Below are 45,599 nucleotides of genomic sequence, written 5' to 3'. Positions count from 1 at the left end.
GGCAACGCCGGCTGTTGATCTCGGCAAGAGCACCAGAAGCACAACTGTTATGCCAACTGAACGAGGGTGTTGGCGTGTTGTTTCAGCGGTGGCGGCGCGGTGAGCTGGCTGCTTGAATTGGCAGTGGTGTTTCCTTGTTTCTTTGGTTTTGAAAGATCATTTCAGTCCAGGTAGGTGGAGCCTGGCATTCAGCGTCGGTGCAACGGGCGCTCTTTGGCATGGGCGGAATCAGAAACGGCCACCGGGAATCCTGGGTATCGGATTTCGGTGACCGTCAAAGACCTCATGAAAAATCTGGGCTAGAGCGAAAAGTAGAGTTCGACCGGATTGCCGCGCGGATCAGCCTTTGCGACCGTCCGTTCGCTCGCCGCAACACGGGGCCGGGTAACGCCGCCTGCCTGCGGCGTTGTCCTTGAACGAAAATGGCCCATGTGCCTTGAACGGTATCGCTATTTTGGAGAAGCTTTCTTTTCCTTCCGGAGCTATTTGGCGATGAATCATGTTCAAGATGCAAAAACGCCCCCGGTTTCAAAAGAAACCGGGGGCGCAAAAGCACCTCAGGATTAAACGTTGAAGCGGAACTCCACCGAGTTCCGGTACATACCAACCTGTCACTGTGCAGTAAGGGTGCAACTCCGGGGTACAAATCCACAGAGGGTCACCGGGGATCTCACTCAAGGCTGACACAGAGGGCTTACGCCGACTTCGACACGGTACTGATTATTGACAGCGAGCGAAGCTGTGCGCGTCGGCTTCGATCCGTGAATGCGAGCGCACCAAAGGTTTAGTTCGAGAAACGGAACTCCACCCATTCCGACACCGAGCAATCTCTTCCGCCACTGTCGTTGTGCGGGCCAGAACTGATGAGCCGCGCCTTCGCGCACCGGCGGTCAGACAACGGTGTGAGCGGACTCGTCGCCCTCCGTTCGAGCGCACACCATGAGCAGGTTCCCGTCAGGATCCCGGAACTGGACGAAGGCCACGCTCCCGATGTCGACAACGTCCGAGGCGAGTTCGGCCCCGAGATCGCGCAAATGCGCCACGACTGCGCCGAGGTCATCGGCCCACCAGAAGAAGCGTGGCGGACCGTCCGGCGTGAACGGCGCGTTCGCGTCCAGAGCAAGGCCGGGGCCCGGTTCCATCGGGACGTCGACGATCGTGTCGTCATGCGAAGGCAGGGACACCTCCGCACCGAGCAGCCTGCCGTACCAGTCGGCAGAGCGGTGGATGTCCCGCACCGGGATGAAGACTTGGCCGATCTCGCGGCGTATAGGAGTCGTCACCGCTCAATCGTACGACAACGCGTCTCGCGGATCGACTCGCAGGGTCGTCATCCAGCTGTCCACCGACACGAGCGGACTCGGGAGGTCATGGACAAGGGCAGCAACGCGGTGACCAAACGCAGAGGAAGCGCATGACACCACGCGCAACCAGAGGTTATACGGCAAAACGAAATTCCACGGCGTCGCCACGGCTGGGAACGCATGCACGCCTCACCGGGCCAGACCGGTCTCAGGGCTACGGTCCCTCACCGCGCATGGCCGACTCAGCTGCCTCTCCGCTGGTCATCCAGCACCTGTTCCATCTCATCCGAAACCTCGTCCAGGAGGACCTGGAAGCCGGGCTCCTCGAGGGGGAAGTGGCCGCAGCCAGGAAGCATCACGACCCGGGTCTTGCCGTGAAGCCGACCAAGGTAGTCGAGGCTGAGCTCCGGCATAGTCCAACGATCCTCGGCCGGATGCAACAGCACGACCGGTGGTCCTTGGTATTGCTCGGGTGGAATAGCCGGACCTGCCTCGAGGAACGAGCGGTACCAGCCCACCGGCATCGCGCCACCACCGCCGCACGGGTCGGTGAGCACTGCATGACTGAGGCCAGGGTCGTTCGAAATCGCAGACATAGGGGTCAGCATGCGGACCGGGATCCGTGGATTCGCCGCTGGCCCCCGGGCGAACTGCAGCAGTGGCAATCCCAGCCGCGCTATCCACGGGGCTCGCACGATGGCGGCAGCGATGCCCGGCCGAGTCGGGTCGAGCAGGCAGGTCGCGATGACCCGCTTGGCCAGTCCGGTCACTGCAGCGGTGTCGACCGCGAGGGCACCACCCATGCTCGCCCCGACGAGGACAAGTGGCCGCTCGTCATGCTCGCGACCCACGAGATCGACGAGCAGCTGCTGCCAGTCGCCATAACTGACGCTGCGGCGTCCACGCCGCACCCGGATCGTTCGCCCGTAACCGGGCAGATCGACCACCGTAACCCGAGCGCCCAGGCGACTCAGGTGTGCAGCGTAGGGCCACATCGCCGCCGCGTTCCCTCCCGCTCCATGGTCCAGCAGCATTCGGACCGAAGCCGTCGGGGCACCCACGTGCTCGATGTGCAGGTCCCACGAACCACCCCCGTCCGGCGCATCCCACCTCCACGACGAGGCCACCCGCCGCACTGGTGCAGGGACGAGGCGCACGAAAGGCTCGTACCGGCGGTCCGTGGAGTCAAGTCGGCCAGTCCGTGCCGGTGGCACCTTCGCTCGACCCTTCGAAAGCGACCCATTCATACCCGCAATGTTACCGGAGTGCCCGGTGTCAGGGACTGATGCGCAGGTAGGTGGGTCAGAAGCCTGCATTAGACATTGAACCTGAATTCCACCAAGTTCCGGCACGGACCAACCTCAGCGACCGCTGGGTCGCAACGGCCCGGTCTGATCGCGGGACAGCCAGTGATGGAGCACATCGGTCCACTCGTCGAAGGCGTCAAGGTGGGCGTCATGGCTGCCGTCGGCCAGATCTACTCTCTCCGTTTCGGGCCTGCGCCGGACCAGTTCGTCCTTATCGGCATCGCTGAACATCCCATGCTTTGCGAAGACCGCGAGCGTCGGAACCTGCAGAGCCTCCCACTCCTGCCAGCGCGGCTCATGGACGGCCTCGATCGTGCGCTGCATGACCGAGGCATCGAAGCGCGGCACCAGGCCATCATCGGTCTGAAGAAGGTCGGCCACCCAAGCATTGACGATCGCGTCATCACCGAGGAACCCCCGCGCGGCAGCTTCGTCTTCGAACGGCACCGGCCAGGACTCGAAGTAGCTGCCGAGTCCGGCAGCCTCTCCCGGATCACCGTTGCCCGCCACGTGCCCTTCCAGCATCACGAGCCCCTCGACCAGGTCTGGCCTCGCCGCCGCGACAAGGAACGCGGTGTGGGCTCCCATCGACTGCCCGACAAGCGTCGCCCGCCGCCCAGGGACGAGTTCCTCAATCACTGCGACGACGTCTCCGACGAACGCATCGCGCGACAGATCATCGGGAAGCCGCGTGCTCGCGCCGTGCCCCCGCTGGTCTACGAGCAGCACACGATAGCCCGGTAGCGCATGCGCCGTGGGCAACAGTTCGCGTGAACTCCCCGCGAGGCCGTGCAACAGTACGACGGTGGGGCCATCGCCACCGAGGTCGGTGACCGCGATCCAGACGCCGTCGGGGCGCAGCACTGTGCGGTCCATCACGTCAAGCGCAGTGGCGTGATCGCCGCGACCATGTCGCACAGCGCTCGACGCTCGAGCCGCAGCTCATAGTTCGACTGTAAGTTCATCCAAAACTCCTCGGACGTGCCGAAGTAGCGCGCGAGCCGGATAGCTGTGTCCTCACTGATCCCGCGCTTGCCGTGCACGATCTCATTGATCCGGCGCGGGGGCACACCGATCGACACCGCAAGCTTGTTTTGCGTGATCCCGAAACCCTCGATGAAGTCCTCCATCAGGATCTCTCCCGGGTGGATCGTCTCGATCCGATCTGCCTCAGTCCCCGCCGCGCTGCGTGAGCGTTGACGGTGTGCGGCCCAACCCTCCAGCTTCATCGGCCTACGGCTTCGTCGCGTACACGCGGAAACGCCGCTGAGTCACCTTGATCGGGCGATCTTCGTCCAGCGCCAACAGCTGGGCCTCGTGCTCAGATACGGAGAAGTTCGGCGCATCCCAAGGAGTCAAGGCAAGATACGTGACCAGCGCCGTCACGCTCTCGAACTCCATCGTTCCATGCCAATCGTCCACGACGTCAACATTCAGGCCCGCCGTCTCAATGTCATCGACGAAGCGACGCGAAGTCACATGCGGATACTCAAACGGCTGACCGAACCATTCGTGGACCTCCTCCGCATCATGCCCGTCGACCTGTTGCGTCAACAATCGACCCCCGGGAGCCAGCACCCGTGCAATCTCCTGCGGATCAATCGACTCATGGCGGGACATCACGAGATCGAAGCTGCTGTCGGCAAACGGCATCCGCGTGTCCTGCTCAGAGTCGTACCTGACAACTGCGATGCCCCGCGAGGCAAGAGCGCGGTGCGCTACCGCGACGTTCGGTTCCCAACCCTCAGTGGCGATGATGCTCTTGCCCGTGATGTCGTCCGAGCCCAGCAGGTCCAGCAGCCTCTCACCGCCACCGGTCCCAAGGTCCGCAATCCGCCGTGCAGAAGCAATGGCGGAGAAGCAATCCTGTTCGAAGTCCCACCACGGTTCGTCGGCGCTAAGCTGCCCGTCGAGGGTCGAGAAGTCCCAGCCCACCATCGTCGACTCTCTGTACACGCGTCGCCACTCGTCAATCATGAGGCCAGCATAGTACGTTTCGTCTCGCCTGCGGCCGGCTCAACGACCGGAACACGTCAGACGTTGAAGCGGAATTCCACCACGTCGCCGCACATACCAACCTCTGCCGCCAGACACGAGTTAGATGCTGCGCAAGACGGCGAGACGCTCCCTGGCCGCTCTGCGAACCAGCCAGATTATATGCTCAATATCTGATATTCTCATCCGGATGACTACCCCTGATGCGCATGCACTAGAAGCGGCCGAGCGATGGACTTCCTCGCAGATCAAGAACTGGTCGCCACAGTGGCGGACGAATCTAGCAGAATGGCTGGAGCCAAACCTCGCCCTCGTCGGAGATTCTGAGTGGGGCGGCCAGATCCGGGACATGGTTCAGCTCCCCGTCCAAGACCCCCTCGCGTGGGCGAACAGACGCGTGGAACTGCCGAACGGACATTGGGCCGTTGCGGGTATTCGGTTCCGGGGGCGAGACATTGAGAAGCCATTCGTGGACATAATCGCAACATCACTGCCGCCTGAACCATTGGGATTTGCCGCTCTCGGTGATGTTTTGCCGAGCTTCGACGCCTTCTCGCCGCTGTGCATGCGCGTCAACCTACCCGACCCGGAACAGCGACTTCGAGCGCTCACTGGTTCGGGTATGGATGTTGGACAAGCTACGCCAGATCTGCTGATCGTGGCACGCCCCGTAGCCGAGATGCGCGAGCAGCCTCTGGCCGACCGCTACGACGATGTGACTCTCGTTGCTTGCGCTCCGGAAGAAGCAGCAGAACGCGTCGCGGCAATCTACGAAGCACTAAAGCCATCACGGCCGCAACTGGGCCAGTGGGCCGTGCCGGCTGACGCAGAGTCGCTTGAGGATGCCGCGGAAGAAGGGCTACTTTTCGAGATTCGCGTGGGTGGCACCTCAGCGGGCATTGTGGCCGCAGAGCGTGATGATTCCTACGGATTCACTGGCTTCTGCATGCAGGAGATCGCCCTCAATTCAGCACATCGCGGACAACGTGTGGGCATCGCCGCCTTACAGCGGCTGACGCGACAAGTGCCGGCGAACACTAACGATGTGCTTTGGGGGCATATCCATCCAGACAACGTACCGTCTCTGCGTAACGCCCGAGACAGCGGGCGACAAGTGGTTACCGCTCATGTGTGGGTCACGCCTACTGGATACCGCGGAATGCCAACGACCTAAGCGGTTGAGGCACTTACTCGCCTGGTTGCGCACGCTAGATCGGAACTCCGGCAAATTCCTCGGCTTGAGGCAGAAGAGACGAAAACCCTATTCAGGCGGCATTTTTATACGTTGAACCTAAATTCCACCACGTCGCCGTCCTTCATGATGTATTCCTTGCCTTCGATACGCGCCTTGCCCGCGGACTTGGCGTTGGCGATCGAGCCGACCTCGACCAGGTCCTCGAAGCCCACAACCTCGGCCTTGATGAAGCCGCGCTGGAAGTCGGTGTGGATGACGCCGGCAGCCTCGGGAGCGGTGGCGCCCTTGTTGATGGTCCAGGCGCGGGTTTCCTTCGGGCCAGCGGTCAGGTAGGTCTGCAGTCCCAGGGTGTCGAAGCCGACGCGAGCCAGCTTGCCCAGGCCCGACTCGACGATGCCCGCATCTTCCATCATCTCTTCGGCTTCGTCTTCTTCCAGCTCGGCGAGTTCGGCCTCGAACTGCGCGTCCAGGAAGATCGCCTCGGCCGGGGCGACCAGGGCCGAAAGCTTGGCCTGCATCTCGGTGTCGGCCAGTCCGGCTTCATCGGTGTTGAACACGTAGATGAATGGCTTGGTGGTCATCAGCTGCATCGGGGCGAGCTCTTCGAGGTCCACCCCGTCGGTCTTGGCCGCGGAGTACAGGGTCTTGCCCTCTTCGAGGATCTTCTGCGCGTTGAGCACCGCGTCCACGAAGGACTTCTCGATCTTCTTGGTGCGCAGCTCCTTCTCCAGGCGCGGCAGCTGGTTCTCGATGGTCTGCATATCGGCGAGGATCAGCTCGGTGGCGATCGTCTCGATATCCGAGGCCGGGTCGACCTTGCCGTTCACGTGGATCACGTCGTCGTTGACGAACGCGCGGGTGACCTGGCAGATCGCGTCGGCCTCGCGGATGGTGGCGAGGAACTTATTGCCCAGGCCTTCACCCTCCGAGGCGCCCTTGACGATGCCGGCGATATCCACGAAGGACACGGTGGCCGGCAGGATGCGCTCGGACCCGAAGATCCCGGAGAGCACCTTCAGCCGCGCGTCCGGCAGCGGAACGACGCCCACATTGGGTTCGATGGTCGCGAACGGGTAGTTGGCCGCCAGTACCTGGGCACGGGTCAGCGCGTTGAACATGGTGGACTTGCCGACGTTGGGCAGTCCGACGATTCCGATAGTAAGAGCCACGGGAGGAAATTCTACCTTTGCTTAGGAGATGCGGAAAATGAAGTGCTTAGCGGGTTTCTGAGGAGCGCCGTCCGCCCAGGGCCCGGGCGTCGTCGCCGGATTCCTTGAGCTTGCCGCGGATTTCCTTGGGCAGCGAGAAGATGATGTCCTCCTGGGCGGTGGTGACCTCCGCGACGTCGGTGAAACCGTAGTCGGCAAGCAGGGCCAGCACCTCCTGGACGAGCACATCTGGCACCGAGGCGCCGGAGGTGACGCCGATGCTGGACACGCCCTCGAACCAGGTCTCGTCCACCTCGTTGGCGAAGTCCACCCGGTAGGCCGCCTTCGCCCCGTGATCCAGCGCAACCTCGACCAGGCGCACCGAGTTCGAGGAGTTGGCCGAACCAACCACGATCACCAGCTCCGAGCTCGGGGCGATCTCCTTGATCGCCGCCTGCCGGTTGGTGGTCGCGTAGCAGATGTCATCGCTGGGCGGATCCTGCAGGTTCGGGAAGCGCTTGCGCAGCCGGCGCACGATCTCCATGGTCTCGTCCACGCTCAGCGTGGTCTGCGAGAGCCAGATGAGCTTGTCCGGGTCCTTCACCTGCACGGTGTCGGCCTCTTCGGGGTTGTTCACGATGGTGGTGACCTCCGGCGCTTCGCCGTAGGTGCCCTCGACCTCTTCGTGGCCTTCGTGGCCGATCAGCAGGATTTCGTAGTCGTTCTTCGCGAAGCGCACGGCCTCGCGGTGTACCTTGGTGACCAGCGGGCAGGTCGCATCGATGGTGCGCAGGCCGCGGTCCTCGGCGGACTGCACCACCGCCGGGGAGACGCCGTGGGCGGAGAACACCACCAGCGCGCCGGTGGGCACCTCTTCGTTCTCTTCGACGAAGATCGCGCCGCGGGATTCGAGTTCGGAGACCACATGCACGTTGTGCACGATCTGCTTGCGCACGTACACCGGGGCCCCGTAGTGCTCCAGGGCCTTCTCCACCGCGATGACCGCGCGGTCCACGCCGGCGCAGTAGCCGCGCGGGGCGGCGAGCAGCACCTTGCGTTCGGTGACCTGCGAGGAGGCTGCGGCGATCTGCTCGGGAGTGCGGCGAATACGCGGAATCCGAGGGATCGGCAACGAGACCGGGACAGAAGTGGAAGTAGCCATATCTCTAGTCTACGAACCCGGCGCAAGTTAGCGCATGCTCATATGATGCGCGCCACCCTTAACGGGCTGTGAGATCTGCCTCCGTGGCCGTAATCGCTGCTAGCAAGGCAGGGAACTCGGCAGCCTGACCGGGGTGCGCACCACGGCGCCGACGCCATCGGTCCCGTGATAGGCACGGCACACGTTCACCCCGCGCTGCGCCAGCCTGGCCTTGATCTGCTTCAGCGCATCGGGTGAGAATCCGTACCATTGCATATGCATCAGCACCGTGTCCCCGGGGACTGCCGCGCCGGCCCGAGCCACGGTGATCGACTTGGATTTCGCCTCCCAGTCCCGCGTGTCCCGCGTCCAGGTCCAGATTCCCATGCCGCGGCTGTCGTAGCCGCAGCGCACGCTGGCATCGATGGCGCCGTAGGGTGGCCGGCCGAAGTTCGTATGCACTCCGCTGCCGCTCAATTGGGCGCCGGCCTGCAGGCAGGACAGCGGACGCAGGTCCGGATGGCTGATCGAATGGTTGATGACCCATTGCCCCTTGGCCCGGGCCAGCGCCGCGAGGTCCACGCCGTAGCGCGATTTGTAGGAGCCGAGGCAATTACCGGTCGGAGCGAGCACCAGGCCGATGTTGTTGGTCGCCGCATAGGAAATGACCGAGTTGAAGGAGCTCAGGCTGCTCGGGCAGTCGTCGAAGGTCAGCACCACCCGGCTGGTCCGATTCGGGCCGGTGGACTGCGGGGCCGCCGGCGGCTTCGGATAGGTCGTGACATAGCTACCGCTGACCCAGCCGGTGCGCCCGGCATAACTGACTTTGTACCATCCGTTGCCCGCGCGTGCATAGGCCGGGATCGTGCTCCCGCGCGGAATGGTCACCAGAATCCTGTACGAGGTGGACGCTCCGCTGCGCAGATTCAGGCTGTCCAGGGTGCGCACCGTGGCGGCGAGAACGTAGGATCCGCTGACGTAGCCGGTATGCCCTGCGTAGCTGACCTTGTACCACCCGTTGGAGGCGCGCCCGGAGACCGGGACCGCGGTGCCTTTGGGGATCGAGATCAGGATCCGATAGGCGGTGGACGGGCCGGTGCGCAGATTGAGGTTGTCGGTGGTGCGTACCTTGGCCGGCAGGTCGATGGACAGCTCCGCGGCCACAGCGATGGCCGCGCTCGCGGGGGCTGCCGCCGCGGCGGCCAGAGGCGCCATGCCCACCAGTAATCCCAAGGCCAAACAGGTCGCGGTGGACGAACGAACAAGATTTTTCTTCCCCAATGGCCACCGCATGATTCTGCATCTCTCTATGTAATTTTCCCCAATTACCGCTCAGTGTCCTCCCCCGCCCGAAGGCGGACAACGGCTTGAGGCAGGATTATCCCAATCGTTGAAAAACGCGCCGCGCACCGCCTGCGCGGCATGAAAATCCGTCATTTTTTGCCCGGATTGTGACCCTGGCACCGCCGCTCGCGCACCCCGGCGGGCACCCTGCAATCCGGCAAATCGTCGGCATTGTGCGATAGTCTCTCATGAGCCACCGGCACGTTTAATCACGGACGGGCCCCGGTTATGCAGGAGAGGACCCATGCCACCAGAAGCGCCGCGCACCATGCCGGCAACGGCCGCGGAGACCAGTGCCGAAAACCCGTGGCCGCTGCGCATACTGACCGAAAAACTGAAGATCCACATCGAGAACTCCCCGGTCACCTGGGTGGAGGGCCAGCTGCTCGAAGCGAATGTGCGCAATGGCCACGGCTATCTGACGCTGCGCGATGTGGACGCGGACAACTCCTTCTCGGTGACCGTCTGGTCCTCGGTGATGCGCAAGCTGGAATCCACCCCGGAGGTCGGCGCACGCGTGGTCGCCCGGGTCAAGCCGAGCCTGTATGCGAAAACCGGGCGGCTCTCGCTGAACGCCACCGACCTGCGCCCGGTGGGCCTGGGCGAACTGCTCGCGCGGCTCGAACGCCTGCGCCAGGCCCTCGGCGCCGAGGGCTTGTTCGCGATGGAGCATAAGCTGCCGCTGCCGGTGCTGCCGCGCACCATCGGGCTGATCACCGGCCGCGATTCGGACGCCGAGAAGGACGTGGTGCGCAACGCGACGCTGCGCTGGCCTGCGGTGCGCTTTCGCATCATCAACACCGCGGTGCAGGGAAACGACGCGGTCGCCCAGGTGCGTGCCGCGCTGTCCGAGCTGGACGCCGACCCGAACGTCGAGGTCATCGTGATCGCCCGCGGCGGCGGCGCCCTGGAGGACCTGCTGCCCTTTTCCAACGAAGAACTCATCCGCGACGTCTTCGCCGCCACCACCCCGGTGGTTTCGGCCATCGGGCACGAGGCGGACCGGCCCATCCTGGACGATGTGGCCGATCTGCGCGCCTCGACGCCGACGGACGCGGCCAAGCGCATCGTCCCGGATTTGAACGAGGAGTTCGCCGGCATCGAGCTCTCGCGCCAACGCCTGGACCGGGCGATCAACAACCTGCTGCAGCGCGAGGCGCAGACCATCACGGCGCTGCGCCAGCGCCCGGTGCTGGCCAATCCGCAGGCCATGATCGACGCGCGCGCCGAGGATCTGGGGCGCTGGCGGGAACGCTCGATGGCGCTGATCCGCCACCGGGTGCAACGCGCCGGGGACGAGCTGGGCCATCTGCGCGCGCAGATGCGTGCGCTCTCCCCGCAGCAGACCCTGGACCGCGGCTATTCGGTCACCCAGCTTGCCGATGGCACGGTGGTGCGCACCGCCGAGGAGCTGCAGCCCGGCCAGGGCCTGCGCATCCGCGTGGCCGCCGGCAAGCTGAGCGCCACCGTCGACGAAATTTTCCCGGCCGCACCGGCCACCGAAGCACTTTAAGGAATGACCATGACCGAGCAAATCCCCGAAGATATCGCACAGCTCTCCTATGAGCAGGCCCGTGAAGAACTGATGGCGGTGGTCAATCAGCTGGAGACCGGCGGCGTGCCGCTGGAAGCCTCGCTGGCGCTGTGGGAGCGCGGCGAAGCGTTGGCCGCGCACTGCGAGAATTGGCTCAACGGCGTCTCCGAACGCCTGGACCAGGCCCGCCGCCGGGTGGAAAACTCGGCCGACTAGTCCGCTCTTGCCTGCCCAGCGGCCAGTATCTTGGCTACGCTGGGCATTATGAGCATGGCATGGTGGGCACTGATCTGGGGTCTGGTTTCCGGGGCCTCGCTTTTATTGGGCGCCGCGGCGGGCTGGTGGCTGAAACTTCCGCGGGCTGCCGTGGCCGGGATCATGGCCTTCGGCGCGGGCTGCTGGTCACCGCGCTCGGGCTGATCTGCGGCGCGCTGCTCTACTTCTTCGCGAACCGGATCGTGGCCAAGCGCTCCCGCGCCCCGGGTTCCGCCTCGGCCTCGGGCAATGCGCTGGCCGTCGGGGCGTTGATCGACGGCATCCCCGAATCGGTGGCTCTGGGTGTCGGGCTGGTCGCCGGAGGCGCGGTGAATCCGGCGATGCTCGTCGCCATCTTCATCTCCAACATTCCCGAAGCGCTGGCCAGCACGGCGCAGCAGAAGCAGGCGGGCAAGAAGGCCGGCGGCATCTTCCTGCTCTGGGGCTCGGTGACGCTGGTCGCCGGGGTGGCCTCCTGGGCCAGGTTCGCCCTGCTTTCGCTCACCGATCCGGGGTGGACCGCCTTCGCGATCGCGCTGGCCGCCGGCGGCATCCTGACCATGGTGGCCGATACGATGATCCCCGAGGCCTGGGCCGTGGAGCACGACTTCACCGGGTTGATCGCCACCGCCGGCTTCCTCACCGCCTTCGCGGTGCATGCCGTCGGCTGAGCTCCTACTTGGTCGCGTCCAGGCGCTTGCGTTCGGCGGCGACGTCGAAGTCGGCCTTCGGCCAGAGCGGGTCGATCTCCCGCAGGGTGTGCAGCAGCAGCTCCGCCACGCAGAGCCGCGCCCGCCATTTCTGATCCGCCGGGATCACATACCAGGGCGCATCCACCGTCGCGGTGCGTTCGATGGCCAGCTCGTAGGCGCGCTGGTATTCGGCGAAGAGCAGCCGGTCCTCGACATCGGCCGGGGAATACTTCCAGTGCTTGTCTTCGCGATCCAGCCGTTCGCTCAGCCGCGCGTACTGCTCCGCGGGGCCGATATGCAGCATCACCTTGTGCAGGTGGATTCCGCGTTCGTGCAGGGCGTGCTCGAAGTCGACGATCTTCGGGTAGCGCGCCTCGATCTGCTGAGTGCTGCTGAGCTTCTGCACCCGGTGGATCAGCACGTCCTCATAGTGCGAGCGGTCGAAGACGCCGATGATCCCGGGCCCGGGCAGACGCTGCTGAACGCGCCACAAGAAATCGTGGGCCTGCTCTTCGTCGGTGGGTGCCTTGAACGCGTGGTGGTCCACGCCCTGCGGGTCGAACAGGCCCATCACGTGGCGCACGATCCCGCCCTTGCCCGCGGTGTCCATGCCCTGCAGCACCAGCAGCAGCGAGTCGCGCAGCTGACCGTGCAGCGCGGAGGCGAAAAGCCGCTCCTGCAGCTCGGTGAGCTCCGCGGCGATGGCCTCCAGCCGCTTGGCCGCCTTGCGCTTGCTGCGTGGGGCGTCCTTCGGCCACCAGTCGGGTTCGCCGGTGGCGCGCTGGGACAGGTCGACCTCGCCGACCACGCGAAGCTGGGCCAGCAGATTCTGTGGATATTCGCTCATCGCTTCAGCTTAGCGCCCAGGCCTAGGCCTAGGCCCGGGCGCGCCAATCCTCGAGGAATACCGAGATGCGGCCCACCGCGTCCTTCAGATCCCGCACCGCCGGCAGGGTGACCAGGCGGAAGTGGTCCGGGGCCGGCCAGTTGAACGCGGTGCCCTGGGTGATCAGGATCTTCTGCGCCTTGAGCAGTTCCAGGGCGAACTTCTCGTCGTCGTGCATCGGGTAGACCTCGGGGTCCAGCTTCGGGAACATGTACAGCGCGCCCTTGGCCTTCTGCACGCTCACCCCCGGAATCGCCTGGAGCAGGTCGTAGGCGGCGTCGCGCTGTTCGCGCAGCCGGCCGCCGGGCAGGATCAGGTCATCGATGGACTGGTAGCCGCCCAGCGCGGTCTGGATCGCGTGCTGCCCGGGCACATTGGCGCACAGGCGCATGTTGGTGAGCAGGTTGATGCCCTCCACGTAGTCCTTCGCCAGGTGCTTGGGCCCGGAGATGGCCATCCAGCCGGAGCGGAAGCCGCAGACCCGGTAGGCCTTGGACAGCCCGGAGAAGGTCAGCACCAGCACGTCGTCGGCCAGCGCCGCGGTGTTGATGTGCACCGCATCATCGTAGAGGATCTTCTCGTAGATCTCGTCGGAGAAGACGATCAGGTTGTGCTTGCGCGCCAGCTCCAGGATCCCCTCCAGGGTCTGCTTCGGGTAGACCGCGCCGGTGGGGTTGTTCGGATTGATGACCACGATGCCCTTGGTGCGATCGGTGATCTTCGCTTCCATATCGGCCAGGTCCGGCAGCCAGCCCTCTTCCTCGGTGTTCAGGTAGTGCACCGGGGTGCCGCCGGCCAGCGAGACCGAGGCGGTCCACAGCGGGTAGTCCGGCGCCGGGATCAGCACCTCGTCGCCGTTGTTCAGCAGCGCGTTCAGCGACAGCGTGATCAGCTCGGAGACCCCGTTGCCCAGGTAGACGTCGTCCACCCCGATGGTCTGGATGCCGCGGGTCTGGTAGTACTGCGAGACGGCGGTGCGCGCCGAGAGGATGCCGCGGGAGTCCGAGTAGCCCTGCGCGTTGGGCAGGTTGCGGATCATGTCCACCAGCACCGCGTCGGGCGCCTCGAAGCCGAAGGGCGCCGGGTTGCCGATGTTCAGCTTCAGGATGCGGTGCCCCTCGGATTCCATCCGCTGGGCGTGCTCAAGCAGTGGCCCGCGAATGTCGTAGAGCACGTTGTGGAGCTTCGAGGATTGCTTGAATTCTGCCATGGGTACACTTTCTCATGATTGGGGCGGGGCGCGCGCCTTCTTGTCGGCGCATGAACACCCGCCGTGGTTAGTTGTTCAGCAGCTTGTACCGGGTGGCGGCGGTTTCCGGGTCCAGCGCGTCGGCCCCGGTGACCATCCGGTTGATGCCGATCAGCGCCTCCTGGTCCAGCTGCTCGCTGACCTGGTCCACGACGTTTTGCGCCGGCTCGTCGAGGTCCGCACCGGCCAGCGGCACCAGCGGCGCGTCCGCGAAGATCTCCGCGCTGCCCGGGACGATATAGAAGCCCTCATCGCCGATGATCGCGTCGGCGGCCGAGAGCACCAGCACCCGATCGATCGAGGCGCGCAGCTGTCCGGGCAGCTGCTCCGCGGCCACCGTCTTCACCTCGGGCTTGGCGCATCCGGCGTCTTCCAGGGCTTCCACTAGCGGGTCGCTGGCCGGCTGGGCGCCGATGAAGCTCAGCTCCGGGCAGGCGGCGGCGAGGCTGGGCACCGAATCCACCGAGTGGTGCTTGGCCTCGGCGGCGCTCATCACAAGCACCGCGGAGCCATTGGCGCCGCTGGCGGCCAGGCTGCGCGCGTCGGTTCCGGAGGTGGCCTCCCGCAGCTCGGCGGCGGTGGACTCGGCGAGGGCCACGTCGGCGTTGCCGTCGAGCACCTGCTGGTAGGGATCCGCGTTCGGCTGGAGCTCGGTGACCTGGTAGCCGGCCGCACGCAGCGCCTCGGCATAGATCTTTCCCAGCGCGCGTTGGGTGGGGTCCGTCCCGGCGGACAGTGCGAGCTCGATCCCCTTGGATTCTTCGACCGGCTCCGGGGACTGGCTTGTGCAGGCGGACAGCGCCAGCGTTGCGGCGAGGGCCAGCACGCCGGCGGTGGTGGTTTTAGCTAAATTCATCTCCCCTGAATTCTAGGCCAGCGGGTCTTACTTTTGCGCTAGCGCACGCCGGGCGAGGTCAAACGCAGGATGCTGTCCACCCGTTCGATCCGGTTCAGCCCCAGGATTTCCTCCCGGGTAAACCAGGCAGCTTCGCTGGTGGAGCCGTCCTGTTCGTGGCGCAATTGACCGCCGAGCAGCCGCGCCCGGTAGGTCACGGCCACGGTCTGCATCGGGTGCCCATCCCCGGAGTAGCGCTTCGCGGCGGGGATGATGCCGGTACTGACATCGAGCAGGGAGAGCTGGCCCACGTGGTAGCCGGTCTCCTCGTAGACCTCGCGGACGACCCCGTCGGTGGCCTGTTCGCCCAGGTCCACCCCTCCCCCGGGCAAGGACCAGCGCGGGGTGAATCTGGCATCGCGATGACGCATGTCCCACAGCGTGAGCAGCACCTTGGACTCGTGCTCCACCAGGGCGTAGGCCGCCAGGCGGGTGTCGAAGGGTTCACCGGTGGTTTCGGAGCGTCGTGTCATAGGCTCCAATATATCGGCCGGGCGCCGCCGGCGGCGGGATCCGAGCCGAAGGCGAAGCAGAAAACTGCCAAACATTTCAACGAACGGCGGCGGGTATGGTGAAATATTCTTATGTCATCGCACGCAGAGTCTCCCTTCGGCACCGATCTGGACGAGATCGATCGAATCATCATCGACGAGCTGGTCAGCAATGCCCGCATCTCCAATGCGACGCTCGCGCAGCGCGCGGGCATCGCCCCGTCCACCGCCTTGCTGCGCACCCGCTCGCTGGTGGACCGCGGCATCCTCACCGGCTACCACGCGGAGGTTTCGCTGGCCGCGGTGGGGCGCACCGTGCAGGCGCTGATCTCGGTCAAGCTGCGCGCCCACGACCGGGAGAAGATCGACACCTTCCGCCAGCGCATCCCGCAATTGCCCGAGGTGCTCTCGATGTTCCACGTCTCCGGCGGCACCGACTACCTGCTGCATATCGCCGTCGGCTCCACCGAGGCGCTGCGCGACTGGGTGCTGGACAACCTGGCCACCGACGAATCGGTCGGGCACACCGAAACCACGCTCGTCTTCGACCACCAGCTGGGAAACCGCGGTCCGCTGCCCTTCGGCGAACTCTAGGCCCGCCGGAGCCAAAGCCTCTGGGCAAGACAGAAGGCCCGCATCCTTGTCGATGCGGGCCTTCCTCGTACGGTGTGCTAGGCGCGGCGGCGCTGCATGACGGCGTCCAGATTCAGTTTCGGCTTGGCCGCTGGCACCGGGGCTTCGACCGGCTTTTCCACCGGCGCCGGCGCTGGGGCTTCGGTTTTGGCCACGACGCTGGCGATCGAGGCGCGTTCCTCGGCGGAGACCTCGGCGGCCAGGCGCTTGGCGCCCTCGGCGGCCTTGAGGCTGATGTGCTTGGTGGGGCGCAGCGGCTCGGAGACCGGGATCGGCTCGGGACGCACCCGGGCGACGATTTCGCGCTGCGTCGCCTCGCGCACCTCCACGTAGGTCGGCTTAGGCACCTTGGTCGGCTCCCAGGTGGCCGGCTGCTTCACGCCGCCGTCCCCGCGGGCCACGCGCACCGCTTCGGCACGCAGTTCCTCGGCGGTGATTGCCGGGGCGCGGCGGGCGGAACCCGGGCGGGCGTCGAAAACCTCATCCTCGGCTGCCTTGCGGGAGATGACCTGGTTCGCCTCGTCGGCGAAGGCCGGGGTCTGCAGGGCCTGCTCGCGGGTGGCCTGCAGATGCGCCAGCAGCTTGCGGTTGCGATCACGCACCGCCAGGGCACGCAGCGTGGCCACCGAACCCAGGGCGATGGCGAAGAAGATGCCCACGGCGGAGAAGCTCAGCGCGGTGAAGGGCGCCAGCACGAGGCCGAGAAGCGTGGCGAGCACCGCCAACAGGCCGAGCACCGCCACCGCCAACCGCCCATAGCGCACACGGATCTTCAGTCCGCTCGCGGCAGACTGCGCTCGCGTTTCGCTCTGTGACGTGCCAGCCATGGGGGTCCTCCAACACCGTTTGAACGGTCAGATCAGGTGGAAGCCGAATAGTTAGCTTCCTCGGTCAACACTATGCAACGCCGGAGGCAACCACGGGCAATTTTCTCGGTGTGTCCGCAAGAATTCGCAAGTGATGGGCACTTCTGCGCCCGCAGCGGGGGTTCGGCCAACGGACGCACCGCTTTATTCGTAGATGCGTTCTAGCATGCTGCCGCGCAGCTCCTCGCGGTTTAGTGCAAATGTTCGATGATCGCGCCATTGCCCGTCGATATGCAAGAACCCCTTGCGCAGCCCCTCATCGCGGAAGCCCAGCTTATCCACCACGCGCAGGCTCGGGGTGTTCTCCGGGCGGATGTTGATCTCCACCCGGTGCAGCGCCAGCTGTTGGAAGCAGTGGTCGATCACCAGCGCGCAGGCCTCCGGGACCAACCCGTAGCCCGCATGGGCGCCGTCGATCCAATAGCCCAGCGAGGCGGAGCGCGCCGCCCCGTACTGGATGCCGCTGACCGAAATCTGCCCGATGATCGGCGGGTTCCCCCGGTGCAGCTGCGGCAGCGTCATAATCCAGGAGTACCCGGTGCCCTCGCGCGCCGCCGCCCGCTTGGCGACGAGCAGCTGCCGGAAGCTCATCGGCTCCGGCGGTCCCAAGGGGTTCGTCGGGTCCCAGGGCTTGAGCCAGCCCGCGTTCGCCGAGCGCAGGGCAAGCCATTGCTCCTGATCGCGCAGCAGCAGCTCGCGAAGCAGCAAACGCGAGGAGGACAACTCGGGCAACGCGGCTTTTCCGCGCAGAAAACTCAGCATGCACATATCGTATCCCCGCGGAGCTCACCTGCACTTTTATGACCCACGGTCCGGGTGGCGCGTAGAGTAAGACCATGAATGCAGCCACTTCCCCACCAGCGGGCGAGAGCAAGCAGGCCCGGCGCGCCGCCGTGCGGGCAGCCCGCCGGAAGATCTCCGCGAACAGCTCGGCGCTGCTGGCCGAACAGCTCGCCGCGCGCGTGCTCGATTACCTGGATTCTTCCACCGGAACCGTCACCCGGGTCGGGCTCTACCTGTCCATGCCCGATGAACCGGACACCTCGGTGCTGCTGCCCCGGCTGGTGCAGGCGGGCATCGAGGTGTACCTGCCGGTGTGCGAACCGGAATACCAGCTGCGCTGGGCGCATTGGACTCCCGAGGTGCAGCTGGTGGACAGCGCGCGGGCCCCGGTGCGCGAGCCGGTGGGCGAACGCCACGGCGCGCGGCTCTTCGACACGGTGCACACGCTGTTCATCCCCGCACTGCTGGTCGACGAGCAGGGTCTGCGCCTGGGCCAGGGCGGCGGCTACTACGACCGCTTCCTGCCGCAGGTCGCGGACAAGGCCACGCGGATCGCCGCACTGGTCTACGCGGACGAATACGTGCCCGCCGGACATTTCCCGGTCGACGCGCACGACCGCCCGGTGGACCTGGTGATCACCCCGGAGCTGGTGCACACCATCGACCCCTAGCCGGTTGCCCACAGTTCGCCGCCGGCCGCGCGGCGAGCGTGCCGGGCGGGGTTTTGCTGGGGGCATGAGCAATTTATCCCCACGCCGCACCCCGGTGATTCCGCGGCCCCGGATCCGTGCGGCGCGCAGCCGCAGCGAGCTGTTCCGCCGCTACCGCAAACCGCTGGCGCTGGCCTTCACCCTGCTGGCCTTGGCCGCGGCGCTGAACGTGCTGGCCACCGGGCAGCTGGCCCAGCGCCAGGTGGTGGTCGCGCTGGCGGATATCGCCGCCGGGCGCACGGTGAGCGCGCAGCAGATCGAGGTGCAAAGCGTTCCGCTGGCTCCCGATGACCGGCAGGTGATCACCGAGCCGGCCGCGGTGCTCGGCCAACGCCTGGCGGTGGCGGTCCCCGCGGGCACGGTGCTGCGCGAGCACCTGCTGGTCGGACCGAATCTGCTCACCGGTGCCGCCGCCGGGACCGTCGCGGTGCCCATCCGGCTCAGCGATCCGGCGACGGTGACCCTGATTAATCCGGGCCAACTGGTGGATATCGTCTTGACCACCGGGGACGGGTTCGAGCAGCAGATCAGTTCGCGCACCATCGCCCGCGCGGTGCCGGTGCTCTGGGTACCCGGCGGCGACAGCGGCGGCGAGCTGGGCATGTTCAGCGCCGCCGGCACGCCCGGCGAAGGGATCATCGTGGTCGCCGCCGCCAATGCCAGCTCCGATGAGCTGGCCGGGGCGGTCTCGCGCGGCAAGGTGTCCGCGGTGCTGGTGAACTAGCCCCAGTGCGGCGGCTTGTCCCGCTTCATCGCTTCGGCCAGGTCCTCGGCCGGCTCTCCCCACATCCGCGGGTCATCGTCCTTGGCGCGCAGCTCGGCCAGCGGGTTCTTTGGTTGCTCGGCGTTCTCGGTAGAACCGTCCCGGCTTGCGGCCAGCGCGCGATCCACCGATTCGCCGGCGGGCACCGGCGCATAGCTGCCGGTCAGTTCGGCCTTGACGCTCAGCTGCTGGGGAGGGGCGATAACGCGCGGACGCTTCACCCGGCCGGCGGGCTTGCCGCCCGCCGGCGGAGTGCGCCCTGCTTGCTTGCTCATTTACCGTCGGGCTTCGACTCCGCGCCTTCCGCGCGCGCCGGGATCGGCGCGGGGGTCGGCACCGCCTCCTCGGCGGGCTGCGCGGCCGCCGGTTTCGGCGCTGGCTGCTCCGCCGGTTTGGCCGCCGGCTTCTTCGCGGCCGGCGGGTCGGCGGTGACGGAGCTGGCGGAGACCGGCGGGGCCATCGGCACCCGGGTGCGCGGCCCGGTGTGCGTCGCCGCGGACGCGGCCGGACGCAGCTCCAGGCTCCGGGCCAGCCGGTCGGTGACCGAGGCCGGGTCGGTGAACACGTCGATGGTCCACAGCGGCACGTAGCGCCAGCCGTGGTTCTCGAAGAATTCCGGACGCAGCCGGCTGCGTTCGCGCACGGTCAGCCCGGCATAGTGCTCGGTGCCGTCGTAGACCACGGCCAGCGGGCGTACGCCGCCGGCGCCGTCCATATCCAGTGCGTGGGCCGAAAGATCGAGCACCCCGCGGTAGTCCTCGGACACGATCGCACCGCGTTCGCGCAGGCGCCGGGCCAGATCGGAGACGAGTGCGTCGAAACGCGGGCTGCGCATGGAGCTGACTCCGGAATCCCCGGCCTGCACGCGGCCGAAGAGCTCGAAGAACTGCCGCGCCCCGCGGTACACCCGGTCCAGATCCACATCGGCCGGCAGCAGCCCGGAGACCAGGGTCATCCGCTTGCGCGAACGGGTCATCGCGGACACGAACAGCTGCTCGCCGCCGGGGCGGGAGAGCGCACCGAATTCGTGCAGCGTCTTGCCGTGCGGGGTCCGCCCGAAGCCCCAGGCGAAGATGACCGCGTCGCGGCGCACCCCGATCAGCCGGTCCATGGTGGTCACCACGAAGGGTTCAACCTTGGAGCGCAGGGCGTTCATTGCGTATTTGTGGTTGGGCAGCTGCACGCGGATCGCCTCGGCGATGGCCGCGGCGTGGGCCCGGTTCGAGGCGATCACCGCGAGCGACTCGGTGGAGTGCGCGGCGAAGTGCGCGAAGACCAGGTCCACGACCTTGGCGACCTCCGCGGCGGTGGTCTGCACGCCCTCCTCGCTGCTGGACAGCGTCCCGGTGGCATCGGGCACGTACACCCCGGTGAGCAGCGGGCTGCTTCCGGTGATCGTCACGGCCACGGGCAGGCGCGAGATGGCCGAATCGTAGTAGGTGTTCGAGAGCTGCTCGACCAGCCCCTCGTCGATGCCGCGGTACACGGTGGACAGGGTGCCGGTGACCAGCACGCGGTTCAGTGCGGTGAGCGCGGAGAGCCCGGGCTTGCGTTCCTTCAGCCGCGCGGTGGGGTCCACCGACACCTCGAAGGTCTTCGGGCCGCCGAGCATCTCGTCGCCGATCGCGATGACCTGCTTGGAGCGGCGCACCGCATCGAGCACCTCGCGCAGCGTCAGGTAGTTGGCCTCCAGCAGGATCACCGCATCGAATTCGGTGTCTGCCGGCAGCGCGCTGCCCAGCAGCAGCGGAGCCGAAACGAACACCGGGGTCAGCGAGTTGACCAGCGCCGGACCGAAGTCGAGCAGGCCGGCGACGGTGGGCGTGCCGTCCTTCAGGATGCCGCGCAGCGCCTTGGAGGCGGCCCGGTGGTCGGCCAGCGAGGCCTTCCAATTGCGTGCCAGCGCCCAGCGGATCCGGGAGGGGCCCGAGGCGATATGCGCCCCGTCGGCCAGCCGGAAGTCCGCCTCGATCTTCTCCAGCTTCGCGCCGTCGTTCATCGCGAGGAAGTCGTCCCCGGAGATCATCGCCTCCAGCGCCGACTGCCACCAGGCGAGCTCGAGCTCGGCGTCCACCGCATCCGCGTCGATTTCCCGTTCGGCGAAGTCGGCCAGCAGATCCGACAGCCCGCCCTCGGAGAGCTGCTCGGCGATCAGCGTGCGTTCGGGCAGCTCGGCCAGGTCTTCCTTGCGGTCCACCAGCGCGGCGATGGTATCCAGCAGCGTGGCGATCGGCATTTCGCGCAGCCGCGCACCGAGCTGGGCCGGCAGCACCGCGGCGAGCTTGTCGATCCGCGCGCCGGCGTCATGGTATCCGGCCTCCACATCCAGCAGCCCGCCGGGAACCGCGGGGTTCCGCTGGCTGGTGGCGTAGATCCGCCAGGCGTCGCGCTGGACGGAGACCGCCTGCAGGGCCGCCTGCAGATCGGAGACATGCATGCCGGGGCGCACGTATTCCTTGGCGATCTTGCGCAGCCGGGAGCGGACGATGGACCCCATCTCCACCCCGTGCTCGCGGCGCCAGGCGCTGGAGGCGGTGGCGGCGATCAAATCGTCGATCTCGCCTTCGAAGATGTCCGCCTCGAACTTGTCCAGCGAACCGCGCACGGCGACCAGTAGCTGCAGCTGGTCCCCCCACTTGTCGTAGCTGTCCTCCAGGCGGATCTGCGACTGCGCGGCGATCTTCTGCATGTGCTCGTGCAGGATCGGCAGGTCCCGGCCCAGCCCGCCGGCCAGGGTGAGCGCCTGCTCGGTGGCCTCCTGGTTGCGCAGCGGCGCGCCGAACCAGGGGCTGGTGGTGTGCGATTTGGAGAAGGCGCCCAGCTGCGCGGCGCGCTTGAGCTGCGCGGCGACGTGGCCGCGCTGGCCCATGGAGTCGAGCACCGAGCGTTTGAGCCGCACGGTGGTGGACGGGGCCGGATCCAGCGAGGTGAGCCGGGCCAGCTCCTGCATCGCCTGGTAGGGCGAGCAGCCCCAGCGGCTGCGCACCGAATGCAGCGACTTGACGTGCTCGTGCAAGGAATTGCGGCTTGCGCGCAGCTTTTCCAGCAGGCTGCCCAGCTGCGGTTCGGTGGCGCGCTCGTTGCGCAGGATCGCGCGGATCAGCAGGTTGCGCAGCGCCTCGGGGTCCTCATTGGGTTCCAGCAGCAGGCTGCCGGCGTCGAGCTGCTCGTTGAAGCGGCGCACGAATTCCTCAGCGGCCGAACGCTGCTCGGCGACAACCAGCACGCGCTTGCCCTGGGCGGCGAGCAGGCCGGCGGCGTTCAGCGCGGTCTGCGTGGCCCCGGTGCCGGCGGCGGCGTTGATGCTCACCGATTCACCCGAGGAGATGTAGTCCAGCATGCGCGCCTGGGATTCGTCGGCGTCCAGCAGGTAGAGCTCTTCGGCCGGATCGCGTTCGTCGCTGTTCTTGGCCAGCACGCTGGTTCCGGTGTGCACCTTGCGGGTGGCGCCGCCCGGTGCCGGAGCACTTGGCTCGCCGGAGCGCCGGGTTTTGGAGGAGTCCTTGATCAGGCTGGCGACGCGGCGCAGCCGCGAGCCGGCCGGCTCTTCGGTTTTGCCTTCGGGTTCCGCCTCGGTTGGCGTCTCGGAGTCCGCGTCCGCCGAGGCCTTGGCTGGCGCGGTTGGCTCGGCTTCGGCGGGCTCGCCGGCGTTGTCCTCGGCGCGGATCAGCGCCTCGATCACCGGGTGCGAGCCGGTGAGCTTCGCCGGGTCCGCAGGGTCGATCAGATCGGAGAAGGTGGAGACCAGCAGGCGGTGGCCGATGACCACGCCGGGGACCTCGGAGAGCTGCTGGCGCAGTGCGTCCATGCCGCGGACCGGGTCGAAGCGGGCGATGGAGTAGGCCGCGGCGTCCACCGCGTCCACGTCGATGCGGGCTTCGTGGTCGGACTCGAATTGCCGCACGAAGGCCGGGGATATCTCCGCGCGGCCTACCAGCTGCACGTCGTAGTCGTCGTGGTCCAGGTGCTTGGTCAGGGTGATCCGGCCGAGCATGATCGGGGCGGATACCGGTTCGCTTTTGCCCTCGTGCACGGCACGCCAATTGGCGACACCGGCGGCTAGGTAGCCCACGTCGATGCCGCGCTCTTCCCAGAGCTCGGAGGTTTTGGCGCTCAGCGCCCGTGCGGTGCGCCGCGCGGCGGCAAACTGCTCCGCATCATGCAGCAAGGTGGACAGGCGGGTGCGCCGACCTGCAAGAAACTGGGCCAAACCCGATGGATTTGCGTGAGTGATGTCGATGCTGTTCGACATCGACGGCGCAAATCGCAAGGTGGTGTCGGCGCCGGCACTCTGGCCCAGGGATTTCACCCAGGTGGCGACGCGCTCGGCAGCAGCATTTTGGCCACTAGTCACGACAGTTATTCCCTTCACTGAACCGACCATCACGGCGCGCCACAATGACAGCGCGCCTCCTTCCTAACGTAGTGCACGCACCGGTGAGAACCGGGGCGCGAAACACGTTTTAAACCCGGCAAGCGGAACCGGACCTCACCGAAGGTCCCCTAGAGGGGCGCTGCAGGTGAGGCGGTTCCGCTTGGCGGCCACGGGCGGACCCGTGCCAGCTAGTGCTGTGGGATTACTCCCACTCGATGGTTCCCGGTGGCTTGGAGGTAACATCCAGTACCACGCGGTTGACCCCGTCCACCTCGTTGGTGATGCGGTTCGAGATCTTCGAGAGCAGGTCGTACGGCAGGCGCGACCAGTCTGCGGTCATCGCATCCTCGGAGGAGACCGGGCGCAGCACGATCGGGTGGCCGTAGGTGCGGTGATCGCCCTGGACACCCACCGAGCGCACGTCGGCTAGCAGGACGACCGGCATCTGCCAGACTTCCTCGTCCAGGCCGGCTGCGGTCAGCTCGGCGCGGGCGATGGCGTCGGCCTTGCGCAATAGCGTCAGGCGTTCCTCGTTGACCGAACCGATAATGCGGATGCCCAGTCCCGGGCCGGGGAACGGCTGGCGTCCCACGATTTCCTCGGGCAGGCCGAGCTCGCGGCCCACGGCGCGGACCTCGTCCTTGAACAGGGTGCGCAGCGGCTCGACAAGCTCGAAGTCCAGGTCCTCGGGCAGGCCGCCGACGTTGTGGTGGCTCTTGATGTTGGAGGCACCTTCGCCGCCGCCGGATTCGACGACGTCCGGGTACAGCGTGCCCTGGACGAGGAACTTGACCGGTTCGCCCTTGCCCGCTTCCTGCTTCAGGATCGCGATCTCCGCGGCCTCGAAGGCACGGATGAATTCGCGGCCGATGATCTTGCGCTTGGTCTCCGGGTCGGTGACCCCGTCCAGCGCGGTCAAGAAGCGTTCGCGTTCGTCGGCGATGTAGAGCTTCGCGCCGGTGGCGGCGACGAAGTCCTTCTCCACCTGTTCGGCTTCGCCTTCGCGCAGCAGACCGTGGTTGACGAAAACGCAGGTGAGGTTCTCGCCGATGGCGCGCTGCACGAGGGCTGCGGCCACGGCCGAGTCAACGCCGCCGGACAGGCCGCAGATGGCCTTACCGTCGCCGACCTGGGTGCGGATGTGCTCGATCTGCTCCTCGGCAATATTGCCGGCGGTCCAGTCGGCCTTCAGGCCCGCACCGTTGTAGAGGAAGTTCTCCAGGATGTCCTGGCCGAACTCGCAGTGCTTGACCTCTGGGTGCCACTGCACGCCGTAGAGGCGCTTGGCCTCGTTGGCGAAGGCGGCGACCGGGGCCCCTGCCGTGGTGGCGAGCACCTCGAAGCCTGCAGGTGCCTCGGAGACGGAGTCGCCGTGGCTCATCCACACGTTCGGTGCCTTTTCGGCACCGGCGAGCAGCGAACGGGCATCGCCGTTGAAAGTCGTTTGGGTCGAACCGTATTCGCGCAGGCCGGTCTCCGCGACGGTGCCGCCCAGAGCGTTTGCCATGGCCTGGAAGCCATAGCAAATGCCGAGGACCGGGATACCGGCTTCGAAGAGGTCTGCACCAACACTCGGCGCACCCTCGGCGTAAACGCTGGAGGGACCACCGGAGAGGATGATCGCTGCAGGGTTCTTGGCCAGGATGGCTTCGGTGGACAGGGTGTGCGGAACGATCTCCGAGTACACACGGGCCTCACGTACGCGGCGAGCGATGAGCTGCGCGTATTGGGCCCCGTAGTCGACGACCAGAACCGGCTTATGTTCTGGGGTGAGGGGAGCAGTAGTCACAAGCTCTAGTCTACGCGGTTCACCGGGCGCGAAATAGCGCATGACGTGTCATCAGCGTCACCCGGAGCATGAGGTGGTGCGGATGCATCGGGCGCGGAAAGCAAAAATCCCCGCCACGATGATGCGTGGCGGGGATGCTGCGGGGCCTAGTAGCGTTTGGCGGCCTTGGGGTGGGCAGCCAGCTCGGCGTCCACCTCGGCGTGCACCGTGCGTTCGGTGAAGAAGGAGAGCAACGGGATCACCCCGCCCAGGGCGATGGTGATGAAGCGGCTAAATGGCCAGCGCATCAGCGACCAGAGGCGGAAGTCGGCGAACAGGTAGACCACGTACATCCAGCCGTGCACGATCAGGATGCCCAGCGAGATGTTCACTCCCCCGCTGATTTCGGCGCGGTTGAGCATCGAAATGGTGTTGGCGGTGCCGCCCAGCAATTCGCCGCCGACAAACAGCTCCAGCTGCCAGAAGTACTTGAAGATCATTTCCGCCACCAGCAGCAGCAGCATCACGCCGGTGGCGTAGGCGAACACCTTGTAGAAGATGGCGGCCGAGCGGATCTGGGCCGGGGTGCCACCGAATTTGCGGGGGCGGGCGGCGGGAGTGGTGCTGGACATCTGCAAGGAGTCCTTTCCGAAGGTGGGAGGTGGGGGCTAGTTCTCTAGGTGCTTCTCGCGGGCGGCACTCTGCGCGGCGGCTTCGGCGATATCGTCCATGCCGCGCTGGTAGTCATCGCGCACCAGCCGGTACCAGAGGAAGAAGGCGAAGCCGGCGAAGACGACCCATTCGATGCCGTAGAAGACGTTCAGCCAGTTGATCTGCGGCTCCTGGGGCTGCGGACCGACGTAGATCGCGTCGATGCCCGGCTGGGCGGCCGGCTGGCCGTCGACGCTCAGTGCATGTGCGGTGACGAACCCGGAGTACAGGTCCTGGTCCCAGATGTTGGCCAGCTGCGCGGTGGACAGGGTGGCCAGCGCCGGGTTGCGCACATCGTGGTTCAGCTCCGGGCCTTCGGGCGGCAGCAGGCGCCCGGTGATCTCCACCGTGCCCTCGGGGGCCGCGGACGGGGTGCCGGTTTCCGGCTGCCAGCCGCGGACCACGGCCATCGCCTCGCCGTCCGGTGCGCCGTCTACGGCGAAGGCCGCTACCACCCAGCTGCCAAGGCGGTCATCGTCCACGCGGCCCTCGACCAGCACGTCGGTGCCGGGCAGGAATTCGCCGGAGAGGGTGACGATCTGATCCGATTTGGTGCCTAGCATCTCCACACCCGGGGTGTAGTGCTCGGTCAGCGGGACCGGGACCTCGGTTTCGTCGATTTTGACGGCCGGTTCGGTGGAGGAGGCCCCGAATTGCCAGCCCGAGAGGGCCACAAATCCGGTGGCCACGAGCAGCGCACCGAGCAATGCGGCGATCCATTTGGGTTTGAGAGCGGTTTTCAGCACACTCCAACGGTACTTCGATTGCTTGTAGAAGTTCCACTGGGCACGGGGTGAGATTGGCCTAACCCGATAGCTTGCGCACTTTGGGAACCATCCGGCATCCCCGTTCGTTGAAGGCGCGTTAAACGCCGCAGTCCCGCCGCACCGGGGATCGGCGTGACGGGACTGCGGTGAAGTGATTTAGAAGCGGTCGGACTCATACGGCGAGAGGACCACGTCGACGCGCTGGAATTCCTTGAGCGTCGAGTAGCCGGTGGTGGCCATCGAGCGGCGCAGCGCACCGACCAGGTTGGAGGTGCCGTTGGTCTCGTGGGACGGGCCGAAGAGCACGTTCTCCAGGCTGCCGACGGTGCCGATCTGCGCGCGGTCGCCACGCGGGCTGGCCTCGTGCACGGCCTCCATGCCCCAGTGGAATCCTGCCCCGGGAGCTTCTTCGGCACGCGCCAGGGCGGTACCGAGCATCACCGCGTCGGCGCCCATGGCGACCGCCTTGACGATGTCACCGGAGTTGCCCAGGCCGCCGTCGGCGATCACGTGCACGTAGCGTCCGCCGGTCTCTTCGATGTAGTCGCGGCGGGCCGCTGCCACATCGGCGATGGCGGTGGCCATCGGGGCGTGGATGCCCAAGGTGCGCCGGGTGGTCGAGGAGGCGCCGCCGCCGAAGCCGACCAGCACGCCGGCCGCGCCGGTACGCATCAGGTGCATGGCCGGGGTGTAGCCAGCCGCGCCGCCGACGATGACCGGGACGTCGAGCTCGTAGATGAACTGCTTGAGGTTCAGGGGTTCGGTGGTCTGCGAGACGTGCTCGGCAGAGACCGTGGTGCCGCGGATGACGAAGATGTCCACGCCGGCATCGAGCACGGTCTTGTAGTGCTCTTGGGTGCGCTGCGGGGTCAGCGAGCCCGCCACGACCACGCCGGCCTCGCGGATCTCGGAGATGCGCGAGCTGATCAGCTCGGGCTGGATCGGTGCCGCGTAGAGCTCCTGGAGCTTCGCGGTGATCTTCGAATCGTTGCGGACCGATGCCTCGGACTTCAGTCCCGCGATTTCGGCGAGCACCGATTCGGGGTGTTCGTACCGCGTCCACAACCCTTCGAGGTTCAGCACGCCCAGACCGCCGAGCTTGCCCAACGCGATGGCGGTGGCCGGGGAGGTCACCGAATCCATCGGTGCGCCCAGGATGGGGGTGTCGAACTGGAAGGCGTCGATCTGCCAGGACACCGAAACGTCCTTGGGATCACGGGTGCGGCGATTCGGTACGATCGCTACGTCGTCCAGGGAATATGCCTTCGTGGCCCGCTTGCCACGGCCGATCTCAATCTCGTTACTCACCAGACAAGGTTACCAAGTTCCGCGCAGATTCCCGCTTTATCTCACGCGGCACGCCCCGCACCAATACAGGTACGGGGCGTGATTCCGGGAAAAATCGGTGAGCAAGCTCACCGCGATCCGCCTTAGCCGGCCGGATTCAGCGTGGCCAGAGTGCCCGCCAGGGCGGTGGCGGCGCGTTCCTCGGCCTGCGCGATGCGCTCCATCTGATCGGCCATGCGCTCGAAGAGCTCGCTGCGGACTTCGGGATCCACGTCCGGATCGATCATTTCGCTCAGGTCGATCCAGTCGGCGCTGAGCTGCGCGTAATCCGCGGCGTGTTCTGCCAGCGGTTCCAAGCCGGGTAGTTCCGCGCATTCGTCGAGGAAGTCCGCGTAGAGCCCGCGCAGGCCGCCGAAGCCGCCGAAGCGGGTGTCGGTCATGAAGCCGTGCAGCTGGGCCAGCCCCGCGCTCAAGCGCTGCGGATCGGCGAAGATCTGCGTCCAGCCCTTCTTGGTGCTGGTGTCGCGCAGCCGTTCGGCCCAGGTGTGCATGCCGGCGATGCCGAAGCGGTTGGCGAAATGCACCGGGATCCCCTTCAGCTCGGCGGTGCCCAGCAGCCGGCCGTTGGTTTCGGTGATCGCCTCGAGCACATTCGCGGTGAGCGTTTCAAGCTTGGGCGAACGGCGCGAAGGAATCCACGCCTGCCAATGCTTTTCCTTCTTGCGCTTGGCGCGGGCGGCGGCCAGATCGCTCGGGCTGATCGGCATCAGCGAGCCCGATCCGTCGTCGACGAGCAGGTCATCCTCGTGTTCGCCGACGATGGCCAGGTCGATGGTTTCGGCCTCATCGACCTCGCTGGATTCGATCCAGGGCAGGGCACCGACTGCCACGCGCACGACTACCGCACGTCCGGCGTCCAGCGCGTGGTCCAGGTATTCGGCGGCGCGCTGCGCCGAACCGGTGGTGCGTTCGTTGACCTTCGCCCCGCTGCGGGTGAGCAGGTTCTGCGTGTACGGCTCGGGGTGTGCGCGGGTGACGATGGTTGCGGTGGTCACCTCTTCGTACTCGAAGGTGAAGACCATGAAGCCGATGCCTCCGGCCAGACCGGCCAGCAGGGCCTCGCTCATCGGTTCGCCGGTGGCGGGATTGGTCACTCCGGCCTGGGTGAGCACCCGATGCCAGAGGCCCGCGTCGTACTGCACAACGTCGGTCGGAGCCGGGTATTCGGGAAGCTCCTCCGCCGGTGACGGTGACGGGGCTGGCGCAGGGGCCGGCTTGGGCTTCTTGCCGGTTTTCTCTGCCGCCCTGGCATCCCGTGCTTCCTTGGCGTAGTTCCGGGCGGCCGCGGCGCGCACGGCCTTGGGGCCTTCGGGTTTGTCTGTCAGGATGTTCTTGCGCGCGGTCGTATAGCTCTCCCCGGTACGTTCCATGCGTTCGCGGGCGAGCTTCTTCAGATTCGCGGGTTGTGCCAAGATAATGTCCTTCGTTCACGGATACGCGCAGGCGGGTAGCTCCCGCGCACCGGTGGGTGCCGCCGTGCCTTCATTCTACGTGGGCACGGCTGCCGCTTTCATCCACTGGACGCGCAGGCCTTGGCGTTCCCCCTTGGCTCCCTGCGGTGGCGTGCCCCGCGCGGTGGACGGAGTTCTCCCGCTAACCGGTGGCTAGTCCCAATACGTATTACGCCGCGGCTGCTGCTCCGGATCAACATGCTTCGGCAAAATCACATGCGGCAACCCATCCACCAGCACCACCTGGATCCGCCCCGCATCGGCATCCATATGCGCACCACGGCACAAAGCCCCCAGATTGCCCAGCTTCGTCTGCCCGCCCAGCCACCACGGATCAATATGGTGGAACTCCACCTTCTCCGGCGGCTCGGTGCAGCCGGGCACAATGCACCCGCCATCGCGGGCCAGCACCGCCCGCTTGAGCTTCTCCGGCACGATGCGTTGGGCCCGGCCATAATCGAGCAGTTCGCTCTTCGAGTTGAACACCGCCGGAATGATCTCGGCCTGGCACAAGAGCCGTCTCAGCTCGCCGGGCGGCAGATGCACCCCGTGCGCGGTGCGCGCATCCCCGGCAGCCAGGTCTTGGAGGTTTTCGAGCTTCAGATGCACGATCACCTCCGGCCGGATCCGCCGCCCGCCTCCACCAGTGGTGGTGAGGATGTCCAGCAGTGCGTTCAATGCCCGTTCGGGTACGGTCGCGATGGTTTCGGTCTCTTCGGGGTCCCAGCGTGCTTCGTTGCCCACGCCTTCGGGAAGGAAATCCGGGAGACCAGAACCGGAGGTGCTTGATTCGGTGGTGGATTCCGGTGCGGGAACGTCAGACGCAGCGTCTTCAGCCTCGTCGGTGCCGTTCTGTGCGCTGCCGGTCGACTCGGTGGCGCCGGATGCTTCTGCTTCGTCGTGGGACGGTGCAGGGTCCCCGGGGTTCGTGCGCACCGCCTGCCCCACCCGGGTGCGCGGATTATTGGCCTGCGCGATCAACGAATCGAGCACCTCGCCCTCCAGCGTGCTCACCCGCAAAAGGAACTCCCGGCTGAGCGCATTGCGCACCGGCAACGCATGCAACCCGCGCCGAAGCGAGGCCTTTGTGGCGGTGCCCGGCGTGGTGGCGGCGTTGTTGATCAGCTGCGTCACGTGCTTCTCGGCTTCTTTCACGCTCTGCGCCCCGCGCAGCACCTCGGCGGCGTGTTCTTCCACCGCCCGCCCGTCCGTGTGCAGGAGTGTCGGCTCGGTGCCGGTGCCTTCGAAGGTCAGGTCTTTCGGTTCGCGTTTGGCCAGCTTGCGGCTGGTCTCCTGCACGAGGGCCGGGTGCAGCACCGGGGTGCGGGCGGGGTCCGGGGCGGTGAACAGCTCCGAGAGATGGGTGAAGCGCGGCGGGAGCAGGTTTCCTGCCGGGTCCCGGCGGCCAATGAGGTCGCTCGCGTCCTGGACGAGGCCGGCCGCTTCGGCATAGGGCAGGTGGAGCCAGGACGCTAAGAGGGCGGCGGGGTCCAGGAAGCTGGCCCGCCCGGCGCAGCGGCGCGCTTCCCGGGTGGTGTCGGCTCCGGCGGTGCGCAGCGCGTCGAGTTCGTCCGTGTGGAGGGTGTGGGCGTTGGTGGCCGCGATGCGGTCCGCGGCGGCCACGCGCATCCGGGCGGCTTCATCGGCCAGTGCTTGTCCGGCGGTGGCCAGTTCCAGGGCCAGGCGCGGGTCCTCGGTGCCGGCCAGGTGTTCGCGCAGGGTGGCGAGCAGCTGCGTCGTGCCGGTGAATAGGGCCCGCAGGTCGGTGCCCGCCAGGCTCGGGGACAAGCCCGGGCCGGTGAGCTCGGTGAGCTTCCGGTCCAGCTGGCTGAGGGTGTCCCCGAGGGCGGTGGTGTTCATGGGTTCGAGTATGCCCGCGAACAAACAGGGGGTGGGCTTGCGGAGCGCGGACTGTGGATAAGCTTCCGCGCGGGAAAAACCGGGCGCTATGCCGGCTTGCTTGCGAGCATCAGCAGCGGGACCAGCTGCCGGGAGGTGATCGCCGCGCTCAGGTTCGCCACGGCCAGTGGGCCGTCCTCGCGCAGGACCAGCGGGGTGGCCAGCGGGTCGGTTCCCGCCGCCAGCGCCCCGCGCATCTGCTCCAGGACCTCGAGCACCTCCACGGTGCGCTCGACCTGCCCGGTGATCGCAAACCCGGCGTCCTTCAGCGCGCCGGCGTAGTCCGCGGCGGATTCCACGAAGGAGGCCTCGGCCCGCTCGGCCCACGGCATCGGGTAGGGCAGGTTGTTGGTGCCCATCAGGTCGTAGATGCCGAAGACCGCCCCGGGGCGCAGCAGCCGCCAGACCTCCGCGAAGACCGAAGGCTTGTCGGCCAGGTTCATGCCCACGTGCATCAGCACCGCCGCGTCGAAGCTGGCGTCGGCCAACCCGGTGTCGTGCCCCGGGCGCCGCAGCATGGTGATAGATCGATCCAGCGCGCAGTTCGCGTCCAGCTCCCGGGCGAGGTCCACAAATTCGGCGGTGATGTCCACCCCGGTGACCAGGGCGCCGCGCATGGCGAAGCAGCGCGCCGGCCCGCCCAGGCCGGCGCCCACGTCGAGCACCCGGGTTCCCGCGCCGAGTCCGAGGGAATTCGCCACGAAGCTGGTCGCCTGCAACCCGCCGGTGTGGAAATGGTCCGCCTCGCGCAACTGAGCCGGCTTGAAGGCCTGCGGATCCACTCCCGCGCTGCGCAGCGCGGCGAAGACCCGATCGCGCAGGGTGCCGCTGGTGTACCGGTCGAAGGATGGCTCGATGCTGTTCATCACTTGCTCCTTGGCAGCCGCGAGAGACGTGCAGGTCCCCGAGCTCGCGCGGGGTGCGACTCTCCTGTGCTCTTTAGTTTAAACCCTGCGGCGCCCCCGTGAACATGGCAAAGCGCCCCGGTCCTTCCGCTGGGGAAGGTCCGGGGCGCTGGGCCTGGCTGCTTTAGCGTGAACGGTAGTTCGGCGCCTCGACGGTCATCATGATGTCGTGCGGGTGCGATTCCTTCAGCCCGGCCGAGGTGATGCGCACGAACTTGCCGCGGGCCTTCAGCTCGGGGATGGTGCGCCCTCCCACGTAGAACATCGTCTGGCGCAGGCCGCCGGCGAGCTGGTGGACCACCGCGGAGAGCGGGCCGCGGTATGGAACCTGGCCCTCGATGCCCTCGGGGATCAGCTTCTCGTTGGAGGGTGCGTCGGCCTGGAAGTAGCGGTCCTTGGAGTAGGAGGTGTTCTTGCCGCGGGTTTCCATCGCGCCCATCGAACCCATGCCGCGGTAGGCCTTGAACTGCTTGCCGCCCATGAAGACCAGGTCGCCCGGGGATTCGGCGGTGCCGGCCAGCAGCGAGCCGAGCATCACCGAGTCGGCGCCGGCGACCAGCGCCTTGCCGATGTCGCCGGAGTGCTGCAGGCCGCCGTCGGCGATCAGCGGCACGCCGGCCGGGATGGCGGCCTTGGCGGCCTCGTAGATGGCGGTGACCTGGGGCACGCCCACGCCGGCGACGATGCGGGTGGTGCAGATCGAGCCCGGGCCCACGCCCACCTTGATGGCGTCGGCGCCCGCGTCGATCAGCGCCTGGGCGCCCTCGCGGGTGGCGGCCTGGCCGCCGATGACGTCCACATGCGCGGCGGCCGGATCCTTCTTCAGCCGGGCGATCATGTCCAGCACGCCCTGGGAGTGTCCGTTGGCGGTGTCAACCACCAGCGCGTCCACGCCGGCCTCGATCAGCGTCATCGCCCGCTCGTAGCCTTCGCCGAAGAAGCCCACGGCGGCGGCGACGCGCAGCCGGCCGTCCTCGTCCTTGGTGGCCAGCGGGTACTGCTCGGCCTTGTCGAAGTCCTTGACCGTGATCAGCCCGGTGAGCACACCGGAGTCGTCGACCAGCGGAAGCTTCTCGATGCGGTTCTTGGAGAGCAGCTCGATCACGGTATCCCGGGCGACGCCCTCCTTGGCGGTGACCAGCGGCATGCCGGTCATCACCTCGTAGACCTTGGTGGTCATGTAGTTCTCGCGCGGCACGAAGCGGGTGTCACGGTTGGTGATGATGCCCAGCAGCTTGCGGTTCTCATCGATGACCGGAAGGCCCGAGACGCGGTACTGGGCGCAGAGGTCGTCCCATTCGGCCAGAGTGGCGCCGGGGTGCACGGTGACCGGGTCGGTGATCATGCCCGACTCGCTGCGCTTGACCTGGTCCACCTGCTTGGCCTGGTTCTCGATGGACAGGTTGCGGTGGATCACGCCGATGCCGCCCTGGCGAGCCAACGCGATTGCCATGGAAGCCTCGGTTACGGTGTCCATCGCCGCCGAGCTGATCGGGGTCTGGATGTTGATGCGCTTGGTGAAGCGGGTGGTGGTGTCCGCGTCGGAGGGGATCACATCCGTGGGGCCAGGCAACAACAAGACGTCGTCGTAGGTGAGTCCTTCAAAGGCAAAGGGGTTGAACTCAGTCACGTAAGAACCTTTCGGAGCGAAAGCGGAGGTTGCTTAAATGGTAGATCCCTTTTGGGGTGCTGACGATTCCCGTCGGAGATCTGTGTCTAAGCTAACGTCACAGGGCCGGTTTTTTATTCCTTGTTCCAGCCAGTGGCCCGCGTGAAGGAGGCGGCGAAGCGATCGGCGGCGCTGGTCACAAAAGTCTTGGACAAATGCGAATCGTCCAGGTACACCAGCACGTTGCCGATCACCGCCTTGCAGGTGCCCGCCGGGCAGAGCAGCTCGGTCAGATCCAGCGAGACCACCCGGGAGCCGTAATCGTGGGTCTGAAGGAACCGGTCCACCGGGTTCACCTCAGCCAGCTTGTCGGTGGCCGGGGCGTCGCAGGCCTCGGGCGCGGCCCGGTTGCGGTCCACGCATTCGGGGATGGAATATTCATAGCGCGGGGTGTCGCGCATCGCGATCACCTGGCTGCCGGCCTGCACGAAGGGCTCGATGGCGCCGGCGTAGTCATCGGCCATGATCTCTTGGGCTCCGGCGCTGCGCCCGGCGTCGTCGGTCCAGGTTGCGGTGCGCGTGGCCACGGTGAGCACCATTTCCGGGGCCAGCGCCTCCACGTAGTCACGGGCCGCGGGCAGGAAGGCGGCGCATTCGGGGTCATCCAGGTTATCGGTGGAGCCGTAGCGGCAGCCCGGCTGGTAGATCATCACCCAGCTGCCGCCGGCCTCTTCGACGGTGCGCGCGGCGGCCTCGGACCAGTGCTGCACATGGGAGTCGCCGAGCAGCACCAGATCGGGCTTGGCCGCCGGATCCCCACCCTGGTTGCAGAACAGGATCGCAGGATCCTCGGGGGTGTGTGCACCGCTGCAGTTCTCACCCGGGGTCTGCCATTCGGTGTCCAGTTCGGTGCGCAGCGGCAGGGTGAGCGCGGCCGGGGACGGGTCCCAGGTGTCGGTGGCCATCGCCCCGGGGTTCTCCTCCGGGGCCTGCGCGGCGGCCTGCGCGCGGCGCTTTTCGACATTTGATTCCCAGGCGGCGATCGGCACGGAGGCCACCGAGAGGGCCACCACGATCACCAGCGCCTGGCTGACCAGCTTTGGCTGGCCCAGGAAGCGCAGCACCGGCAGGGCGCCGGCGCGCTGCACGGCCAGCAGCGGTTTCTCCACCCAGCGGGTGCTCGCCGCCGACAGCGCGATGGAGCCGAGAATCAGCAGCGCCCCGGCCAGCGGCGAGGCATGGTCCACCGGGGCCAGGTGCAGGTAGAAGACCAGCAGCGGCCAGTGCCACAGGTACATGCCGTAGGACAGTTCGCCGAGCTTCACCAGCGCCGCGTTGCCCAGCCAGCCGGCGGGGTTGATCCGACGTGCGGTACCCGGGGCGATGACCAGCAGGGCGGCACCCAGGGTGGGCACCAGCGCGAGGAAGCCGGGAAATTGGCCCTGCACGTCGAGCAGCGCGCCGCAGCCGATGATGATCACCAGTCCGGCCCAGCCGCCGATCCGGCGCAGCGCCTCGGGCAGCCGGGAGAGGGCTGGCAGGCCCAGGGCCAGCAGCGAGCCGAGCGCGAACTCCCAGAGCCGGGTGCCGGTGTGGAAGTAGGCCAGCTGCTGATCGGCCGCGGTGAGGTAGATGGAGTAGCCCAGCGAGCCGGCGAAGATGGCGGCGAACATGATGGCCGCGATCTTCGCGAAGCTGTGCCGGGAGAAGCAGCGCCGCCAGATGAACGCGGCGCCGATGAGCAGCAGCGGCCAGAGCAGGAAGATCTGGCCTTGGACCGAAAGGGACCAGAAGTGCTGCAGCGGGGAGGCGGCGGAGGTGTTGAAGGCGTAGTAGTCCACCTCGGCGGTGGCCAGCGTCCAGTTCTGGATGAAGAACAGGGAGGAGAAGGCTTCCTGGATGAGCGCCAGCCAGCGGGTTCCGGGAAGCACCAGCCAGGCGGTGAGCACGGTGGCGATGATGATCAGCGCCGCCTGCGGCAGCAGCCGGGAGAAGCGGTGCAGCCAGTGGCCGAGCACCGAGGGCTTGTCCCCTCCCTGGAGCTTGCGCGCCAGCGAGCCGGTGAGGAAGAAGGCCGAGAGCATCAGGAAGATGTCCACGCCGCCGGAGACCCGTTGGAACCAGATGTGATAGCACATCACCAGCAGCACGGCGAGCGCGCGCAGGCCCTGCAGATCGGCACGGAATTCCGTGCGCGGCACGGTGCTCCGTGGGCTGGGGATCGCTGATGACACGCGGTGCCGCTTTCCTCGTCGATTGGTGGGCAATTGTCCAAGATGGCAGTGATCGGCACCGGACAACCAAAGATTCTACCAAGGGCAGCTCCTTTTGCGCATAACGCGAGCTGTGCGAGCGCACCAGAGCCGGATAAGACTATCGGGCAAACCGGGATGACGTGCGGAATTTACCCCTCGGGCCGGGGCGAACTGTTTCTGTCACAGTGGGCGCGCCTCGCCCCGCGGCGGTGAAGCGCTGAGCGGCCGAAACCGCGCTCGCACGATATTGACTAGACTCATGATTGATTCTATTCACCTTTGCTCCAGGAGATTGCCCGATGCCACCGACTCCCCCGCCGCCAGGGCGGCGTGAACGCAACAAGCAGGCAAAGCTTGAACGGATCATCGCCGCGGCCAGCGAGCTATTTGCCGCCCGCGGTGTTGATGAGGTCACCACCCAGCAGATCGCCGACGCGGCGGACATCGGCACCGGCACCCTCTTCCTCTATGCCAGGACGAAGGGCGAGCTGCTATTGCTCGTGCAGAACCACCGCTACGCAAACTCCCTGGAGCAGGGCAACACTGCGGCCGCCGCGGCCTCGAATGCGCTCGACGCGATCATGGCGCTGCTGCTGCCGGTGATCGAGTGCAACCGGGTGCAGATCGAGAATGGGCGCACCTACCTGCGCGAAATGCTCTTCGGCGATCCAACCGAACCGCATCATGGCGAAGCGTTGACCATCGTGGGGCGCACCGAGCAGGCCATCGCCGACATCCTGGTCGCGCATCGGAGCCTGGACGCTGGGAAAGCGGCAACGCTGGCGCGAGTCATCTCCTCGGTCCAGTTCGTGGCCATGGCTTCGGCTATCGACCCGGAGATCTCCAGCGCGCAGCTAGCCGAGGGCCTGCGCGCCCAGATCGACGCCATCCTTCCGGGCTAGCCGGCGGAGCACAGGCGGAACGGGAGCATGGGTGCGTTCCGCTAGGGCACGGTGATGACCACTTTTCCCCGCAGGCCGCCTTCGACCATGGCACTAAGGGCTTCGGGGACTTGAGCAAAGCCAAAGGTCTTGCCGACTACCGGCTTGATGGCACCGGAGTCCACCAGCTCGGTGATGCGGCGCAGTTGGCTTCCGCTGGGCTCCATGAAGAGGAACTCGTATTTCACGCCCAGCCTCTTGGCTTGCCGGCGGATTTTTGAGCTGAGCGCACGGGTCACCAGCCCCACGACCGGGCTCAAGCCGCTCTCGGCGGCAAATTCCGGGGTGGGCGGACCGGTAATTCCAATGGCCTTGCCGCCGGCGCGAAGAATCGTCAACGACCTGGAGAGGTTCTCACCACCCAGGCTGTCCAGCACCAGGTCGAAATTCGACAGCTCCGCTGCGAAGTCTTCGGTCCGGTAATCGATCACCTGGTCCGCGCCGAGGGCACGCAGGAACTCGGCGTTCTTCGCGGAGGCAGTGGTGACCACGTGGGCGCCGAGGTGCTTTGCCAGCTGGATGGCGATGGTGCCCACGCCGCCGGCGCCGGCATGGATGAGGACCTTGTGCCCCGGCTGCAGGTTCCCCCGCTCGACCAGCGCCTGCCAGGCGGTGAGGGCCACCAGGGGAAGCGATGCGGCCTGCGCCTCATCGATCGACTTCGGCGCCAGCGCAACATCTGCCTCGTCCACGGCGATGCGTTGGGCAAAGCCACCGATCCGGTGATCGCGCGGCCGAGCATAGACCCGGTCTCCGCGGGCAAAGCCTTGGACGCCCGCCCCGACGCCGATGACGGTGCCGGCCACATCGTGGCCGAGGACCAGCGGCAGCTTGTAGGGCAGGAACGCCTTGAGCTGACCGGTGCGGATCTTCTCATCCAGCTGGTTTGCGCCGGCCGCCGCGATGTCGATGAGCACATCATGCTCCCCCACCCCGGGTTCCGGGACCTCGGCTTCCCGCAGGGTGCCCTTGTATTTCTCGATAATGAATGCGCGCATGCGTGCTCTCCTGGTGCAAGACGGTTGGCCATAGCCGATTAACTGATTCAAATCAATTATGAGCGCGCTCATTATTACTGTCAATGTTGACGCTTGTCACCTGAAGACGGCAAAAAGCCGCCGCCTCCCCCGCAAGACTGACGTCTTTAGGGGGAAGCGGCGGCTTATTGGTACTGCTAGTGGGCGTGAGCCTCTTCCTCGGGAGCCTTCTCGGCAACCAAGGTTTCGGTGGTCAGCACCAGGGCAGCGATCGAGGCCGCGTTGAGCAGCGCCGAACGGGTGACCTTGACCGGGTCGATGACCCCTGCGTTGAGCAGGTTCTCGTAGACGCCGGTCTTGGCGTTGAAGCCCTCGTTCGGGCCGGTTTCGGCCACCTTGGAGGCTACTACCGCGCCGTCGAATCCGGCGTTGGTAGCGATCCAGAACAGCGGCTGAACCAGGGCGCGGCGCACAATGCCCACGCCGGCTGCCAGATCGCCGGTCGCCGAGGCGACGCGGGCGTCTTCGTCCAGGGCCGAGAGCGCGTCAACCAGTGCGGTACCGCCACCGGCGACGATGCCCTCTTCGAGCGCCGCGCGGGTGGAGGACACGGCGTCCTCGATGCGGTGCTTGCGTTCCTTGAGCTCGACCTCGGTGGAGGCGCCGACCTTGATGACACCGATGCCGCCGGAGAGCTTGGCCAGGCGTTCGGCCAGCTTTTCGCGGTCCCATTCGGAGTCAGTGCGGGCGTGCTCTGCGCGCAGCTGGGCTACGCGCTCGGCGACATCTTCCTCGGTTCCGGCGCCATCAACGATGGTGGTCGAATCCTTGGTGATGGTCACGCGGCGGGCGGAACCGAGAACCTCGGTGCCGACCTGGTCCAGCTGCAGGCCGAGTTCGGCCGAGACCACCTGGGCGCCGGTGAGGATCGCCAGATCCTGCATCATGGCCTTGCGGCGGTCGCCGAAGCCCGGAGCCTTGACGGCTACCACGTTCAGCAGGCCGCGCAGCTTGTTGACCACCAGCGTGGACAGGGCTTCGCCCTCGACGTCCTCGGCGATGATCAGCAGTGGCTTCTTGGTCTCCAGCACCTTTTCCAGCAGCGGCAGGAATTCTGCCACGGTGGAGATCTTGCCCGGGTTGATCAGCACGACGGCGTCTTCCAGGACAACTTCCTGGCGTTCCTGGTCGGTGATGAACTGCGGGGACAGGTAGCCCTTGTCGAACTGCATGCCCTCGGTGAGGACCAGTTCGGTGGCGGTGGTCGAGGACTCTTCGATGGTGATCACACCGTCGGTGCCCACGGTCTTGAAGGCCTCGGCGAGCAGTGCGCCGATTTCCTCATCCTGTGCCGAGATGGCTGCCACGTTGGCGACCTTGTCTTCGACCGCCACGGCGTTGGCCTTCAGGCGTTCGGCGACAATCTCCACCGCCAGTTCGATGCCCTTGCGGATATCGCCCGGTGCGGCGCCGGCCGCTACGTTCTTCAGACCTTCCTTGACCAGTGCCTGTGCCAGCACGGTCGCGGTGGTGGTGCCGTCGCCGGCCACATCGTTGGTCTTGGTGGCGACTTCCTTGGCCAGCTGCGCGCCAAGGTTCTCATATGGGTCTTCCAGATCGATCTCACGCGCAATGGTGACACCGTCGTTGGTGATGGTCGGGGCGCCCCAGCTCTTGGCGAGCACCACATTGCGGCCGCGTGGGCCGAGGGTGACCTTCACCGTGTTTGCGAGCTTATCGATGCCCGCTTCGAGGGCGCGTCGCGCTTCCTCGTTGAATGCTAGCTGCTTAGCCATGCATTAACTCCTGAAATAGCATCGGTCGCAGTTCGGCCCCGAACCCCGCATGCGTAAACACGCCAAGGGGTTGGGACCGGAGAACTACGAGGTTGGCGTTACTTTACGACGACAGCCAGGACGTCGCGAGCCGAGAGCACCAGGTACTCTTCGTTGCCGACCTTGACCTCGGTTCCGCCGTACTTCGAGTACAGCACCACGTCGCCTTCGGCAACGTCCAGCGGAATGCGGTTGCCGTTGTCGTCAACGCGGCCGAGGCCTACTGCAACAACGGTGCCTTCCTGTGGCTTTTCCTTGGCGGAGTCAGGGATGACCAGACCGGAAGCGGTGGTGGTTACGGCCTCGACCTGCTTGATGACGATGCGGTCTTCGAGTGGCTTGATGGAGACAGACATGGTCTCTCCTTTTCGTGTATGAACCAATGAATGTAGGGTTTCGCCCTATGGCATTGGACCAACCGTCGTCGCGGTGCCAGTTGGTGTGATCCAGTCAGGCGGTGTGTCATTTCAAAAGGGACAAACGTCTCTTTCAAGTTGACACCCACAGATGACTTTAGGCCGTGGATTAGCACTCGGTCAAGGTGAGTGCTAACGATTGACCGTGTTCGTCACACTGGTTCGCCCAGAGCGCACTGCGGCCGACTCCTCGATGTCCTCCGGGGCGGAGAGATCCATCTCGGAAAGCTTGACCACCTTGGACTTGGTGACCATCCGGTGCACCAGCCACAGCCCCAGGAACAGCGGCAGGCCGATATAGGCCGAAAGCACTTCCAGCCCATGCCCGGCCATCACCGCCTGGTAGTTCTGCCCGACAATCACCGCAATGAGCATCACGAAGGCCACGATGGGTCCCAGCGGGAACAGCGGCGCGAGATAGGGCAGGTCCCTCACGCTATAACCCTGCGCCAGATAACCCCGGCGGAAGCGGTAATGCGAGATCGCGATTCCCACCCAGACGATGAACCCGCATAGCCCGGAGACGTTCAGCAACCAGGTGTACGCGGCGCCCTGGCCCACCAGCGCGGTCAGGAACCCGAAGAGGCCCACCGCCGAGGTGGCCAGCAAGGCCATGATCGGCACCCCGCGGGAGTTGGTGCGTCCGAAGACCTTGGGCGCCTTGCCGTCGTGGGCCATGGAGTAGAGCATGCGGGTCGAGGCGTAGAGCCCCGAGTTTCCCGCGGAGAGGATGGCGGTGAGGATGACCGCGTTCATGGCGGCGGCGGCAAAGGCGATACCGGCGCGTTCGAAGACCAGGGTGAACGGCGAGGAAGCCACATCGGCTTCGCCGCTGGCCAGCAGGCTGGGATCGGCGAAGGGGATCAGGCAGCCAATGACGAAGATGGCACCGATATAGAAGAGCATGATGCGCCAGAACACCCGGCGGATGGCCTTGGGCACTTCGCGGCGCGGATCCTTGGCCTCGCCGGCGGCGACGCCCACCAGCTCGGTGCCCTGGAAGGAGAACCCTGCAATCATGAAGACCGAGACGATGGACAGCCAGCCGCCGTGGAAGACGTCCTTGCCTTCGCGCCAATTGGCCAGCGGATCGGTTTGCGCGCCTAGCACCCCGAAGATCATCAGGATGCCGGCGGCCAGGAAGGCGACGACGGTGACCACCTTGATCATGGCCAGCCAGAATTCGCCTTCGCCGAAGGCCTTGGAAGACAAGGCGTTCAGCGCGGTGAGTGCCACCAGGAAGGCCCCGGCCCAGATCCAGCCCGGTACATCGGGGAGCCAGAAGCTCATGACGATGCCGGCGGCCACCAATTCGGCCGCGACGGTGATGGCCCAGTTGAACCAGTAGTTCCAGCCGATGGCAAAGCCGAAGGAGGGCGAGACGAAGCGGGTCGCGAAGGTCTGGAAGGATCCGGCCACCGGGATCTTGGCGGTCATCTCCCCCAGCGACTGCATCAGCAGGTAGACCATGAGGCCTACCGCGGCGTAGGCCAGCAGTGCGCCGCCCGGGCCCGCTTGGGCGATGGTGCCTCCGGAGGCCACGAAAAGCCCGGTGCCAATGGAGCCGCCAATAGCGATCATCTGCAGGTGGCGGCCGCTCAGCCCGCGCTTGAGCTGGTGCTCGGCCGGATCTGTTCCCGTTGCTGGATTCTCCGCCGCGGTGCCACGCTGCACCACTGCGGGTTGACTCGTGCTTTGCCTAAGTTTGTTCACAGGTGACATACAACACGAGAAGGCGGGGTTGATGCGACGTGCGCCACAGCAGGGGCGGGACTAGCGAGCGCCTCCCCCGCTCACCATGGCGCCGCCTTCGCGGCTGCAGGCCCACGCCGCTTCGCCTCGCGGGCTGGAGAAGACTAAAGCATGGCTGTTGGCATGATGGACGAGATGAAAGGTGCCCCATTCAAGAAGCATGCTTTGCTTGGCCTTGACCTATACAAGAGTTAGTAATACTTACTCTAGTTATCAGCCACCTGCGCCGGCTTTTTCACGGACGTGCCCGCAAAATCCTTGGACTGAAGCGCCTACCGCGACATTTCATAGGGCTTGATAGCTCGGAACAAACCCTTTCAATATGACGCGCATTTGTCACATTGAGTCAGTAGTAGGTCCCCCGAAGCCTCGTAATCCCGAACGCCGGGAAGGGTGCCGGATGACGATAGGCTTGTTCCATGGCCCAGGCTTCAAATGATTCAACACTCAATGACCAGTTCGCGGCTCTCCTCTCCCCCGAGGGGTGGGCTCTTTTGGCGACCGTCGATCCGTCCATGGCGGCAACCAAGGATGCCGCGTGGTCCTTGAACGAAAAACTGCGCAAGGAAGGTCATGACGCCCAGGTGGTGCGTGCGGTGATATCCCAAGCCGAGCTGCGCTTCCGCGGTCGGGTCAAGTTCGGCCCCTTTGCCGATACCCTCATCTTCACCCCCGCCGGGCTTGAGCAGGCCACCCGCCTGACCATCGCCGGGCTGCACGCCCGCCGCTTCGTCCAAGCTGGCAGCACCCACGTAGCCGACCTGGGCTGCGGCATCGGTGCCGACTCGATCGCCTTGGCCAGCGCCGGACTGCAGGTCACTGCCGTGGAACAGGATGAAACCACCGCCGCGGCTACCACCTTGAACTTGATGCCCTTCGAAAATGCCCGCGTAGTGCACGGCAGCGCCGAAACCGCGGACCTCACCGGCATCGATGGCGTATGGCTGGACCCGGCCCGACGCACCGACGCCACCGGCAGCACCCGCCGACTCTTCGACCCGGAGGCCTTCTCCCCTCCCCTGTCCTTAGTGGAGAAGCTCGTGGACTCCGGACTGGACGTCGGAGTGAAGCTCGGCCCGGGCCTGCCGCACGAAGCGATTCCGGCCGGCGCCGAAGCTGTGTGGATTTCCGATCATGGTTCGGTGATCGAAGCCGGGTTGTGGTTCGGCAAGCTGAAACGCCCGGAGGTGTCCCGCGCGGCACTGGTCATCGACAAGACCGGCGCTCATGAGCTGACCAGCGAGCTCACCGTGGAGCAGGATCCGCTGGCTCCGGTGGGCGAACTCGAGGCGCACCTCTACGAACCCGACGGTGCGGTGATTCGTTCGCACCTGATTTCCACACTGCTCGACTCCACCGGCGGACACCTGCTGGACGAGCACATCGCGTACTTCACGCATGCCGAGCAGCTGCAGACCCCATTCGCCCGCGGGTTCAAGGTGCTGGAGGTCCACGACTACAACGTGAAGAAGCTGAAGTCCTGGGTGAAGGCCAACGGCATTGGCAGCTTGGATATCAAAAAACGCGGAGTGGACGTGCTCCCCGAGGAGCTGCGCCGCATCCTGCTGGCCGGTGCCCCGAAGTCGGCGAAGAAGCATGCAACGCTCATTCTTGCCCGCATCGGCCAGAATCGTGTGGCCGTCGAGGTAGAACCGCACTAATCTATAGTGATGCACGTCCCACCGGATGAATGTCTTGGCCGGGGTGGCGCAAAAACTACAATAAGCATGGAAGGCCTTCGAATAATTCGATGGTTTAACCGTCTAGTTTTATTCGGCTCCGGAGCCTTCCGTCCGAGACGTCAGCAAGAGGAGCGCCGTGCAGAAAATCGAGTTCGCCAACTCATCCCAGTCCACCATTGGTGTTGAATGGGAAATCGCCTTGGTCAATCGCGAAAGCGCGGACTTGTGCTCGGTGGCCGAAAAAATCCTTGATCAGCTCAAGGAGGATACCGGACTGGGCCACGAGGATGAGCATCCCACGGTGAAGCCCGAACTGCTGATGAACACCGTTGAGGTGGTCACCGGGGTGCACAACACCGTCGCAGAAGCGGCCGAAGAGCTACGCACCAATGTGCGCATGCTCAATGAGGTGGCTGCGAAGCACGGGGTGGACCTGTATTCCGCCGGTTCCCACCCCTTCGCCGCGCCGATCTCACAGCCGGTCACCGATAAGGATCGCTACGCCAAGCTGATTGACCGCACCCAGTGGTGGGGACGCCAGATGGTGATCTACGGGGTACACGTGCACGTTGGGCTGGACAGCCGCGACAAGGCGCTGCCGATCACCGACGGACTGATCAACTACCAGCCGCATTTCCAAGCCCTCAGCGCCTCAAGCCCCTACTGGGGAGGCGAGGACACCGGTTACGCTTCGCAGCGTTCGCTGATGTTCCAGCAGCTGCCTGCCGCCGGAATCCCCTTCCACTTCAATTCCTGGTCCGAATACGAATCCCACGTGGCGGACATGCTTCATACCGGCGTGATCGATGACGTTTCGGAAATCCGGTGGGATGTCCGCCCGGTGCCGCGCTTTGGCACCGTGGAAATGCGCATCTGCGACGGACTGAGCTCCTTGGACGACATTACCGCAATTACCGCGCTGACCCAGTGCCTGGTGCACGATATGTCGCTGGCAATCGAAGCCGGATACAAGGTCCCTGTCATGCCGGCCTGGTTCCGGGTGGAGAACAAATGGCGTGCCGCCCGCTACGGCTTGGACGCCATCATCATCCTCAACGCCCAGGGCGACGAGATGCTGGTGACCGACCACCTGCGCGCCGAAGTGAAGCGTCTGGCGCCGGTTGCTGAGCAGCTTGGTTGTTCCGATGAACTTCAGGGAATCATTCGACTCATCGAGCGCGGCGCTGAATACCAATTGCAGCGCAACACCTTTGCGGCATCCGGTGGCGATTTCAAGGCAGTGGTGCAGGAGAACGTCGCCCGCATGAAAGCTGTGTAGCTCAGATTTCGTGTGAACCATTCGGATCCTCAGCCCCCATCCCCCAGTTTCCGGAAAAGTAGTTCCCGCCTGTCAACAGTCGCGGTCTTCGAGAGAGGACTAGATCACGTTGCTATATGCAGTAGCGGAAGCCGACGCAGAGTGTCCTCGTAACTCGCTTTAGTGGTCACTGCTCAAAGATACGAAACCGAAGAGACTGGAAGAACTACATCGAAATCTAGATGCGAGAAACTGATTGCGTTGACATCCTCTTATTGGAGCGACATGCTCGTTGGCTGTTGCTCATTCCTCAAAGGTTCGGCTTACGGAATGGGCGCGTGTCCAGAATCGAATCTAAAAGTAAGCCTCATCAATGTAGAGATCAGTCACTTTCACATTATTTCTAGGCTATACAACTTCAGATGCGGTGTCGTCCAGATCCAGGGCTACCGCAAAGTCC

40 protein-coding genes are annotated in these 45,599 nt (G+C 65.9%); 11 read left to right on the top strand and 29 right to left on the bottom strand.

Annotation, left to right across the window (positions count from 1 at the left end):
* Window positions 1–890: 890 nt before the first annotated feature.
* The 5 genes from CIK76_RS01580 to CIK76_RS01560 form a co-directional block, all read right to left on the bottom strand.
* Window positions 891–1,283, bottom strand: a complete 393-nt coding sequence (locus tag CIK76_RS01580; protein ID WP_096255885.1) for a VOC family protein — start codon at window positions 1,281–1,283, stop codon at window positions 891–893.
* A 263-nt stretch (window positions 1,284–1,546) separates the two neighbouring features.
* Window positions 1,547–2,620: an alpha/beta hydrolase gene (locus CIK76_RS01575; protein WP_096283051.1), complete on the bottom strand. Its 1,074-nt coding sequence runs from the start codon at window positions 2,618–2,620 to the stop codon at window positions 1,547–1,549.
* 45 nt (window positions 2,621–2,665) lie between these two features.
* Entirely contained in the window at window positions 2,666–3,487 is an 822-nt protein-coding gene (locus CIK76_RS01570) for an alpha/beta hydrolase (RefSeq protein WP_096283050.1), read from the bottom strand.
* On the bottom strand, window positions 3,487–3,840 hold the full coding sequence (locus CIK76_RS01565) for a HigA family addiction module antitoxin (RefSeq protein ID WP_096283049.1): 354 nt from the start codon (window positions 3,838–3,840) through the stop codon (window positions 3,487–3,489). The genes CIK76_RS01570 and CIK76_RS01565 overlap by 1 nt, the downstream gene beginning before the upstream one ends.
* A 4-nt stretch (window positions 3,841–3,844) precedes the next feature.
* Window positions 3,845–4,588, bottom strand: a complete 744-nt coding sequence (locus tag CIK76_RS01560; RefSeq protein WP_172801974.1) for a class I SAM-dependent methyltransferase — start codon at window positions 4,586–4,588, stop codon at window positions 3,845–3,847.
* Window positions 4,589–4,796: 208 nt separating this feature from the next.
* On the opposite strand from CIK76_RS01560, the gene CIK76_RS01555 reads away from it, so the two are divergent.
* Window positions 4,797–5,780, top strand: a complete 984-nt coding sequence (locus tag CIK76_RS01555; RefSeq protein WP_141393428.1) for a hypothetical protein — start codon at window positions 4,797–4,799, stop codon at window positions 5,778–5,780.
* Window positions 5,781–5,884: 104 nt separating this feature from the next.
* Here CIK76_RS01555 and ychF read toward each other — a convergent pair whose 3' ends face one another.
* The 3 genes from ychF to CIK76_RS01540 form a co-directional block, all read right to left on the bottom strand.
* A complete protein-coding gene (ychF, locus tag CIK76_RS01550) occupies window positions 5,885–6,970 on the bottom strand; it encodes a redox-regulated ATPase YchF (protein ID WP_096283047.1) in 1,086 nt (361 codons plus the stop codon).
* 46 nt (window positions 6,971–7,016) lie between these two features.
* Window positions 7,017–8,111: a 4-hydroxy-3-methylbut-2-enyl diphosphate reductase gene (locus CIK76_RS01545; RefSeq protein ID WP_096283046.1), complete on the bottom strand. Its 1,095-nt coding sequence runs from the start codon at window positions 8,109–8,111 to the stop codon at window positions 7,017–7,019.
* Between the two features lie 99 nt (window positions 8,112–8,210).
* Window positions 8,211–9,305, bottom strand: a complete 1,095-nt coding sequence (locus CIK76_RS01540; protein WP_176484048.1) for an SH3 domain-containing protein — start codon at window positions 9,303–9,305, stop codon at window positions 8,211–8,213.
* Between the two features lie 373 nt (window positions 9,306–9,678).
* On the opposite strand from CIK76_RS01540, the gene xseA reads away from it, so the two are divergent.
* The 3 genes from xseA to CIK76_RS01525 are packed head-to-tail and all read left to right on the top strand — an operon-like array spanning window position 9,679 to window position 11,894.
* On the top strand, window positions 9,679–10,947 hold the full coding sequence (xseA, locus tag CIK76_RS01535; RefSeq protein WP_096283044.1) for an exodeoxyribonuclease VII large subunit: 1,269 nt from the start codon (window positions 9,679–9,681) through the stop codon (window positions 10,945–10,947).
* Between the two features lie 9 nt (window positions 10,948–10,956).
* Window positions 10,957–11,184 (top strand): exodeoxyribonuclease VII small subunit, encoded by a 228-nt coding sequence (locus CIK76_RS01530; RefSeq protein WP_096283043.1) that lies wholly within the window; start codon window positions 10,957–10,959, stop codon window positions 11,182–11,184.
* Window positions 11,185–11,243: 59 nt separating this feature from the next.
* Complete coding sequence (locus CIK76_RS01525; protein WP_343252095.1) at window positions 11,244–11,894, top strand: ZIP family zinc transporter; 651 nt, start codon at window positions 11,244–11,246, stop codon at window positions 11,892–11,894.
* 4 nt (window positions 11,895–11,898) lie between these two features.
* On the opposite strand, the gene CIK76_RS01520 is transcribed toward CIK76_RS01525, so the two are convergent.
* The 4 genes from CIK76_RS01520 to CIK76_RS01505 all read right to left on the bottom strand — a co-directional run bounded on the left by CIK76_RS01520 (window position 11,899) and on the right by CIK76_RS01505 (window position 15,418).
* Entirely contained in the window at window positions 11,899–12,762 is an 864-nt protein-coding gene (locus CIK76_RS01520; protein WP_096283042.1) for a PPK2 family polyphosphate kinase, read from the bottom strand.
* A 28-nt stretch (window positions 12,763–12,790) separates the two neighbouring features.
* Window positions 12,791–14,011, bottom strand: coding sequence for a pyridoxal phosphate-dependent aminotransferase (locus tag CIK76_RS01515; RefSeq protein ID WP_096283041.1), 1,221 nt, complete (start codon window positions 14,009–14,011; stop codon window positions 12,791–12,793).
* A gap of 67 nt (window positions 14,012–14,078) precedes the next feature.
* Window positions 14,079–14,906, bottom strand: coding sequence for a glycine betaine ABC transporter substrate-binding protein (locus CIK76_RS01510; RefSeq protein ID WP_096283040.1), 828 nt, complete (start codon window positions 14,904–14,906; stop codon window positions 14,079–14,081).
* Between the two features lie 38 nt (window positions 14,907–14,944).
* A complete protein-coding gene (locus CIK76_RS01505) occupies window positions 14,945–15,418 on the bottom strand; it encodes an NUDIX domain-containing protein (protein ID WP_096283039.1) in 474 nt (157 codons plus the stop codon).
* A 111-nt stretch (window positions 15,419–15,529) separates the two neighbouring features.
* Here CIK76_RS01505 and CIK76_RS01500 point away from each other — a divergent pair, with 111 nt between their 5' ends.
* Window positions 15,530–16,030, top strand: coding sequence for an Lrp/AsnC family transcriptional regulator (locus CIK76_RS01500; protein ID WP_096283038.1), 501 nt, complete (start codon window positions 15,530–15,532; stop codon window positions 16,028–16,030).
* Between the two features lie 77 nt (window positions 16,031–16,107).
* On the opposite strand, the gene CIK76_RS01495 is transcribed toward CIK76_RS01500, so the two are convergent.
* The gene (locus CIK76_RS01495) at window positions 16,108–16,896 is read right to left on the bottom strand and encodes a hypothetical protein (protein ID WP_096283037.1); all 789 of its coding nucleotides are present in this window, start codon (window positions 16,894–16,896) and stop codon (window positions 16,108–16,110) included.
* A 183-nt stretch (window positions 16,897–17,079) separates the two neighbouring features.
* Entirely contained in the window at window positions 17,080–17,697 is a 618-nt protein-coding gene (locus CIK76_RS01490) for a GNAT family protein (protein WP_096283052.1), read from the bottom strand.
* A gap of 74 nt (window positions 17,698–17,771) precedes the next feature.
* On the opposite strand from CIK76_RS01490, the gene CIK76_RS01485 reads away from it, so the two are divergent.
* Window positions 17,772–18,389 (top strand): 5-formyltetrahydrofolate cyclo-ligase, encoded by a 618-nt coding sequence (locus CIK76_RS01485; RefSeq protein ID WP_096283036.1) that lies wholly within the window; start codon window positions 17,772–17,774, stop codon window positions 18,387–18,389.
* A gap of 64 nt (window positions 18,390–18,453) precedes the next feature.
* Window positions 18,454–19,152, top strand: a complete 699-nt coding sequence (locus tag CIK76_RS01480) for an RcpC/CpaB family pilus assembly protein (protein ID WP_096283035.1) — start codon at window positions 18,454–18,456, stop codon at window positions 19,150–19,152.
* On the opposite strand, the gene CIK76_RS01475 is transcribed toward CIK76_RS01480, so the two are convergent.
* The 7 genes from CIK76_RS01475 to CIK76_RS01445 all read right to left on the bottom strand — a co-directional run bounded on the left by CIK76_RS01475 (window position 19,149) and on the right by CIK76_RS01445 (window position 29,571).
* On the bottom strand, window positions 19,149–19,466 hold the full coding sequence (locus CIK76_RS01475) for a hypothetical protein (RefSeq protein ID WP_096283034.1): 318 nt from the start codon (window positions 19,464–19,466) through the stop codon (window positions 19,149–19,151). The two genes, CIK76_RS01480 and CIK76_RS01475, sit on opposite strands and share 4 nt — an antisense overlap.
* Window positions 19,463–23,545 carry a DNA helicase gene (locus CIK76_RS01470; protein ID WP_255248306.1) on the bottom strand — a complete coding sequence of 1,361 codons (4,083 nt, stop codon included), beginning with the start codon at window positions 23,543–23,545 and terminating at the stop codon, window positions 19,463–19,465. The genes CIK76_RS01475 and CIK76_RS01470 overlap by 4 nt, the downstream gene beginning before the upstream one ends.
* A gap of 223 nt (window positions 23,546–23,768) precedes the next feature.
* The gene (guaA, locus tag CIK76_RS01465; protein WP_255248305.1) at window positions 23,769–25,397 is read right to left on the bottom strand and encodes a glutamine-hydrolyzing GMP synthase; all 1,629 of its coding nucleotides are present in this window, start codon (window positions 25,395–25,397) and stop codon (window positions 23,769–23,771) included.
* A gap of 104 nt (window positions 25,398–25,501) precedes the next feature.
* Window positions 25,502–25,966, bottom strand: coding sequence for a DUF3817 domain-containing protein (locus tag CIK76_RS01460; protein ID WP_096283031.1), 465 nt, complete (start codon window positions 25,964–25,966; stop codon window positions 25,502–25,504).
* Between the two features lie 36 nt (window positions 25,967–26,002).
* Entirely contained in the window at window positions 26,003–26,791 is a 789-nt protein-coding gene (locus CIK76_RS01455; protein WP_096283030.1) for an SURF1 family protein, read from the bottom strand.
* Window positions 26,792–26,968: 177 nt separating this feature from the next.
* Window positions 26,969–28,120, bottom strand: a complete 1,152-nt coding sequence (locus CIK76_RS01450; RefSeq protein ID WP_096283029.1) for a GuaB3 family IMP dehydrogenase-related protein — start codon at window positions 28,118–28,120, stop codon at window positions 26,969–26,971.
* Between the two features lie 122 nt (window positions 28,121–28,242).
* The gene (locus CIK76_RS01445; RefSeq protein ID WP_096283028.1) at window positions 28,243–29,571 is read right to left on the bottom strand and encodes a DUF4872 domain-containing protein; all 1,329 of its coding nucleotides are present in this window, start codon (window positions 29,569–29,571) and stop codon (window positions 28,243–28,245) included.
* A gap of 4 nt (window positions 29,572–29,575) precedes the next feature.
* On the opposite strand from CIK76_RS01445, the gene CIK76_RS19540 reads away from it, so the two are divergent.
* A complete protein-coding gene (locus CIK76_RS19540; RefSeq protein WP_217990323.1) occupies window positions 29,576–29,767 on the top strand; it encodes a hypothetical protein in 192 nt (63 codons plus the stop codon).
* Here the strand turns inward: CIK76_RS19540 and CIK76_RS01440 are convergent.
* The 4 genes from CIK76_RS01440 to CIK76_RS01425 form a co-directional block, all read right to left on the bottom strand.
* Complete coding sequence (locus CIK76_RS01440; protein ID WP_096283027.1) at window positions 29,764–31,470, bottom strand: HNH endonuclease signature motif containing protein; 1,707 nt, start codon at window positions 31,468–31,470, stop codon at window positions 29,764–29,766. The two genes, CIK76_RS19540 and CIK76_RS01440, sit on opposite strands and share 4 nt — an antisense overlap.
* Window positions 31,471–31,556: 86 nt before the next feature.
* The gene (locus CIK76_RS01435; protein ID WP_096283026.1) at window positions 31,557–32,375 is read right to left on the bottom strand and encodes a class I SAM-dependent methyltransferase; all 819 of its coding nucleotides are present in this window, start codon (window positions 32,373–32,375) and stop codon (window positions 31,557–31,559) included.
* Between the two features lie 163 nt (window positions 32,376–32,538).
* Window positions 32,539–34,044 carry an IMP dehydrogenase gene (gene guaB / locus CIK76_RS01430; protein ID WP_096283025.1) on the bottom strand — a complete coding sequence of 502 codons (1,506 nt, stop codon included), beginning with the start codon at window positions 34,042–34,044 and terminating at the stop codon, window positions 32,539–32,541.
* A gap of 113 nt (window positions 34,045–34,157) precedes the next feature.
* Window positions 34,158–36,257 (bottom strand): acyltransferase family protein, encoded by a 2,100-nt coding sequence (locus CIK76_RS01425; RefSeq protein ID WP_141393427.1) that lies wholly within the window; start codon window positions 36,255–36,257, stop codon window positions 34,158–34,160.
* A gap of 320 nt (window positions 36,258–36,577) precedes the next feature.
* Between CIK76_RS01425 and CIK76_RS01420 the strand changes: the two genes are divergently transcribed.
* Complete coding sequence (locus tag CIK76_RS01420) at window positions 36,578–37,180, top strand: TetR/AcrR family transcriptional regulator (protein WP_096283023.1); 603 nt, start codon at window positions 36,578–36,580, stop codon at window positions 37,178–37,180.
* A 41-nt stretch (window positions 37,181–37,221) separates the two neighbouring features.
* Here the strand turns inward: CIK76_RS01420 and CIK76_RS01415 are convergent, their stop codons facing one another.
* The 4 genes from CIK76_RS01415 to CIK76_RS01400 all read right to left on the bottom strand — a co-directional run bounded on the left by CIK76_RS01415 (window position 37,222) and on the right by CIK76_RS01400 (window position 42,121).
* The gene (locus CIK76_RS01415; protein WP_096283022.1) at window positions 37,222–38,217 is read right to left on the bottom strand and encodes an NADP-dependent oxidoreductase; all 996 of its coding nucleotides are present in this window, start codon (window positions 38,215–38,217) and stop codon (window positions 37,222–37,224) included.
* Between the two features lie 176 nt (window positions 38,218–38,393).
* Window positions 38,394–39,992 carry a chaperonin GroEL gene (groL, locus tag CIK76_RS01410; protein WP_096283021.1) on the bottom strand — a complete coding sequence of 533 codons (1,599 nt, stop codon included), beginning with the start codon at window positions 39,990–39,992 and terminating at the stop codon, window positions 38,394–38,396.
* Between the two features lie 98 nt (window positions 39,993–40,090).
* Window positions 40,091–40,387: a co-chaperone GroES gene (gene groES / locus CIK76_RS01405; RefSeq protein WP_096283020.1), complete on the bottom strand. Its 297-nt coding sequence runs from the start codon at window positions 40,385–40,387 to the stop codon at window positions 40,091–40,093.
* A 192-nt stretch (window positions 40,388–40,579) separates the two neighbouring features.
* Window positions 40,580–42,121 (bottom strand): amino acid permease, encoded by a 1,542-nt coding sequence (locus CIK76_RS01400; RefSeq protein WP_255248307.1) that lies wholly within the window; start codon window positions 42,119–42,121, stop codon window positions 40,580–40,582.
* Window positions 42,122–42,618: 497 nt separating this feature from the next.
* Here CIK76_RS01400 and CIK76_RS01395 point away from each other — a divergent pair, with 497 nt between their 5' ends.
* Together CIK76_RS01395 and CIK76_RS01390 are read left to right on the top strand one after the other, a co-directional pair.
* Window positions 42,619–43,860, top strand: coding sequence for a class I SAM-dependent methyltransferase (locus CIK76_RS01395; RefSeq protein WP_096283018.1), 1,242 nt, complete (start codon window positions 42,619–42,621; stop codon window positions 43,858–43,860).
* Window positions 43,861–44,017: 157 nt separating this feature from the next.
* On the top strand, window positions 44,018–45,160 hold the full coding sequence (locus tag CIK76_RS01390; RefSeq protein WP_096283017.1) for a glutamate--cysteine ligase: 1,143 nt from the start codon (window positions 44,018–44,020) through the stop codon (window positions 45,158–45,160).
* The last annotated feature ends 439 nt before the right edge of the window (window positions 45,161–45,599 follow it).

Origin of the sequence: Glutamicibacter sp. BW80, assembly GCF_002332385.1 — a bacterium.
Classification (GTDB): domain Bacteria; phylum Actinomycetota; class Actinomycetes; order Actinomycetales; family Micrococcaceae; genus Glutamicibacter.
This window is presented reverse-complemented; position numbering and strand designations above follow the sequence as displayed.

Bases quoted from the DNA above. Each gene is read 5' to 3' on its own strand.
- CIK76_RS01575 (WP_096283051.1), bottom strand. From the start codon at position 2,620: ATGCAGGCTTCTGACCCACCTACCTGCGCATCAGTCCCTGACACCGGG.
- CIK76_RS01570 (WP_096283050.1), bottom strand. From the start codon at position 3,487: ATGGACCGCACAGTGCTGCGCCCCGACGGCGTCTGGATCGCGGTCACC.
- CIK76_RS01565 (WP_096283049.1), bottom strand. From the start codon at position 3,840: ATGAAGCTGGAGGGTTGGGCCGCACACCGTCAACGCTCACGCAGCGCG.
- CIK76_RS01560 (WP_172801974.1), bottom strand. From the start codon at position 4,588: ATGATTGACGAGTGGCGACGCGTGTACAGAGAGTCGACGATGGTGGGC.
- CIK76_RS01555 (WP_141393428.1), top strand. From the start codon at position 4,797: ATGACTACCCCTGATGCGCATGCACTAGAAGCGGCCGAGCGATGGACT.
- CIK76_RS01545 (WP_096283046.1), bottom strand. From the start codon at position 8,111: ATGGCTACTTCCACTTCTGTCCCGGTCTCGTTGCCGATCCCTCGGATT.
- CIK76_RS01540 (WP_176484048.1), bottom strand. From the start codon at position 9,305: ATGGCGCCTCTGGCCGCCGCGGCGGCAGCCCCCGCGAGCGCGGCCATC.
- xseA (WP_096283044.1), top strand. From the start codon at position 9,679: ATGCCACCAGAAGCGCCGCGCACCATGCCGGCAACGGCCGCGGAGACC.
- CIK76_RS01530 (WP_096283043.1), top strand. From the start codon at position 10,957: ATGACCGAGCAAATCCCCGAAGATATCGCACAGCTCTCCTATGAGCAG.
- CIK76_RS01525 (WP_343252095.1), top strand. From the start codon at position 11,244: ATGGTGGGCACTGATCTGGGGTCTGGTTTCCGGGGCCTCGCTTTTATT.
- CIK76_RS01520 (WP_096283042.1), bottom strand. From the start codon at position 12,762: ATGAGCGAATATCCACAGAATCTGCTGGCCCAGCTTCGCGTGGTCGGC.
- CIK76_RS01515 (WP_096283041.1), bottom strand. From the start codon at position 14,011: ATGGCAGAATTCAAGCAATCCTCGAAGCTCCACAACGTGCTCTACGAC.
- CIK76_RS01510 (WP_096283040.1), bottom strand. From the start codon at position 14,906: ATGAATTTAGCTAAAACCACCACCGCCGGCGTGCTGGCCCTCGCCGCA.
- CIK76_RS01505 (WP_096283039.1), bottom strand. From the start codon at position 15,418: ATGACACGACGCTCCGAAACCACCGGTGAACCCTTCGACACCCGCCTG.
- CIK76_RS01500 (WP_096283038.1), top strand. From the start codon at position 15,530: ATGTCATCGCACGCAGAGTCTCCCTTCGGCACCGATCTGGACGAGATC.
- CIK76_RS01495 (WP_096283037.1), bottom strand. From the start codon at position 16,896: ATGGCTGGCACGTCACAGAGCGAAACGCGAGCGCAGTCTGCCGCGAGC.
- CIK76_RS01490 (WP_096283052.1), bottom strand. From the start codon at position 17,697: ATGCTGAGTTTTCTGCGCGGAAAAGCCGCGTTGCCCGAGTTGTCCTCC.
- CIK76_RS01485 (WP_096283036.1), top strand. From the start codon at position 17,772: ATGAATGCAGCCACTTCCCCACCAGCGGGCGAGAGCAAGCAGGCCCGG.
- CIK76_RS01480 (WP_096283035.1), top strand. From the start codon at position 18,454: ATGAGCAATTTATCCCCACGCCGCACCCCGGTGATTCCGCGGCCCCGG.
- CIK76_RS01475 (WP_096283034.1), bottom strand. From the start codon at position 19,466: ATGAGCAAGCAAGCAGGGCGCACTCCGCCGGCGGGCGGCAAGCCCGCC.
- guaA (WP_255248305.1), bottom strand. From the start codon at position 25,397: ATGCGCTATTTCGCGCCCGGTGAACCGCGTAGACTAGAGCTTGTGACT.
- CIK76_RS01460 (WP_096283031.1), bottom strand. From the start codon at position 25,966: ATGTCCAGCACCACTCCCGCCGCCCGCCCCCGCAAATTCGGTGGCACC.
- CIK76_RS19540 (WP_217990323.1), top strand. From the start codon at position 29,576: ATGTCCTTCGTTCACGGATACGCGCAGGCGGGTAGCTCCCGCGCACCG.
- CIK76_RS01440 (WP_096283027.1), bottom strand. From the start codon at position 31,470: ATGAACACCACCGCCCTCGGGGACACCCTCAGCCAGCTGGACCGGAAG.
- CIK76_RS01435 (WP_096283026.1), bottom strand. From the start codon at position 32,375: ATGAACAGCATCGAGCCATCCTTCGACCGGTACACCAGCGGCACCCTG.
- CIK76_RS01420 (WP_096283023.1), top strand. From the start codon at position 36,578: ATGCCACCGACTCCCCCGCCGCCAGGGCGGCGTGAACGCAACAAGCAG.
- CIK76_RS01415 (WP_096283022.1), bottom strand. From the start codon at position 38,217: ATGCGCGCATTCATTATCGAGAAATACAAGGGCACCCTGCGGGAAGCC.
- groL (WP_096283021.1), bottom strand. From the start codon at position 39,992: ATGGCTAAGCAGCTAGCATTCAACGAGGAAGCGCGACGCGCCCTCGAA.
- groES (WP_096283020.1), bottom strand. From the start codon at position 40,387: ATGTCTGTCTCCATCAAGCCACTCGAAGACCGCATCGTCATCAAGCAG.
- CIK76_RS01395 (WP_096283018.1), top strand. From the start codon at position 42,619: ATGGCCCAGGCTTCAAATGATTCAACACTCAATGACCAGTTCGCGGCT.